The sequence below is a fragment of the Pseudomonas sp. BSw22131 genome (assembly GCF_026810445.1).
GTDB classification, from domain to species: Bacteria; Pseudomonadota; Gammaproteobacteria; order Pseudomonadales; family Pseudomonadaceae; genus Aquipseudomonas; species Aquipseudomonas huanghezhanensis.
In genome coordinates this window covers 1,952,941-2,009,438 of record NZ_CP113949.1, presented here as the reverse complement: position 1 = coordinate 2,009,438, position 56,498 = coordinate 1,952,941, and the positions used below count along the sequence as shown (strand labels likewise).

Annotated in this window: 58 protein-coding genes (1 of these 58 running past the window's edge); 4 read left to right on the top strand and 54 right to left on the bottom strand. The window is 58.8% G+C overall.

The genetic code is table 11. The annotated features are described in order from the left end of the window. Positions 1–60 precede the first annotated feature (60 nt). Positions 61–864 carry a DUF7738 domain-containing protein gene (locus OYW20_RS08985; protein WP_268800343.1) on the top strand — a complete coding sequence of 268 codons (804 nt, stop codon included), beginning with the start codon at positions 61–63 and terminating at the stop codon, positions 862–864. Between the two features lie 372 nt (positions 865–1,236). Here the strand turns inward: OYW20_RS08985 and OYW20_RS08980 are convergent, their stop codons facing one another. The 10 genes from OYW20_RS08980 to ccmA form a co-directional block, all read right to left on the bottom strand. Continuing rightward, entirely contained in the window at positions 1,237–1,644 is a 408-nt protein-coding gene (locus OYW20_RS08980) for a hypothetical protein (protein WP_268800341.1), read from the bottom strand. Between the two features lie 24 nt (positions 1,645–1,668). Beyond that, positions 1,669–2,874 (bottom strand): c-type cytochrome biogenesis protein CcmI, encoded by a 1,206-nt coding sequence (ccmI, locus tag OYW20_RS08975; protein ID WP_268800340.1) that lies wholly within the window; start codon positions 2,872–2,874, stop codon positions 1,669–1,671. Next, a complete protein-coding gene (locus OYW20_RS08970) occupies positions 2,871–3,341 on the bottom strand; it encodes a cytochrome c-type biogenesis protein (protein WP_268800339.1) in 471 nt (156 codons plus the stop codon). Before OYW20_RS08970 ends, ccmI begins: the two co-directional genes overlap by 4 nt. Next, a complete protein-coding gene (locus OYW20_RS08965) occupies positions 3,338–3,874 on the bottom strand; it encodes a DsbE family thiol:disulfide interchange protein (RefSeq protein ID WP_268800338.1) in 537 nt (178 codons plus the stop codon). The genes OYW20_RS08970 and OYW20_RS08965 overlap by 4 nt, the downstream gene beginning before the upstream one ends. After that, positions 3,871–5,844, bottom strand: coding sequence for a heme lyase CcmF/NrfE family subunit (locus OYW20_RS08960; RefSeq protein ID WP_268800337.1), 1,974 nt, complete (start codon positions 5,842–5,844; stop codon positions 3,871–3,873). The genes OYW20_RS08965 and OYW20_RS08960 overlap by 4 nt, the downstream gene beginning before the upstream one ends. A gap of 5 nt (positions 5,845–5,849) precedes the next feature. Then, the gene (gene ccmE / locus OYW20_RS08955; protein ID WP_268800336.1) at positions 5,850–6,317 is read right to left on the bottom strand and encodes a cytochrome c maturation protein CcmE; all 468 of its coding nucleotides are present in this window, start codon (positions 6,315–6,317) and stop codon (positions 5,850–5,852) included. Continuing rightward, positions 6,314–6,490 carry a heme exporter protein CcmD gene (gene ccmD, locus OYW20_RS08950; RefSeq protein ID WP_268800335.1) on the bottom strand — a complete coding sequence of 59 codons (177 nt, stop codon included), beginning with the start codon at positions 6,488–6,490 and terminating at the stop codon, positions 6,314–6,316. The genes ccmE and ccmD overlap by 4 nt, the downstream gene beginning before the upstream one ends. Then, positions 6,487–7,275 carry a heme ABC transporter permease gene (locus tag OYW20_RS08945; protein WP_268800334.1) on the bottom strand — a complete coding sequence of 263 codons (789 nt, stop codon included), beginning with the start codon at positions 7,273–7,275 and terminating at the stop codon, positions 6,487–6,489. The genes ccmD and OYW20_RS08945 overlap by 4 nt, the downstream gene beginning before the upstream one ends. Before the next feature lie 108 nt (positions 7,276–7,383). Beyond that, positions 7,384–8,055, bottom strand: a complete 672-nt coding sequence (gene ccmB, locus OYW20_RS08940) for a heme exporter protein CcmB (RefSeq protein ID WP_268800333.1) — start codon at positions 8,053–8,055, stop codon at positions 7,384–7,386. Further along, positions 8,052–8,687 (bottom strand): cytochrome c biogenesis heme-transporting ATPase CcmA, encoded by a 636-nt coding sequence (ccmA, locus tag OYW20_RS08935; protein ID WP_268800332.1) that lies wholly within the window; start codon positions 8,685–8,687, stop codon positions 8,052–8,054. The genes ccmB and ccmA overlap by 4 nt, the downstream gene beginning before the upstream one ends. 166 nt (positions 8,688–8,853) lie before the next feature. On the opposite strand from ccmA, the gene fliK reads away from it, so the two are divergent. Then, on the top strand, positions 8,854–10,452 hold the full coding sequence (gene fliK, locus OYW20_RS08930) for a flagellar hook-length control protein FliK (protein ID WP_268800331.1): 1,599 nt from the start codon (positions 8,854–8,856) through the stop codon (positions 10,450–10,452). Next, on the top strand, positions 10,452–10,772 hold the full coding sequence (locus OYW20_RS08925) for an EscU/YscU/HrcU family type III secretion system export apparatus switch protein (protein ID WP_268800330.1): 321 nt from the start codon (positions 10,452–10,454) through the stop codon (positions 10,770–10,772). The genes fliK and OYW20_RS08925 overlap by 1 nt, the downstream gene beginning before the upstream one ends. 200 nt (positions 10,773–10,972) lie before the next feature. Here the strand turns inward: OYW20_RS08925 and OYW20_RS08920 are convergent, their stop codons facing one another. From OYW20_RS08920 to flhA, 14 genes are all read right to left on the bottom strand, one after another. Then, positions 10,973–11,368: a DUF2802 domain-containing protein gene (locus tag OYW20_RS08920; protein WP_268800329.1), complete on the bottom strand. Its 396-nt coding sequence runs from the start codon at positions 11,366–11,368 to the stop codon at positions 10,973–10,975. Beyond that, entirely contained in the window at positions 11,369–11,848 is a 480-nt protein-coding gene (locus OYW20_RS08915; RefSeq protein ID WP_268800328.1) for a chemotaxis protein CheW, read from the bottom strand. A 72-nt stretch (positions 11,849–11,920) separates the two neighbouring features. Continuing rightward, a complete protein-coding gene (locus OYW20_RS08910; protein WP_268800327.1) occupies positions 11,921–12,862 on the bottom strand; it encodes a CheW domain-containing protein in 942 nt (313 codons plus the stop codon). 114 nt (positions 12,863–12,976) lie between these two features. After that, positions 12,977–13,765: a ParA family protein gene (locus OYW20_RS08905; protein WP_268800326.1), complete on the bottom strand. Its 789-nt coding sequence runs from the start codon at positions 13,763–13,765 to the stop codon at positions 12,977–12,979. Positions 13,766–13,802: 37 nt separating this feature from the next. Beyond that, on the bottom strand, positions 13,803–14,684 hold the full coding sequence (gene motD / locus OYW20_RS08900; RefSeq protein WP_268800325.1) for a flagellar motor protein MotD: 882 nt from the start codon (positions 14,682–14,684) through the stop codon (positions 13,803–13,805). 10 nt (positions 14,685–14,694) lie between these two features. Next, complete coding sequence (locus OYW20_RS08895) at positions 14,695–15,435, bottom strand: flagellar motor protein (RefSeq protein ID WP_268800324.1); 741 nt, start codon at positions 15,433–15,435, stop codon at positions 14,695–14,697. After that, the gene (locus OYW20_RS08890) at positions 15,435–16,631 is read right to left on the bottom strand and encodes a protein-glutamate methylesterase/protein-glutamine glutaminase (RefSeq protein WP_268800323.1); all 1,197 of its coding nucleotides are present in this window, start codon (positions 16,629–16,631) and stop codon (positions 15,435–15,437) included. Before OYW20_RS08890 ends, OYW20_RS08895 begins: the two co-directional genes overlap by 1 nt. 49 nt (positions 16,632–16,680) lie before the next feature. Beyond that, entirely contained in the window at positions 16,681–18,966 is a 2,286-nt protein-coding gene (locus OYW20_RS08885; RefSeq protein ID WP_268800322.1) for a chemotaxis protein CheA, read from the bottom strand. 121 nt (positions 18,967–19,087) lie between these two features. After that, on the bottom strand, positions 19,088–19,876 hold the full coding sequence (locus OYW20_RS08880; protein WP_268800321.1) for a protein phosphatase CheZ: 789 nt from the start codon (positions 19,874–19,876) through the stop codon (positions 19,088–19,090). Positions 19,877–19,895: 19 nt separating this feature from the next. Next, complete coding sequence (locus OYW20_RS08875) at positions 19,896–20,270, bottom strand: chemotaxis response regulator CheY (protein WP_268800320.1); 375 nt, start codon at positions 20,268–20,270, stop codon at positions 19,896–19,898. A gap of 265 nt (positions 20,271–20,535) precedes the next feature. Continuing rightward, on the bottom strand, positions 20,536–21,276 hold the full coding sequence (gene fliA, locus OYW20_RS08870) for an RNA polymerase sigma factor FliA (protein ID WP_268800319.1): 741 nt from the start codon (positions 21,274–21,276) through the stop codon (positions 20,536–20,538). Further along, on the bottom strand, positions 21,273–22,106 hold the full coding sequence (gene fleN / locus OYW20_RS08865; protein ID WP_268800318.1) for a flagellar synthesis regulator FleN: 834 nt from the start codon (positions 22,104–22,106) through the stop codon (positions 21,273–21,275). Before fleN ends, fliA begins: the two co-directional genes overlap by 4 nt. Positions 22,107–22,224: 118 nt before the next feature. Continuing rightward, the gene (gene flhF, locus OYW20_RS08860; protein ID WP_268800317.1) at positions 22,225–23,577 is read right to left on the bottom strand and encodes a flagellar biosynthesis protein FlhF; all 1,353 of its coding nucleotides are present in this window, start codon (positions 23,575–23,577) and stop codon (positions 22,225–22,227) included. Between the two features lie 11 nt (positions 23,578–23,588). Beyond that, positions 23,589–25,718 (bottom strand): flagellar biosynthesis protein FlhA, encoded by a 2,130-nt coding sequence (flhA, locus tag OYW20_RS08855; protein WP_268800316.1) that lies wholly within the window; start codon positions 25,716–25,718, stop codon positions 23,589–23,591. Positions 25,719–26,168: 450 nt separating this feature from the next. On the opposite strand from flhA, the gene OYW20_RS08850 reads away from it, so the two are divergent. Next, entirely contained in the window at positions 26,169–26,561 is a 393-nt protein-coding gene (locus OYW20_RS08850; RefSeq protein ID WP_268800315.1) for a hypothetical protein, read from the top strand. A gap of 992 nt (positions 26,562–27,553) precedes the next feature. On the opposite strand, the gene flhB is transcribed toward OYW20_RS08850, so the two are convergent. From flhB to OYW20_RS08700, 30 genes are all read right to left on the bottom strand, one after another. After that, positions 27,554–28,693 (bottom strand): flagellar biosynthesis protein FlhB, encoded by a 1,140-nt coding sequence (gene flhB / locus OYW20_RS08845; protein ID WP_268800314.1) that lies wholly within the window; start codon positions 28,691–28,693, stop codon positions 27,554–27,556. A gap of 1 nt (position 28,694) precedes the next feature. After that, on the bottom strand, positions 28,695–29,480 hold the full coding sequence (gene fliR, locus OYW20_RS08840; RefSeq protein ID WP_268800313.1) for a flagellar biosynthetic protein FliR: 786 nt from the start codon (positions 29,478–29,480) through the stop codon (positions 28,695–28,697). Between the two features lie 6 nt (positions 29,481–29,486). Next, positions 29,487–29,756, bottom strand: coding sequence for a flagellar biosynthesis protein FliQ (gene fliQ / locus OYW20_RS08835; protein ID WP_268800312.1), 270 nt, complete (start codon positions 29,754–29,756; stop codon positions 29,487–29,489). A 25-nt stretch (positions 29,757–29,781) separates the two neighbouring features. Continuing rightward, positions 29,782–30,525: a flagellar type III secretion system pore protein FliP gene (fliP, locus tag OYW20_RS08830; protein WP_268800311.1), complete on the bottom strand. Its 744-nt coding sequence runs from the start codon at positions 30,523–30,525 to the stop codon at positions 29,782–29,784. A gap of 28 nt (positions 30,526–30,553) precedes the next feature. Continuing rightward, on the bottom strand, positions 30,554–31,084 hold the full coding sequence (gene fliO, locus OYW20_RS08825; protein ID WP_268800310.1) for a flagellar biosynthetic protein FliO: 531 nt from the start codon (positions 31,082–31,084) through the stop codon (positions 30,554–30,556). Beyond that, a complete protein-coding gene (gene fliN, locus OYW20_RS08820; protein WP_268800309.1) occupies positions 31,085–31,549 on the bottom strand; it encodes a flagellar motor switch protein FliN in 465 nt (154 codons plus the stop codon). Between the two features lie 59 nt (positions 31,550–31,608). Next, positions 31,609–32,577, bottom strand: a complete 969-nt coding sequence (gene fliM, locus OYW20_RS08815; protein WP_268800308.1) for a flagellar motor switch protein FliM — start codon at positions 32,575–32,577, stop codon at positions 31,609–31,611. Between the two features lie 9 nt (positions 32,578–32,586). Then, positions 32,587–33,096, bottom strand: a complete 510-nt coding sequence (gene fliL / locus OYW20_RS08810; protein ID WP_268800307.1) for a flagellar basal body-associated protein FliL — start codon at positions 33,094–33,096, stop codon at positions 32,587–32,589. 433 nt (positions 33,097–33,529) lie between these two features. After that, entirely contained in the window at positions 33,530–34,948 is a 1,419-nt protein-coding gene (locus OYW20_RS08805) for a flagellar hook-length control protein FliK (RefSeq protein ID WP_268800306.1), read from the bottom strand. 95 nt (positions 34,949–35,043) lie between these two features. Continuing rightward, a complete protein-coding gene (locus tag OYW20_RS08800) occupies positions 35,044–35,394 on the bottom strand; it encodes an Hpt domain-containing protein (protein WP_328284821.1) in 351 nt (116 codons plus the stop codon). An 81-nt stretch (positions 35,395–35,475) separates the two neighbouring features. Then, complete coding sequence (locus OYW20_RS08795; protein WP_268800304.1) at positions 35,476–37,182, bottom strand: ATP-binding SpoIIE family protein phosphatase; 1,707 nt, start codon at positions 37,180–37,182, stop codon at positions 35,476–35,478. Positions 37,183–37,185: 3 nt separating this feature from the next. After that, positions 37,186–37,491 carry an STAS domain-containing protein gene (locus OYW20_RS08790; RefSeq protein WP_268800303.1) on the bottom strand — a complete coding sequence of 102 codons (306 nt, stop codon included), beginning with the start codon at positions 37,489–37,491 and terminating at the stop codon, positions 37,186–37,188. A 171-nt stretch (positions 37,492–37,662) separates the two neighbouring features. Next, a complete protein-coding gene (gene fliJ / locus OYW20_RS08785) occupies positions 37,663–38,112 on the bottom strand; it encodes a flagellar export protein FliJ (protein ID WP_268800302.1) in 450 nt (149 codons plus the stop codon). Between the two features lie 6 nt (positions 38,113–38,118). After that, positions 38,119–39,477 (bottom strand): flagellar protein export ATPase FliI, encoded by a 1,359-nt coding sequence (gene fliI / locus OYW20_RS08780; RefSeq protein ID WP_268800301.1) that lies wholly within the window; start codon positions 39,475–39,477, stop codon positions 38,119–38,121. Further along, complete coding sequence (gene fliH / locus OYW20_RS08775) at positions 39,467–40,279, bottom strand: flagellar assembly protein FliH (RefSeq protein WP_268800300.1); 813 nt, start codon at positions 40,277–40,279, stop codon at positions 39,467–39,469. The genes fliI and fliH overlap by 11 nt, the downstream gene beginning before the upstream one ends. An 18-nt stretch (positions 40,280–40,297) precedes the next feature. Beyond that, positions 40,298–41,317, bottom strand: coding sequence for a flagellar motor switch protein FliG (fliG, locus tag OYW20_RS08770; RefSeq protein ID WP_268800299.1), 1,020 nt, complete (start codon positions 41,315–41,317; stop codon positions 40,298–40,300). Beyond that, positions 41,310–43,085 (bottom strand): flagellar basal-body MS-ring/collar protein FliF, encoded by a 1,776-nt coding sequence (fliF, locus tag OYW20_RS08765; RefSeq protein ID WP_268800298.1) that lies wholly within the window; start codon positions 43,083–43,085, stop codon positions 41,310–41,312. The genes fliG and fliF overlap by 8 nt, the downstream gene beginning before the upstream one ends. Before the next feature lie 14 nt (positions 43,086–43,099). After that, positions 43,100–43,429, bottom strand: coding sequence for a flagellar hook-basal body complex protein FliE (fliE, locus tag OYW20_RS08760; RefSeq protein ID WP_268800297.1), 330 nt, complete (start codon positions 43,427–43,429; stop codon positions 43,100–43,102). A 327-nt stretch (positions 43,430–43,756) separates the two neighbouring features. Continuing rightward, complete coding sequence (locus OYW20_RS08755) at positions 43,757–45,184, bottom strand: sigma-54-dependent transcriptional regulator (protein WP_268800296.1); 1,428 nt, start codon at positions 45,182–45,184, stop codon at positions 43,757–43,759. Further along, on the bottom strand, positions 45,181–46,422 hold the full coding sequence (locus tag OYW20_RS08750) for a sensor histidine kinase (RefSeq protein WP_408005481.1): 1,242 nt from the start codon (positions 46,420–46,422) through the stop codon (positions 45,181–45,183). Before OYW20_RS08750 ends, OYW20_RS08755 begins: the two co-directional genes overlap by 4 nt. Before the next feature lie 121 nt (positions 46,423–46,543). Next, positions 46,544–48,019: a sigma-54 dependent transcriptional regulator gene (locus OYW20_RS08745; RefSeq protein ID WP_268800295.1), complete on the bottom strand. Its 1,476-nt coding sequence runs from the start codon at positions 48,017–48,019 to the stop codon at positions 46,544–46,546. Between the two features lie 169 nt (positions 48,020–48,188). Next, on the bottom strand, positions 48,189–48,485 hold the full coding sequence (fliT, locus tag OYW20_RS08740; protein WP_268800294.1) for a flagellar protein FliT: 297 nt from the start codon (positions 48,483–48,485) through the stop codon (positions 48,189–48,191). A 20-nt stretch (positions 48,486–48,505) separates the two neighbouring features. Continuing rightward, positions 48,506–48,889: a flagellar export chaperone FliS gene (gene fliS, locus OYW20_RS08735; RefSeq protein ID WP_268800293.1), complete on the bottom strand. Its 384-nt coding sequence runs from the start codon at positions 48,887–48,889 to the stop codon at positions 48,506–48,508. Positions 48,890–49,008: 119 nt separating this feature from the next. Next, positions 49,009–50,433, bottom strand: a complete 1,425-nt coding sequence (gene fliD / locus OYW20_RS08730; RefSeq protein ID WP_268800292.1) for a flagellar filament capping protein FliD — start codon at positions 50,431–50,433, stop codon at positions 49,009–49,011. 74 nt (positions 50,434–50,507) lie between these two features. After that, positions 50,508–50,888: a flagellar protein FlaG gene (locus OYW20_RS08725; RefSeq protein WP_268800291.1), complete on the bottom strand. Its 381-nt coding sequence runs from the start codon at positions 50,886–50,888 to the stop codon at positions 50,508–50,510. Positions 50,889–50,964: 76 nt separating this feature from the next. Further along, complete coding sequence (locus tag OYW20_RS08720) at positions 50,965–51,813, bottom strand: flagellin domain-containing protein (protein ID WP_268800290.1); 849 nt, start codon at positions 51,811–51,813, stop codon at positions 50,965–50,967. 315 nt (positions 51,814–52,128) lie between these two features. Next, positions 52,129–53,262, bottom strand: a complete 1,134-nt coding sequence (locus OYW20_RS08715; protein WP_268800289.1) for a flagellin N-terminal helical domain-containing protein — start codon at positions 53,260–53,262, stop codon at positions 52,129–52,131. Between the two features lie 939 nt (positions 53,263–54,201). After that, a complete protein-coding gene (locus OYW20_RS08710; protein ID WP_268800287.1) occupies positions 54,202–54,465 on the bottom strand; it encodes a hypothetical protein in 264 nt (87 codons plus the stop codon). Continuing rightward, positions 54,462–55,757, bottom strand: coding sequence for a motility associated factor glycosyltransferase family protein (locus tag OYW20_RS08705; protein ID WP_268800286.1), 1,296 nt, complete (start codon positions 55,755–55,757; stop codon positions 54,462–54,464). The genes OYW20_RS08710 and OYW20_RS08705 overlap by 4 nt, the downstream gene beginning before the upstream one ends. An 83-nt stretch (positions 55,758–55,840) precedes the next feature. Further along, a protein-coding gene (locus OYW20_RS08700) for a ketoacyl-ACP synthase III (protein ID WP_268800285.1) crosses the window boundary here: on the bottom strand, positions 55,841–56,498 show its 3' portion. It continues 269 nt past the right edge of the window; 658 of the gene's 927 nt are visible here — the last part of the coding sequence; its start codon lies off the right edge, out of view; it ends in the stop codon at positions 55,841–55,843.

Genomic DNA, 56,498 nt, shown 5'->3' with positions numbered 1-56,498 from the left:
TTACGTTCAATGGCCATGAGGTGCCGTGTTGTATATTCGTATCTAACTCTAATCCTGTTGATGACTGCTCTTCCTGTCGAGGCCGGCAGTTCATTTGGTGAAACAACTTGGGAAAGAAGCAGGCAAAAACTAAGCCAGTTAAATGATTGGTCGCTGGGCATTCGTCGCATCTCGAAGGGAGCGGCTCCAGAGATAATAGTGAATGGTGGAGAAATAGTAATTAATGGAAAGGTCGTAAGGTTTGGTGATGACATTTCTACCTGGAAAGAGGCACTAGGCGGTCATCCTCGGGAAATGTCTAGTCAAGACCTATTTATCTGGGATGAGCTAGGTTTAAAAGTAGGGCTTCGATGGGACGGGAGTGGCGAAGTCTTATTTTTTAAAGTTTTCTTTAGTTGCAGAAAATACCAGGATCCGGATATCTGCAAAGGCTCTGCTAGCCACAGTGTTGAAAATAGGCCAAAACAGTATTTCCCCGGCTATCTTGAATTTGAAGGAGGTCCGATCGATAGCAAGTCGACTGTAGTTGAGGCTAATCGATTAATACGCGGTAGCGCCAACTTTGGTAGAGGCTGTGGACCAGGTTTTTGCTCAATCGTTCGTAGCGGGCCCGGCTATATATTGAGCGGGGCTGATACAGACGGTAACAATATCGAGAGCACGATTTACGCCGTCTCTTTTGAGGGTGATGTTTTTAAAGCCAGTCGTGAGCTAAAAATAAAAACCTCTACGCCGTCTCAGGAGCGTAAGTCTGTAAAGTTTGATGAAATTGCGAAGAATACTCTGAAGCAAACAGCGATCAACTTCATTGATTGGGCATCCATTTTTCTAGGTTTGCCAGCGAAAAAACAGACGCAGCTATGAAAAAATCAAAATCTCGGCACGCTTGATATTCATACCCAGTGCCAGTCGTTATTGCAATTGCGGGGCAACAGCGTGGACTACGCACAGACGTTGCTCGACGAAGACCCGAATCGGAGTGGCTCAAATGATCCGACGCACTCGCAATTGGATAAAATTCACGATACTCAACCATTTCACACGTCGGTAGTGATACTGGGTAAACCACAAAATAAACAAGTTTTTTGTGCGGTCTGAACTCCCAGGCCCGTACCACCGTAAATGTGAGGCCTCTCCTGAATCTGTAGGAGCGCGCTTGCCCGCGATCAAGGTGTGTCAGCGCCAACCAAATCGGCTGACACAACGCGTTCGCGGGCAAGCTCCTACAGGACGCCGTTAATTCCCGAACTGTTTGCTCAGCCCTGGCGGGACGCCGCTGGAGTCGGTTTCCTGCCAGGGGCCGTTGGGCGATGTGGCCCATGTCCAGCCGTTGTTCCAGCGATAGTAGGTGCGCTGGCGATAAAAGGTATTTGGCACGTTATCCAGCACATGCACGCCCAGGCTCGCATCCCAGTGGCTGTTGCCCCCAGGCGGTGGAGCGAAGTGCGAGGAGGTTTTCGGCGCAGGCTTGGGCGCAGAGGGTTGCGGCGTGGTGCGCGGCGTGCCTGGTTGCGGTGTCGGCGACGGGCTCCCGGGCACGCTGGAAATCGGCTCGGAACTCTGCGGGCCGGGACGCTGGACGGCGCAGGCAGCGCTCAAGGCCACCACCACACTCAACAAGGCAAAACGTGCGACGCGATACATAAGCGAAACTCTCAACTGTAAGGGCTACTTATCGGGGCTATCGATGGTCAAGGCCTGACGTGCAGTCACGTTGCTCGGCAACGGCTGACTGCGACCAATCCACTCACCGGCTGTGGGCTGGCCTGCCCGCGATACCCGGGCAACGAGTTGGACTTCGGGAAAGTTGGACAGTTTCAGCTGCGGCATCATTGCGTCGGCGTCCGTCAGCTCCACGTCCACCGGCAGATCGGCGACTGTCACCCGCTTGACCGCCAGCGGCGCAGGCGGCCCGGACACAGCGCGCGCAAACACGAATACCGTGTCGGTCGGCAGCACCTTGTCTTTGAGCGCATCCGAGAGCGTCACACGCACGCTGAGCGTCGCACTTTTGGCAGACACCACCGGCGTTTCAGTCAGCTTGCCGCCGTTTTGGAGAAGCTTGTCAGCCGCCCTGGCGATCCCGCCCTCAAGGGCCGAACGCGACGGGTCATCAGCCGGCAGCGCGGTCAGCAGGCGTTTCCAGTAATCCACCGCTTCCTGATAGCGCTCACCCTCGAACGCAGCAATCCCCTTGAGCCCAAGACTGGTCACTTCCTTTGGATCAAGCTTCAACGCCTCATCGGACAACGCCTGAATATGCGGCGACCAATGCTTGTTGCCGGCAAAATACAATGCCTGCGCCCACTGTCCGAGCAGCTCGGGCTGACGTCCGGCCAGGCCCACGGCGCGCTCGAACATGGCGGCGGCATCGGCGGGGCGATCCTGAGCCATGTAGGTCCGCGCCAGGAAATAAATCCCTTCGGCCGAATCCGGCTGCGCCTTGACCGCACGCTCAAGACGGCTGGTCATTTCCACCAGCGAACCGGGTGGCTGAGCAAACTCGCGGGTCAGTTCGACCTTGTCACTGGCGCCGAAATGCATATACAGCGCAAACCCCAGCACCGGCACCAGCAACGCAGCGACCAGTGGCAGCGGCTTGCCCAGCCTTGAAACACGCTCAGCTTCAGCGCCTTCGGTATCGGCCAGCAATTCCCGCGCAGCTTCTGCGCGGCCACTGTCCAGCTGCGCCGAGGACAAGACGCCCTCCTCCTGCTGAACCTGCAACTCAGCCACGCGTTCCTGATAGAGCGCGACGTTCAGGGCCGTGCGGTCTTCTTCACGTTGCGCACGACGGCCACGCAAAACGGGAATCAGCAGAAACCCCAAGGCGACCAGCAACAGCAGGCCAGCGGCTAGCCAAAAATCAATCATTCGTGGTTTTTATCCAACAGGTGGGCGAGGCGCTGACGCTCCTCGTCAGAAAGCACTTCGGTGTCTGCAGTACGTTTGGCGCGACGGCGAACGACAATCACCCCAATCAACAACACCCCGCCGAACAACAAGCCAGCCGGACCGAACCACAGCAACCAGGTGCGTGCACTCAACTCAGGCTTGTAACGCACGAACTCGCCGTAACGGTCGACCATGAAGTCGATGATCTGCTGATTGCTCTGGCCTTCGCCAAGCATGCGGTAGATCTCTTTGCGCAGGTCGGCAGCGATGGGCGCGTTGGAGTCGGCGATGTCCTGGTTCTGGCACTTGGGGCAGCGCAGCTCCTTGGTCAAATCGCTGTAGCGTGCGCGCTCGGCCTCGTCCTTGAACGTGTAGGCGTCAATGGCCGCGTGGGCGAGGCCCGCCAGTCCCAGCGTCAGAGCGGCGGCCGCAATCAAACGCCTCATTGCCTGGCCTCATCGACCAGACCCTGGTACTGACCGGCCAGTTTGTCGCGCCAGACCGCTTCGTCGATCACACCGACGTGCTTGTAGCGAATGATGCCCTTGCTGTCGATCAGAAACGTTTCCGGCGCGCCGTAGACTCCCAGGTTCAGGCCCAGACTGCCGGCTTCGTCGCGAATGTTCAGCTGATACGGGTCGTGAAATTCGCTCAGCCACTTCAGCGCGTCGGCGTTGACGTCTTTGTAGTTGATGCCGTAAATCACCACGCCCTGCTGCGCCAGCTTGTTGAGCACCGGATGCTCGACGCGACAGGCGACGCACCAGGTGCCCCAGACGTTGATCAGCGCCGGCTTGCCCAACAGGGTGGCGCGAGTGATGACAGCGCCGCCCTGCACCGCCGGCAACGAAAACTCGGGAAACGGTTTATCGATCAACGCCGACGGCAGTTCCGCCGGGTCAAGGTAGAGCCCTCGATACAGAAAACCCGCCACGCCCAGAAACAGCACCAGCGGAATCAACAACACCCAACGCTTCATACCGCCGCTCCCGACAGGCCCAAGGCGTCACGCACGCGGGCTTTCACTTTGACTCGATAACGCTTGTCCAGCGCCGCCAGTAAACCACCCAGCGCGGTAATCAGCCCGCCGAACCAGATCCAGCGCACGAACGGCTTGACGTGAACCCGCACCGCCCAGGCGCCGTTATCCAGCGGCTCGCCCAGTGCGACGTAGAGGTCACGGGTGAAACCGGCGTCGATACCGGCTTCGGTCATCATCGACTGCTGCACGGTGTAAAGGCGTTTTTCCGGGTGCAGCACAGTGATTTCCTTGCCATCTTCCAGCACCCGGATCGTGCCGCGATCAGACGTGAAATTCGGGCCCTGATAATGCTTCGCGCCCTCGAACACGAACGTATAACCGCCCAGCTCCATCGACTCGCCGGGCGACAGACGCAGGTCGCGCTCGGCGCTGTTCTGGCTCGACAGCACCACACCCAGCGCCAGCACTGCAATACCGATATGCGCCACTTGCATGCCCCAGTAACTGCGGGTCATGGTGCGTGCGCCTTTGAGCAAGCCCTTGTGGCGGGTCTTGTCCAGCAAGTCGCGCGCACCCGCCAGCAACACCCACGCGGCGAGCATGCACGTGGCGAGCACGGCCCAATGGAAATCTTCCATGGCGAACGCCGCAACGGCGCCCAGCACAGCACTGCCCACCAGAACCGGGGCAAGCATGCTGAGCAACCATTTGACCGGTGTGTCCTTCCAACGCACCAGCACCCCGACCGCCATGACTGCCATCAGCAGCGCCATCAACGGCACGAACAGCGCGTTGAAATACGGCGGCCCCACCGACATCTTCTCCCCGCTCAGCGCATCGACCGCCAGCGGATACAGCGTGCCCAGCAGAATCATCGACGCGGCCACCACCAGCACCAGGTTATTGCCCAGCAGCAGCGTTTCCCGCGACCACAGGCCAAAGCCGACATGGCTTTTGACCACCGGCGCGCGCAGGGCGAACAGCGTCAGCGAACCGCCGACCACCATCAGCAGAAAAATCAGGATGAACACGCCGCGCGCAGGGTCCGATGCAAACGCATGCACCGAGGTCAGAACGCCAGAGCGGACCAGGAACGTCCCGAGCAGGCTCAGGGAAAACGCGGCAATGGCCAGCAGCACCGTCCAGCTCTTGAACACGCCACGCTTCTCGGTGACGGCCAGTGAGTGGATCAACGCCGTGCCCACCAGCCATGGCATGAACGAGGCATTTTCAACCGGGTCCCAGAACCACCAGCCGCCCCAGCCAAGCTCGTAATAGGCCCACCACGAGCCCAAGGTGATGCCGATACCGAGGAACGCCCAGGCGACAATCGTCCACGGACGTGACCAGCGTGCCCACGCCGCATCAAGACGCCCACCGAGTAAGGCGGCAATGGCGAAAGCGAACGCCACCGAGAAGCCGACGTATCCCATGTACAGCATGGGCGGATGGACGATCAGGCCGATGTCTTGCAGCAAGGGATTAAGGTCGCGCCCATTGAGCGGGACTTGCGGCAGGATGCGGCTGAACGGATTGGAAGTGAGGATCAGAAACAACAGAAAACCGATGCTGATCATGCCCATTACAGCCAGTACGCGCGCCAGCATGACCTGCGGCAACTGCCGGGAAAATATCGATACCGCAAAGGTCCAGCCGCCCAGAATCAACGCCCAGAGCAACAGCGAGCCTTCGTGAGCACCCCACACCGCGCTGAACTTGTAATACCAGGGCAAGGCACTGTTGGAGTTTTCGGCGATGTAGGCCACGGAAAAATCGTCGACCATGAACGAGTAGGTCAGGCAGCCAAACGAGAACACCAGGAACGCAAACTGCCCCCACGCCGCCGGTTGCGCCAGGCTCATCCACAAACGGTCGCCGCGCCATGCGCCGACCAAAGGCACGACGGCCTGCACGATGGCGAAGCACAGCGCCAGAATCATGGCCAGATGGCCGAGCTCAGGAATCATCGTTTTTAACCCTGTTTGACTGGCATGGAAGACGAACCCGGCGCCGACTGGCCGCTGTCTTTCAAGGCTTTGGTGACTTCGGGCGGCATGTATTTTTCGTCGTGCTTGGCCAGCACTTCATCGGCGACCACCACGCCGTCGGCGTTGAGCTTGCCCAGCGCGACGATGCCCTGCCCTTCACGGAACAGGTCCGGAAGGATCCCACGGTAAGTGATGGTCACCGATTTGTTGAAATCGGTGACCACGAATTTGACGTCCAGCGAGTCGCCGGAACGTTCCAGCGAACCCTTCTCGACCATGCCACCAGCGCGAATCCGCGTGTCGTGCGGCGCTTCGCCGCTGGCGATCTGAGTCGGGGTGTAAAACAGATTGATGTTTTCCTGCAGGGCGCTGAGGGCCAGGGTCACAGCGATGCCGACACCGGCGAGAATCGCCGCGATCACCAACAGTCGCTTTTTGCGCAGCGGATTCACTTATTGCTCTCCCGGCGCAAACGACGCGCCTCTTGTTGCAGGTAACGCCGACGCGACAACAGCGGTGAGGCCACGTTGATGACCAGCACCGCCAGGCATACGCCGTAAGCGGTCCAGACAAACACCGCGTGCTTGCCCATTGACAGAAAGTCAGCGAACGATGCAAAACTCATGACGCTCGCCCTTTCAAACTTTTCAGGACTTCATCCTTGACCCAACTGGCACGGGCTTCGCGCTTGAGCACTTCAAGGCGCATCCGCAGCAACAACACAGCGCCAAAAAAGCAGTAGAAACCCAGCACCGTGAACAACAGCGGCAGCCACATTTCAGCCGGCATCGCGGGCTTCTCGGTCAGGCTGAACGTGGCGCCCTGGTGCAGGGTGCTCCACCACTCCACCGAATATTTGATGATCGGGATGTTGATCACTCCCACGATCGCCAGCACCGCGCAGGCTCTGGCAGCGCTGTCGCGATTGGTGATCGCATTGCCCAGAGCGATCAAACCGAAGTACAGAAACAGCAGAATCAGCATCGAGGTCAGTCGCGCGTCCCACACCCACCATGAGCCCCAGGTCGGTTTACCCCAGATCGCTCCCGTCACCAGCGCCAAAGCGGTCATCCAGGCGCCGATGGGCGCGGCGCATTGCAGCGCGATATCGGCCATCTTCATTTTCCAGACCAGCCCGACCACGCCGCAGACGGCGAGCATCAAGTAGCAGGACTGCGCGAGCATGGCCGAGGGCACATGGATGTAGATGATGCGAAAGCTGTTGCCTTGTTGATAGTCCGGCGGCGCGAAGGCCAGGCCCCAGACCACGCCAAGGCCGATCAACCCTGCGGCGGCGACACTCAGCCAGGGCAGCAGACGCCCGCTGATGCCATAAAACCATTTCGGCGAGCCCAGTTTGTGGAACCAGGCCCAGCTGATGCCGCGTTTAGCGTTGGCGCTTGTGTTCATCACGGTGCCTTTTTCATCACGTCTTCACGGTGCTCTTCAGGGCGCTTCTTATTGCTGAAGCTTGCAGGGTGCGACCAGCAAAAAGCTGTCCACCCGGTCAAAAGCAGATTATTCGCCGACACTGATTTTCAATCCAGCGGCAATTGCAAAGGGGGTCAGGGTTAACGCCAGCGCCATCAGGCTGCCCAGCCAAAGCAGGTAACCGGTGGCGGGCATGCCTTGAAGGGCAGCTTGCAGCGCGCCGCTGCCCAGAATCAGCACCGGGATGTAAAGCGGCAGAATCAACAGCGCCAGCAGCAGGCCGCCGCGTTTGAGCCCGACGGTCAGCGCCGCACCCACAGCGCCGAGCAGGCTCAGGACCGGCGTACCCAGCAACAGGGACAGCAGCAGCACCGGCAAACACTCGGTTGGCAAGCCGAGCATCAACCCCAGCAATGGCGCCAGCAGCACCAGCGCCAACCCGGAAAATGCCCAGTGTGCCAGCACTTTCGCCAACACCAGCAACGCCAGAGGGTGCGGTGAAAGCACCCACTGTTCAAGTGAGCCGTCTTCGAAATCACTGCGAAACAGCCCGTCCAGCGACAACAGCACGGACAACAAGGCTGCAACCCAGAGCAGGCCCGGGGAAAGGGTTTTCAGCAGTTGGGTCTCCGGGCCCACCGCCAACGGAAACAGCGCGATCACAATGGCGAAGAACACCAGCGGATTGAGCAACTCGGCGGGCCTGCGGAACAACAGCCGCGCTTCACGGGCAATCAGTAACGTGAACACATGGCTCATACAGCCCATTGCCCCAGGTCGATATCCGTGTAACGGGCCGGAACGCGGCTCAGCGTGTGGTGCGTGGTCAAGACCACAGTGCCGCCGCCCTCGCAGTGTTCGGCAAGGTGGTGCTCCAGTTGCGCGACGCCGTGCTTATCGAGCGCCGTGAAAGGCTCATCAAGGATCCACAGCAACGGGCCCGGAAGATAAAGACGCGCCAGCGCCACCCGACGTTTCTGCCCGGCCGACAGCGTGTGGCATAGCACGTCTTCAAATCCGCGCAGGCCTGTCGCGTCGAGTGCCTGCCAGATGGCCTGAACGTCGGCGCCTGTGTGCAACGCGCAGAGCCAGGTGAGGTTCTCGACCGGTGTCAGCAGCTCCTTGATGCCCGCTGAATGGCCGATCCACAGCAGATCGTGCGTTTGCTGGGGGTTTTGCGTGTTCGAGGGGGTTGGATGCAAGAGGATCTCGCCTGAGGTCGGCTGCATCAGACCGGACAACAGGCGCAACAGGCTGGTCTTGCCACTGCCGTTGGGGCCGCTGACCTGCAACATGTCGCCCGCCGACAAACGCAGATCGAGATTCTCGAACAGCATTCGCCAGTCGCGCTCGCAAGCAAGCGCCGAGGCTTCCAGGACAGGGATCGGCATGCAGACCTTCTTTTGTGATCGGGAGTGTTCGCCAGGGGTTCAAGTCGCCGCGCGCACGGCCGTTATACTGGTGCAGGTTCACGCTGGCGCTCTGGCCAGGGCCGGCGAGATTATACATGCCATCTCCAGGCACCAAGATGGCAAATTTTTCACAGGTCGGTATTCGATGACAGGCGACATCCCCAATCTTTCTCCGGTTAACGTCGCCACGACCTTGTTGCGCGCCGGGGTGCCACCCGCTCAGGTGCTGCAACTGCTGCAACCGCGTGACGGATTGCTGCCGGTCGGGCAAACCGCCGACGCGCAAGTGGTGAGCCTCAAACAGCTGGATCAGGATTTTCAGTTACTGCTCAAGCTGACGTTGAGCAACGGCCAGCAGACGACGTTTCCCGTCACCAGTTCTTTGCCTTTATCGCCAGGCACTAACGTCAATGTGGCGCAAGGGTCGGCCGACACGCTGACCATCAGCCTCGCCGAGATGCAGAAAGCCACTACCAACAGCCTGACCACGCTCGACACCCGCCAGCTGCCAGTGGGCACGCTGCTGCAGGCCAAAGTCCTGACCTCGCAACTCATCAGCCAATTGACCGGGCAGCCTGTACCGGCGAACTCGGATCAGCCGACGGCGTACCGCTCCATCGTGACTCTGCTCAATACCGCGTTGGCGGGGAGCAATCTGACGGTCGAAAGCCCGCAACCGCTGAAAGCGGGGAGCCTGCTCAGCGCGCAGGTGCAGAGCAGTCAGGCGCTGAATTTCGTGGCACTGCCCAATCGCTTCGATCAATTGGCATTGGCGCAGCAGTTGTCCACGCAACAAAGCCGCCAAGGGTCGCTGCAAGGGTTGTTGGTGACGTTGCAGAACATGGTCGATTCAAGCGACAGCCTACCGGCGTCACTGCGTGCAAGCATCGACCAGTTGTTGGCCGACCTGCCGGATATCCAGCAGATGAGTACCTCAAAAGGGGTGGCTCAGGCGCTGAACGGCAGCGGCTTGTTCATGGAATCGCGGCTGTTGGCGGGGTTGAACCCGACGCTGCTGCCAGACACAAAGGCCAACCTGCTGCGACTGATTTCGCAAATCCTGCCGGGCCTGCCCGACAATGTGGATTACAACGCGGCGGCCGCCGCCAACACGCTGGCGCGCGCGATGCCGAACATGATCAGAAGCGCACTGGGGACGTTGGGCCTGGTTGCGGCACGAACGCCACCGACCAGTTTCCCGCTGCCGCCACGCTCGCTTGGCAGCCCGGAGAACGAAGAAGATCTGGAAACCCTGCTCAAACTGGCCGCTGCCGCTGTCTCGCGCTTGCAGAGCCATCAGCTTGGCGGTCTGGAGCAGACCCGCACCGCCGCCGACGGCACGCAGATCACCAGTTGGCAGTTGGAAATCCCTATGCGCAACGCCCATGACATCGTTCCGTTGCAAGTCAGATTGCAGCGCGAGGACACGCCCGACCGAGAAGAGGCCAAAGACGAGCGCGAGGTCAGGGAAAAGGAAAAGCTCTGGCGTGTGGAGCTGGCGTTTGATCTGGAGCCGCTGGGGCCGTTGCAGGTTCAGGCGCAATTGGTCGGCGGCAGCTTGTCGAGTCAGTTATGGGCCGAGCGCGTCGCCAGCGCGGCCTTGATCGACCGTGAACTTGAGAATCTAAGAACGCGACTGGTGGCCTGCGGCTTGAACGTGGGCGAACTGGCGTGTAACACCGGCGTCCCGCCGCAAGGTGCGCGCACGGTACTTGAACAACGCTGGATCGACGAGAACGCCTGATGAGTGCATTCAACGCCCCTCCCCGTCAGGTCGTGGCCCTCAATTATGACGGCCATCAAGCGCCCACATTGACCGCCAAAGGCGACGACGCGCTTGCGGAGGCGATCCTGGCGATCGCCCGCGAGTACAAAGTCCCCATCTACGAAAACGCCGAGCTGGTGAAACTGCTGGCACGCATGGAACTGGGCGACAGCATCCCGGAAGCGTTGTACCTGACCATCGCCGAAATAATCGCCTTCGCCTGGCACCTGAAGGGCAAGTTCCCGGCGGAGCATGACCCGGATGCAGGCCCGGTCGAACGAGACATTACCCCGCGTTGATACCGGCATTAAATGCAAACCAGCTGTAGAGCCCACTTGTTGGCGAGACGTCTTTGCGGCCGAACCCCCACTGGCGCCACGCGAATGAATTCGCGCCTACAGGGTGACCGCATCGGTCAGCGAGCTTCGCGGGCAAGTCGGGATACCGCCCACTCCAACAGTTCTGATTCGATGGACCTGCCGACACGCCGGCGGAACCGTCAACCGTTGCCGTGCATCTTGGTCATCAGTTGGGCTTCGGCCTGGGTCAGGCCGCAGGATTGGGTGAGTTCGTCGACGCTGGCGCCCATCGTCACCAAGCGCGCGGCCTGGGCGAAGGACAAGGTAGACGGATCGCGCTGTTCAAGGATGGTGATCTTGTCCGGTAGCGGCGCGACGGTGGCGCGCAGCTCGTGCAGTTCCTCACCCATGCGGATCGTGCCACCCTGATAATTCTCAAGGCGTCGGGCCAATTCGCGGATGCGCTGATCACGCAGCGAGTCGGCTTCGACCTGCTGCGTGGCGAGCGTGCGCTGACGTTTGGTGTGGCCCATGAACATCGCAATGGTCACGACCCACAATACCGCCAGAAAAATGACCGCAACCTCTAAAATCAATCAGATGCTCTCCAGCTCGGACCACTCTTCTTCGGACATCATCTTGTCCAGTTCCACGAGGATCAGCAGCTCTCCATTCTTGTTGCAGACGCCCTGAATGAACTTGGCCGACTCATCGTTACCGACGTTTGGCGCGGTTTCGACTTCCGACTGACGCAGGTAAACCACTTCGGCAACGCTGTCGACCATGATCCCGACCACTTGCTTGTCGGCCTCGATGATCACGATACGCGTGTTGTCGCTGACTTCAACAGGAGACAGACCAAAGCGCTGACGGGTGTCGATGACCGTCACCACATTGCCGCGCAGGTTGATGATACCCAGCACGTAGCTCGGCGCACCCGGGACCGGCGCGATCTCCGTATAACGCAGCACTTCCTGAACCTGCATCACGTTGATGCCGTAGGACTCGTTGTCCAGGCGGAAAGTGACCCACTGCAGAATCGGATCTTCGGAACCCTGTGCTGACGACTTCTTCATAACCCCAACCCCTTGCCTATTGTGCTGTGAGGACGGCGTTGCGTACGCCGACCTGTGTTTATTTGATGATTTTTACTTGAGAGTCTGCACTTGCTTGACCGCACCGCTGGCGATCAATTCTGCCAACTCGGAAACATCCAGTAGCGCGCACATGTGCTCGATCACCGTGCCCGCAAGCCAGGGACGCTGGCCGCGGTGTGAGCGCCATTTGATCTCCTCCGGGTCCAGACGCAGCGAACGGCTGACTGAATGCACCGCCAGCCCCCACTCGTAACCCTGAACCGAAATCACGTATTGAAGCCCCTGACGAAAATCGTCGCGGTAGCGGTCCGGCATGATCCAGCGCGCCGTGTCGAGCACCTTCAGATTGCCGGCCTGGCTGGGCAGAATCCCCAAAAACCAGTCAGGCTGACCGAACAGCGGCGTTAACTCATGGCCGGCCAACGGGTAAATGGAACCCAGGCACACCAGCGGCACCGCCAACGTCAATCCGGCGACGTCGAACAGCAGGCATTCAAACGGCTCCTCGGCCCAGTCCGGGCGCGCATCTGGCCTCGGCGGTGGCGTCGGGTTGCGCTGCGAGGGCAGATGAACCTCAACCACCGGCTCTACCAGCGCAATACTTGGCGCCACCGGCTTGATGTCTGGAACGAAAGCCTCGATGTCCGGAATCGCAGGCACCGTGATCGGCGGACTGATGATTACCGGCGCTTCTGCAACACGAGCGATGACCGGCGCGACGACCGTAACGGGCCGCCTGACCGGCACAGCATCCGCCATCAACACGCCTGCCATTACCGGTGCAGGGGTTGCCGCCGCGATGGCAACGGCCACCGGCTTGGCGAGTGCACGCAAACGCGCGTCGTGTGCTTGTTCTTCGCGCACGGCGGCTTCGAAATCGTCAACTTCTGCCGGCTCGGCCAGCAATTCCTCGGTCGCTTCCTGAAGCAACGCATCCAGGTAAGTCTGCAGCGCCAGTTGCGGTCGTGATGCGATGTCCAGGGGGCGGTTCATAGTGGAGCCCGAAAATAAGTGATGCGATTGCCGCCTGAAGTGTTTATCGGCCGAACTGCCAGCGGACTTGAATGCGTCAGCATGCGGCACGGCAATAAGTGATAAGCGGCCACGTCACGCCACCTGCCCGACAAGTTGTTCGGTCAGCATGTGCTTGAGCAACGCACGGTAAGCCAGCACGCCACGACTTTTGTTGTCGAACTGTGAAGGCGTCATGCCTGCGCGGCTGGCGTCACGCAGGCGCGTGTCGACCGGGATATAAGCATTCCAGACGTGTTCCGGAAAGCTGTCGCGCAGCTGCCTGAGGGTACTCATCGAGGCCTGGGTGCGGCGGTCGAACAAAGTCGGGACAATCGTGTATGGCAGCGGCACTTTGCGCGAGCGGTTGATCATCGCCAGCGTATTGACCATGCGCTCAAGGCCTTTAACGGCCAGAAATTCTGTCTGCACCGGGATCGCCAACTGCTGGCTGGCCGCCAGCGCATTGACCATCAGCACGCCAAGCAATGGCGGGCTGTCTATGATCGCGTAATCAAAATCCTGCCACAGCTGCGCCAGACTTTTGGCAATCACCAGGCCGAGCCCGCTCTGTCCTGGCGATTGACGCTCAAGGGTGGCCAGTGCGGTGCTCGAAGGCAGGAGCGAAATACGCTGATCGCTGGTCGGCAGCAGCAATTGACCGGGCAAGCCGTCAGGCACCACGCCCTTGTGCAAAAACAGATCGAAACAGCTGTGCTCCAGCTCATCGGGGTTATGACCGAAGTAGCTGGTCATCGAGCCATGCGGGTCTAGGTCTACAACGACCACGCGCTTGCCCGACTCAGCCAGTAGACCGGCTAACGCGATTGCAGTGGTGGTCTTACCGACTCCACCTTTCTGATTGGCAACTGCCCACACTCTCATGTTTCGTTTTTCCCCCCGGCCGTGCGACCAGGACTGACTATGGGGCGGATGACGAAGATTTGACGCCTTGCGCCGGCTTGGCTGGTGCTGGTGCAGTTTGTGTGCCAGCACGACGCAATGCCGCGTCGGGTTTTGCATTGGCCGCAGTGCCTGAACCGGTCAGGCTGCGACGCACGTCCAGATTGCGTGAAATCACCAGCACCACGCGACGATTCCGGCCGCGGCCATCAGCCGTAGCGTTCGAGGCCAACGGTTGGAATTCGCCATACCCCACCGACGCCAGACGCGCTGGATTGATGCCATCCATTGCCAGCATGCGCACGATGCTCGAGGAGCGGGCCGAGGACAATTCCCAGTTACTCGGAAACTGGCCCGTGTTGATGGGCTGATTGTCCGTAAACCCTTCGACGTGGATCGGGTTGTCGAACGGCTTGACGATCTTTGCCACTTTATCGATCAGGTCGAAGGCCTGATCACTGGGCATCGCGTCGCCGCTGCCGAACAGCAGACTGGAGTTGAGTTCGATCTCGATCCACAGCTCATTACCGCGCACGGTCATCTGCTTGGAGGCGATCAAATCGCCGAACGCCGCGTTGACGTCATCGGCAATGGACTTCAATGGATCCTGAGCGCCCTGCCCCAGCGCGGCATCCGTCTGCTCGCTGTCGATCACCAGTGGATCGGCCGGAGTGACGGTCCGCGGCTTCTGCTCGCCAATGGGGATCGGCTTGACGCTGCGCTCAGGCTCGTTGAACACCCCGACCAACGCTTCGGAGAGCAATTTATACTTGCCTTCGTTGAGTGAAGAAATCGAGTACATGACCACGAAAAACGCGAACAGCAAGGTGATGAAATCCGCGTAGGACACCAGCCAGCGTTCGTGATTTTCGTGCTCTTCGTGACGCCTGCGTCGGGCCATGGTCAGTTGATCACTCCATGAAGCCCTGAAGCTTCAATTCGATTGACCGCGGGTTCTCGCCTTCGGCAATCGACAGCAAACCTTCCAGCAGCATTTCGCGATAACGCGATTGACGCACAGCCACGGACTTGAGCTTGTTGGCCACCGGCAGCAGGATCAGGTTGGCCAAGGCCACGCCGTAAATGGTCGCCACAAATGCGACGGCGATTCCGCTGCCCAACTGATTGGGATCGGCAAGATTACCCATCACGTGAATCAGCCCCATCACCGCACCGATGATGCCCACGGTCGGCGCATAGCCGCCCATGCTTTCGTAGACTTTGGCGGCCTGGATATCGCGGGTTTCCTGGGTGATGAAATCCACCTCGAGAATGCCGCGAATGGTTTCCGGTTCAACGCCATCGACCAGCAACTGCAGGCCTTTTCGCGAGTAGGGATCGGGTTCGGAGTCGGCCACCGACTCAAGACCGAGCAGGCCTTCCTTGCGCGCGGTCAGGCTCCAGTTGATCACGCGATCAATACCGCCCGCCATGTCGATGCGGGGCGGAAACAGAATCCACAAAAAGATCTGGATCGCTCGCTTGAACGCGCTCATGGGCGTCTGCAAAAGGCACGCCGCGAGGGTGCCGCCAAGCACGATCAACGCTGCCGGGCCGTTGAGCAAGGCGCCCAGATGCCCACCTTCGAGAAAATTACCGCCGATAATCGCAACGAACGCGAGGATGATCCCGATCAGGCTCAACACATCCATCAGATGCACGCCTCGACGAGGTGGCGTCCGATGTCATCGAGGCTGTAGACCGCGTCCGCCAGATTGGCTTTGACGATGGCCATCGGCATGCCGTAAATCACGCAACTGGCCTCGTCTTGCGCCCAGATGTGGCTGCCGCCCTGCTTGAGCAGACGCGCACCTTCACGCCCGTCGGCGCCCATTCCGGTCAACACCACGGCCAGCACTTTGTCGCCGTAGGATTTGGCGGCAGAGCCGAAGGTGATGTCCACGCACGGCTTGTAATTGAGGCGCTCGTCGCCCGGCAGGATTTTCACCGCGCCACGTCCATCCACCATCATCTGTTTGCCGCCGGGTGCCAACAAGGCCAGGCCGGGACGCAGCACGTCTCCGTCTTCGGCTTCCTTGACGCTGATGCGGCACAGCTTGTCCAGACGCTCGGCGAACGCCTTGGTGAAGGCGGCGGGCATGTGCTGAATCAACACGATGGGCGCTGGAAAGTTGGCCGGCAATTGTGTCAGCACGCGCTGCAATGCAACCGGGCCGCCTGTGGACGTGCCAATCGCAACCAGTTTGTAGGCTTTGCGTTTGGGTGCCGGTGACGATGGCGCGTGCGAGGCGGTTGAATGACTGGCGCTGTGGCTGGACGCATGACTAGGCGCAGAAGCCGCAGCACGCGGCGCTGGCGCAGGGCGTGGGGTAACGGGCGAGTTGTGCAGCGCGCTGCTCGCAGACGCTGAACTGGAACTGGAACTGGAAGGCGATGGCGCGTGAGCCGGCGTCGGCGTCGGCGTGCTGCCGTAGCTGGAAGAACGACGGTTGCTCCGGGAAATGGTGTGGACCTTTTCACAGAGCATCTGCTTGACCTTTTCGGGGTTGCGCGAGATGTCTTCGAAATTTTTCGGCAGAAAATCAACCGCGCCAGCATCGAGCGCGTCGAGGGTCACGCGGGCGCCTTCGTGCGTCAGCGAGGAGAACATCAGTACCGCCGTCGGGCAGCGCTGCATGATGTGCCGAACCGCCGTAATGCCATCCATCATCGGCATTTCGTAGTCCATGGTAATCACATCAGGCTTGAGAGCCAGAGCTTGCTCAATGGCTTCCTTGCCATTGGTTGCAGTGCCAACTACTTGAATCGTGGGATCTGAAGAGAGAATTTCCGAGACGCGGCGACGGAAAAACCCTGAATCGTCGACCACCAAGACCTTGACTGCCATAAACACTCCATAGAGCGAAACGGGCCTGAAGCGGCCCGCTCACCTAGAATCAGATACGCCGTGCGGCGTAACGCTTGAGCATGCTCGGTACGTCAAGGATCAACGCAATGCGGCCATCACCTGTGATGGTGGCGCCCGACATACCCGGCGTACCCTGCAACATCTTGCCCAGCGGCTTGATCACCACCTCTTCCTGGCCCACCAGTTGATCGACGACAAAGCCGATGCGCTGGGTGCCAACCGTAAGAATCACCACGTGGCCTTCGTGCTGCTCTTCGTGAGCAGCGGAGCTGACCAGCCAGCGCTTGAGGTAGAACAGCGGCAGTGCCTTGTCCCGAACGATCACCACTTCCTGGCCATCGACGACATTGGTGGTCGACAGGTTGAGGTGGAAGATTTCATTGACGTTGACCAGCGGGAACGCAAACGCCTGGTTGCCCAGCATCACCATCAGCGTCGGCATGATCGCGAGCGTCAGCGGCACCTTGATGACGATCTTCGAGCCCTGTCCTTTGGTCGAGTAGATATTGATCGAGCCATTGAGCTGGGAAATCTTGGTTTTCACCACGTCCATGCCCACACCACGGCCCGACACGTCGGAAATCTCGGTCTTGGTCGAGAAGCCCGGCGCGAAGATCAGGTTGTAGCAGTCGCTGTCGCTCAGTCGGTCGGCGGCGTCTTTGTCCATCACGCCACGCTTGACGGCGATTGCGCGCAGTACTACCGGGTCCATGCCCTTGCCGTCATCGGAAATCGACAACAGGATGTGGTCGCCTTCCTGCTCCGCCGAGAGCACCACGCGACCGCCACGGGACTTGCCCGACGCCTCGCGCTCTTCCGGCAATTCAATGCCGTGGTCCACGGCGTTACGCACCAAGTGGACCAGCGGATCGGCCAGCGCCTCGACCAGGTTTTTGTCCAGGTCGGTTTCTTCGCCTACAAGTTCCAGGTTGATTTCTTTCTTCAACTGCCGCGCCAGATCGCGGACCAGTCGAGGGAAGCGGCCGAAGACTTTCTTGATCGGCTGCATCCGGGTCTTCATCACCGCGGTTTGCAGGTCAGCCGTCACCACGTCCAGATTGGACACAGCTTTGGACATAGCTTCATCAGCGCTGTTGGCACCCAGGCGCACCAGGCGGTTACGCACCAGCACCAGTTCGCCGACCATGTTCATGATTTCGTCCAGCCGTGCGGTGTCAACGCGCACGGTGGTTTCTGCTTCAGACGGACCAGGCTTCTCGGAAGCCGGCGCGGCTGCTTTGACCGGCGCGGGGGCAGGCTTGGCAACTGGGGCGGCAGCCGCCGCTTTGGCCGGTTCGGCCTTGGCAGGCTCGGCTTTCGCCGGCTCAGGTTTCTTGACAGGCGCAGCGGTGGCGGCAGCTGTCGCTACCGCTGGCTCGAACTTGCCTTTGCCGTGCAATTGGTCCAGCAGGTCTTCGAATTCGTTATCGCTGATTTCGTCCGACGGCTTGCCACTTGACGACGCAGCCGGAGCAGCGGGCTTGGCAAGTGCGGCAGGCGTTGCAGCGGCTGGCGGGGTATTGGCGCCCGCGTCAGCTGAAAACGTACCTTTGCCATGCAGTTGATCGAGCAGCGATTCGAATTCATCGTCGGTGATTTCATCGGAAGACTTGCTGACCACCGGTGCAGCAGGCGCCGGGGTTGCAACAGCATCCACCGCGAACTGACCTTTGCCATGCAGTTGATCAAGCAGCGACTCGAACTCGGCGTCCGTGATGTCATCGCTTGAACCGGCAGCAGGGGCAGAAGCCGCCACCACCGGCGTTACCGGCGCTGCACTGAGTGTCGGGGCACCGGCCGCCTGGGCCTTGACCGCATTCAGCGAGTCCAGCAGTTGTTCGAATTCGTCGTCAGTGATGTCATCGGATGGCGCTTCAGCCACTGGTTCGACCTCAACCGGAGCGGCCGCGACTTCATCGGCAGAAGCAGGCTCTGCCAGACGTGCCAGCGCTGCCAGCAGCTCTGGCGTTGCCGGGGTGACTTGAGTGCGCTCACGCACTTCACCGAACATACTGTTGACGGCGTCAAGCGCTTCAAGGACCACGTCCATGAGTTCGGCGTCCACTCGACGCTCGCCTTTGCGCAAGATGTCGAAGACGTTTTCGGCGATGTGGCAGCATTCAACCAGCTCATTGAGTTGGAGGAAGCCAGCGCCCCCTTTTACAGTGTGGAAACCGCGAAAAATTGCATTGAGCAGGTCCGCATCGTCCGGTCGGCTTTCCAGCTCGACCAACTGCTCTGACAACAGCTCGAGAATCTCGCCGGCCTCTACCAGAAAATCCTGAAGGATTTCTTCATCGGCGCCGAAGCTCATTGGGGGGGTGCTCCTAAAATTAACCGTCAACCGATCCAGGTCTTGCGCTGAGTCGCCAGTGGCAGAGCCTGATGCGGTCAAACAACACGCAGCAGGCTCATAACCTCTTCTTACTGAGAACCTAGAAACCCAGGCTGGATAGCAGATCGTCTACATCATCCTGACCGGATACGACGTCTTCACGTTTATCGGCATGAATCTGCGGACCTTCACCCTTGGAATGAAGTTTTTCTTGTTCTTTTTCCTGACGGAACACTTCCTGGTCATGTTCGATGCCGGCAAAGCGATCGACCTGACTGGCCATGAGCACCAGCTTGAGCAGATTGCTCTCCACTTCGGTCACCAACTGGGTGACGCGCTTGATCACCTGACCAGTGAGATCCTGGTAATCCTGGGCCAGCAAAATGTCGTTGAGGTGGCCGGCGACTTCATGGGTCTCCGTCTCGCTGCGCGTCAGGAAAACATCGACACGTCGCGCCAGATCACGAAATTCATCGGCACTGATCTCGCGACGCATGAAGCGCCCCCAGTCGACGCTCAATGCTTTTGCGTCAGCCGTGAGTCCGTGCATCAGCGGGGTGCTTTGCTCGACCAGATCCATCGTGCGGTTGGCAGCGTTCTCAGTCAGCCTGACCACGTAACCAAGACGTTCGGTGGCATCAGTGATCTGCGAGACTTCCTCGGCTTGCGGCATGTGCGGGTCAATCTGGAAATTGACGATTGCACTGTGCAGCTCGCGCGTCAGCTTGCCGACTTCCTGATACAGGCCTCGGTCGCGGGTCTGGTTAAGCTCATGGATAAGTTGCACGGCTTCGCCGAATTTGCCTTTTTCAAGGCTCTCGACCAGCTCCTGTGCGTGTTTCTTCAGGGTCGACTCAAAGTCACCCATTGACGAATCTTTGGAATCCATAGCGCCCTCGCAGCGAACATCAGCTATTGACGCGCTCGAATATCTTCTCGATTTTTTCTTTCAGAACTTGCGCCGTGAAAGGCTTGACCACATATCCGTTAACGCCTGCCTGAGCAGCTTCGATGATCTGCTCACGCTTGGCTTCAGCGGTGACCATCAATACCGGCAGACTGCGCAGACGCTCATCGGCACGCACCTGACGCAACAAGTCGATACCGGACATGCCAGGCATGTTCCAGTCAGTGACCAGAAAGTCAAAGGAGCCGCTTTGCAGCATGGGCAATGCGGTCATGCCGTCATCCGCTTCGGCCGTGTTGGTGAACCCAAGGTCACGCAACAGGTTTTTTATGATCCGCCGCATCGTTGAGAAGTCATCAACGATGAGGATTTTCATGTTCTTGTCCAATTCGACCTCCAAGCAGTCTTTAACGCGTCCAGCACCTGGACGCGCGTTCAATCAAAACCGGCACAGTTCCTTGACCGGGCTGTACGAAACGACGACGGGCTTGGCAAATCAACAGACGTGAAGTACGGCGCGACGCACGCGATATGCGCCTGTGCTGACCGGCTCCAGCCTTGTCTCTCTTGTTTCCCACGAACGCTCTGCACAGCCGGCTTTACAGGCAACACGGACCCAAAAAGGTCCGCCGCGTTGCCTGTCAACGCGCTCGCCACTCTCCCAAACGCCCTCGCAAACGAGCTGCGCACTGGCTATGTAACTGACTGACACGCGATTCGCTGACCCCCAGGACCTCACCGATTTCCTTGAGGTTCAGCTCTTCGTCGTAGTACAGCGCCAACACCAGCCGTTCACGCTCTGGCAGGTTGGCAATGGCATCGGCCAACGCGCTCTGGAAACGCTCGTCTTCCAGATCACGCGACGGCTCGAGCGACTGGCTTGCGCCGTCCTCGTGCAGCCCTTCATGTTCGCCGTCCTGCAGGAGGTCGTCGAAACTGAACAATCGGCTGCCCAAGGTATCGTTCAAAATCCCGTAATAATCATCGAGACTCAATTGGAGTTCGGCCGCAACCTCGTGATCTTTAGCATCACGACCTGTTTTTGCTTCAATTGCCCGAATCGCGTCACTGACCATGCGCGTATTGCGATGCACCGAACGCGGCGCCCAGTCACCTTTGCGCACTTCGTCGAGCATCGCGCCGCGGATACGAATCCCGGCGTAGGTCTCAAAACTCGCGCCTTTGGTGGAGTCGTACTTGGTCGAGACTTCGAGCAGACCGATCATGCCGGCCTGGATCAGATCTTCGACCTGCACGCTGGCTGGCAGACGCGCCAGCAAGTGGTAGGCGATCCGCTTGACCAGAGGCGCGTAGCGCTCGATCAGCTCGTATTGGGAATCACGGGATGATTTGCTGTACATGCGATACCCACTTGCTGTCATGACACAGGCCCCGCGCTGGTTTGATGCACCAGACGTTCGACGAAAAATTCCAGATGCCCGCGCGGATTGGCCGGCAACGGCCAGGTGTCCACCTTCTGCGCAATGGCTTTGAACGCCAGTGAGCATTTGGAGCGCGGGAACGCCTCATACACCGCACGCTGCTTCTGCACAGCCTTGCGTACGCACTCGTCGTAAGGCACGGCGCCGACGTACTGCAAAGCAACGTCGAGGAAGCGGTCCGTGACCTTGGTCAGCTTGGCGAACAGGTTGCGGCCTTCCTGCGGGCTTTGCGCCATGTTGGCCAGCACGCGGAAACGGTTCATGCCGTGGTCGCGGTTGAGCAATTTGATCAGCGCGTAGGCATCGGTGATCGAAGTCGGCTCGTCACACACTACCAGCAATACTTCCTGGGCTGCGCGTACGAAGCTGACCACCGACTCGCCAATCCCGGCAGCGGTGTCGATCACCAGCACGTCGAGGTTGTCGCCGATGTCGCTGAAAGCCTGAATCAAGCCGGCGTGTTGCGCAGGCGTCAGGTGAACCATGCTCTGCGTGCCCGACGCCGCCGGTACGATGCGGATGCCGCCCGGGCCTTGCAGCAGGACGTCACGCAGCTCGCACCGGCCTTCGATGACATCGGCCAGGGTGCGTTTAGGGGTAAGACCCAGTAGAACGTCAACGTTGGCCAGACCCAGATCGGCGTCCATCAACATGACGCGGCGACCAAGCTCGGCCAGTGCCAGTGAGAGGTTCACCGACACGTTCGTCTTGCCTACGCCGCCTTTACCACCGGTCACTGCGATAACCTGTACGGGATGCATGCTGCCCATGTTAATTGTTTACCTTGTCTTGCTTAGACCTAAGCCACATGTCGGGCTGCACGTTCGTTGTTTGAACAATGCCTGGCAGACCATCTAGGTGGGTGTATTCCAGTGTCATATTCTTCACCTAACCCACACGCTTGCCTGGGTTGTGATAAAGATCCGCAAACATATCAGCCATTGCTTCCTCGCTCGGCTCCTCCTGCATCTGCACGCTGACCGCTCGACTCACCAACTGGTGCCGGCGCGGCAAATGCAGATCATCCGGTATCCGTGGACCATCGGTGAGATAGGCCACAGGCAACTCGTGACTGATCGCCAGGCTCAACACCTCTCCGAGGCTGGCGGTTTCGTCGAGCTTGGTCAGGATGCACCCGGACAGGCCGCAACGCTTGTAACTGTGATACGCCGCCGTCAGCACCTGCTTCTGGCTGGTGGTGGCGAGTACCAGATAATTGCGCGACTTGATGCCACGCCCTGCAAGGCTTTCGAGCTGCATGCGCAGTGCTGGATCGCTGGCTTGCAGGCCTGCGGTGTCGATCAGCACCACGCGTTTGCGCAGCAGCGGCTCCAGCGCCTGAGCCAGTGACTGGCCCGGATCGACGTGGGTTACCGGAACATTCAAGATGCGTCCCAGAGTCTTGAGTTGCTCCTGGGCGCCGATACGAAAACTGTCCATGCTCACCAGCGCGATGTTCTGCGAGCCGTATTTGAGTACGTAGCGGGCCGCGAGCTTGGCCAGCGTGGTGGTCTTGCCCATGCCGGCAGGACCGACCATGGCAATCACACCGCCCTCTTCCAGAGGCTCTATCTCGGGGGTCGCGATCATACGGGCCAGATGCGCCAGAAGCATGCGCCAGGCGTGCTGCTGATCGTCGGTGTTGGGCACCATCGCCAGCAGGTCGCGAGACAACGGGCCGGACAGACCGACGCGTTGCAGGCGACGCCACAGATTGGCCTGCGACGGGCGACTGCCTTGCAGCTGATTCCATGCCAGTGAGCCCAGCTGTACTTCCAGCAACTCGCGCAGGCCATTCAATTCAGAACGCATCGATTCATAGGCGCGCTGACCGACCGCAGGCTCGCTCACGGCAGCGCGCTCTGCACGCTCAGCGGCGATGGCCGCGTGTACCGAAGGGCGGAACGGCTCGTCCAGCGTAGGCTCGATGTGTTTGTCGTCAGCGCTCAGCGGCAAGCCGGCGAACAGTTGGCGATTAACCGAAGCGTCCACTTCGCCACCGCCGCCCAGCTCAGCTTGAGCCGACACGATGCGCGACTGTGTCTTACGCAGTTCGTCTTCAAGTTCGATGTTCGGCACGCGCGGCGCCAGGGCCGACAGCTTGTAATCCAGCGCGGCAGTCAGTTCCACGCCACCTGCAATCCGCCGGTTACCGATGATGGCCGCCTCGGCGCCCAATTCATCACGAACCAGTTTCATGGCTTGTCGCATATCGGCGGCGAAAAAACGCTTAACTTGCATGACTCACTACCTCAGCCGTTCGGCCCGACAGTCGCTACGATGGTGACTTGCTTGTTGTCAGGAATTTCCTGATACGCCAACACATGCATGTTCGGTACTGCCAGGCGTCCAAAGCGGGACAACATGGCGCGAACCGGACCTGCAACCAGCAAGATCACGGGTTGCCCTTGCATCTCCTGACGCTGTGCTGCTTCGATCAACGAGCGTTGCAGCTTTTCAGCCATGCTCGGTTCGAGCAGAACGCCTTCTTCCTGACCCTGACCTGCCTTCTGAAGACTATTGAGCAATATCTGTTCCAACCTTGGCTCAAGCGTGATAACAGGCAGCTCCGGCTCAATGCCCACAATGCTTTGGACGATTGCGCGGGACAATCCGACCCGCACTGCGGCCACCAACGCGGCGGTATCTTGACTCCGCGCAGCGTTGTTGGCGATGGCTTCCGCGATGCTGCGAATGTCGCGCACCGGCACTTGTTCGGCGAGCAACGCCTGCAACACTTTGAGCAGCGCAGACAACGAAAGAATACCGGGGACCAGTTCCTCAGCCAGCTTGGGCGAGCCCTTGGCCAGCAACTGCATCAATTGCTGCACTTCTTCGTGGCCGATCAGCTCATGAGAGTGCTTGTAGAGAATCTGGTTCAAGTGGGTCGCCACCACAGTGCTGGCATCGACCACGGTGTAGCCGAGCGATTGCGCCTGGGCACGCTGGCTGATTTCGATCCAGACCGCTTCCAGGCCAAACGCCGGGTCTTTGGCGTTGATACCGTTGAGGCTGCCGAACACCTGACCGGGGTTGATCGCCAGTTCGCGGTCCGGGTAAATCTCGGCTTCGGCCAGGGTCACGCCCATCAGTGTCAAGCGGTAGGCGCTGGGCGCCAGATCCAGGTTGTCGCGGATGTGAACGGTGGGCATCAGGAAGCCCAACTCCTGGGAGAGCTTCTTGCGCACACCCTTGATCCGCGCCAGCAGCTGACCACCCTGATTGCGGTCCACCAGCGGGATCAGGCGATAGCCCACTTCCAGGCCGATCATGTCGATGGGTGTGACGTCGTCCCAGCCCAGCTCTTTGGATTCCTGAGAACGGGTTGGCGATGGCAGCAGGTCCTGTTGACGCTTGACCTCCTGCAGGGCCATGACTTTGACCTGATCCTGTTTCTTCCACAGCAGATACGCGGCACCGGCCGCCACCAGCCCAAGGCTGATGAACGAGAAGTGCGGCATGCCCGGCACCAGACCCATGACGATCATGATGCCCGCCGAAACAGCCAGCGCCTTGGGCGTGCTGAACATCTGGCGATTGATCAGCTTGCCCATTTCTTCCGAACCGGAAGCACGGGTCACCATGATCGCAGCGGCGGTGGACAGCAACAGTGATGGCAGTTGCGCCACCAAACCGTCACCGATGGTCAGCAGTGCGTAAACCTTGCCGGCGTCGGCGAAGGTCATGTTGTGCTGGAAGATACCGACGAGCACACCGCCGATGAGGTTAATGAACAAAATCAGCAAACCGGCGATGGCGTCACCGCGCACGAACTTGCTGGCACCGTCCATGGAACCGTAGAACTCGGCTTCCTGGGCGACTTCCAGACGACGGGCCTTGGCCTGTGGCTGATCGATCAGACCCGCGTTGAGGTCGGCGTCGATCGCCATCTGTTTGCCAGGCATCGCATCGAGGGTGAAACGCGCGCTCACCTCGGAGATACGGCCGGCACCTTTGGTCACTACCACGAAGTTGATGATCATCAGGATCGCAAACACCACGATACCCACCACGTAGTTACCGCCAATCACCACCTCACCGAAGGCCTGGATCACCTTACCGGCAGCGGCGTGGCCGTCTTGACCGTGGAGCATGACGACACGTGTAGACGCGACGTTGAGTGCCAGGCGCAGCAGCGTGGCGACCAGCAGGATGGTCGGGAATACCGAGAAGTCCAGGGGCCGCAGTGCGTACACGCAGACCAGCAGGACGACGATGGACAGGGCGATGTTGAACGTGAAGAACACGTCCAGCAGGAACGGCGGCATGGGCAACATCATCATTGCCAGCATGACCAACAGCAGCAATGGCACACCCAACTGCCCACGGCCTAGACCGGACAGGTTGCTGCGGGCACTGCTGAGTAATTGAGAGCGATCCACCGATTTTGTACCTGCGCGCTAAACCAAACTTTTGACGCCTTGAGGCGACTTAACGGAGATATTGCAAAAAGGGGTCCAACTCTTGGCGTCGTAAAAAAATATCAGAGTGCTAGCATCAAGAAATGGGGATTACTGCACAATGCGGGGTCTTGGCCGCATTCCTCATCGGCGGGACTTCGAAATCTGTAGATGCGAATTCATTCGCAAGATGCAGGCAAAGCAAACTGCTCCTCCGGGCAGAATCAAAATCCCGCGAACACCGCAACCTCCCCGCGAACGCCGCTAAACCCTGTAGGAGCGCACGAGCAGCGCGAGGCCGCGATGGGCTGCGTAGGAATACGGCGAGCTCAAAGTGGGATTGTTCTGAATTTACTGAAACCGTGCCCCTACTCATCGTAAGCCGTGCCCCTTTCCTTATCCTCCCGCCTCGCTTACTTCAAGGGCAGGAAGATGGCATCCGGTATCAAACCTTACGTACGCATCAATGACCGAATGCAGCGCTATGCAACGCTCAAGGTACGGGTAGGCGGCGGCGCAAAATTCGAACTGCTAAACAGGCATTTTCGCAGCGCCATGGTCATGCCTGGGGAGTTCATCGTCGTGGGAGACGAATCAACGTTGAAGGTGACTGCCGAAGAATCTGAACTGGCTGGGTTGGGAAACATCGTTCACCACCAACTTTTGCAGAATCAGGCCGGAAGTGATGGCCGAGTCCTCGAAAACTATGACTTGCTGCAAAACATCCTTAACTATGGATCGCTGGGTATTGGCTCAGCGACCGGTGTCTGGAGCAAACATCTTGCCGGCGTACAGAACACACTTGAAAACATCGAACAGCTTTAGCAATTAATGCTCAAGCGCGGGACGCCCATTGCACGACAACAGTTTATTAACCAGCGAAGATTGCTGTTTGCGACGCTCGATACGCAACTCAAAGGTATCGCCCGTTGGGGCACTGGTTTACGTAACCGCGGCTCTATCAAAAAGATGCTGGGGTTATCGACCAAGCATTATCTGCATACATGAGAGCTTCAAAACTACGCGCAGAGAATCGGTAATATCGCCAAGGCTTCGAAGTTGCTTAAGCATGGCACCGGAATCGGGATTGCATTGAACATGATGGCGACGGCGTTGGAGATAAGAGAGGCCTGTTCGACGGGCCGCCAGGTAGTGTGCACAAAAGCGAAATACGTAGAAGGCGCGAAGCTTGTCGGCGGGGTAGGAGCAGGATTATGGGCTGGAGGAATAGGCGCAACTGCCGCCATGACAGCCTGCGTGGTGGTCTTCGGCATTCCGACCCTTGGTGTGGGGGCTATTGGATGCGGGATTGTTGGCGGTGCAGCGGCAGCCTACGGAGGGGGTATGCTTGACGAAGCGGGGGGAGGAAAGCTGGGTGAAGTGCTATATGAATGGAGGCCCTGTTGTCATATGTTGCAACAGGATGGATGTTTCTCATTTTGCTCGTAGCAATGAGCATTCACAGTGTCGGCTCTTACATTTTTTTCGAATGTATCTTGAGATCATCGAAGATCACTTGAGCGATATCGTGCTTACCCAAAAACACCAGAACTACTACGGCGACAGTTATCTCGGAAGAAGAATGCGGGAAATATGAGTGATACTCATGATCATGATGCCCGGCATGTATACAAAACAGGAAGTAATCGAACCCTGGAAAATACAAAAAGTGCCGCCAGCATTACAATTTTTTATCAAACTTCACTGGCATTCATCGCTGATCATAGCAGCCGCCATGATACTGCTATATTACTTCCGACTGCGGCTAGGAGTGCCTGAATCCAGCCCTACAAAACCCCGGATACCCATGCCTATCCTCAGGAATCACGCTTCAAATCCGGCGGAATCGGTAAATCATCGCCCAGCGGATTGGGCCGTTTGCCGCGGCCGGAGTGGTACTGACGGATCTGATAGACGTAGGCCAGCACTTGCGCCACGGCCAGATACAAACCAGCCGGGATTTCCTGGTCTAACTCGGTGCTGTAGTAAATCGAGCGCGCCAGGGCCGGCGACTCCAGCAGCAGAACCCCATGCTGGGCGCCGATCTCGCGGATTTTCAACGCGATGAAATCACTGCCCTTGGCCAGCAGCACCGGCGCCCCACCCTTGTCCGCATCGTACTTGAGCGCCACGGCGTAGTGGGTCGGGTTGGTGATGATCACATCAGCCTCGGGAATGGCCGACATCATCCGCCGCTGCGACATGTCCCGCTGCAACTGACGAATCCGCTGCTTGACCTCAGGCCTCCCTTCGCTGTCCTTGTGTTCGTCGCGCACTTCCTGCTTGGTCATCAGCAGTTTCTTGTGCGCTTCCCACAACTGCACCGGCACATCGACCACCGCGATGATGACCAGCCCGAAGGACATCCATAACGTGCTCCACCCCACCAGTTGTAAGCTGTGGATGATCGCCATTTCAATAGGCTCGTGGGCAATGGCGACCAAGTCGTTCTTGTCCTTGGCCAACACCACCATCGCGACAACCAAAACAATCAGGAATTTGGCGAACGACTTGACCAGCTCGATCAGCGATTTGGGGGAGACCATCCGCTTAAGCCCGGCTGCTGGGTTCATGCGGCTGAACTTGGGCGCCAGCGAGCCCGCCGCAAAGAGCCACCCCCCCAGAGAAATGGGAGCGATGAACGAAGCGATCATGAGCGACACCAACAGAGGCTGAATCGACAGCAGCGCCGCTTTGCCCGACGCCATGACCATCAACCCCATGGAGCGCTCATCCATGATCGCCTCGCGGGAGATGGTGAAATTGTCGCGCATCAACTGCATCATCATTTCGGCCATGGAGCCGCCGAACGCCAACAAACCGGCAGCCCCGACGATCATCACCACCACGGTGTTGAGTTCCTTCGACCGGGCGATCTCGCCCTTCTCTCTGGAATCCTTCTTTCGTTTGTCCGTGGGGTCTTCTGTTTTGTCCTGACCGTTCTCGTTTTCGGCCATATCAGCGCGCCCTGACCATGTCGCGTAGCAACTGCAAAGCGTCGACCGCCAGCGGTTGGTACTGAGTGAGAATGTCGCCGAGGGTGATCCACAAAATCCCCATCCCCAGCACCAGTGTCAGTGGAAAACCGATCGAGAAAATATTCAGTTGCGGCGCCGCCCGGGTCATGACGCCCATCGCAATGTTGACCACCAGCAGCGCAGTGATCGCCGGTAACACCAGCACCAGCGCAGCGCCCATGACCCATCCAAACCGCAACAATAACTGCCAGATGTTGGCGACCACCAGCCCTTCGCCGACCGGCAGCGTGGTGAAGCTTTCAATGAGGGTTTCGAAGACCACCAGATGCCCGTTCATCGCCAGGAACAGCAACGTCACGAGCATGGTGAAGAATTGCCCGATCACCGCCACCGACACGCCGTTGACCGGATCGACCATCGACGCGAAGCCCATGCCCATCTGGATGCCGACGACTTGACCGGCAATCACGAATGCCTGGAAAAACAACTGCAATGACAGGCCCAGCGCTGCGCCGATGATGATTTGCTGAGCGATCAACAACAACGCACTGAGGTCCAGGGCATGCACCTGGGGCATCGGCGGCAAAGAAGGCGCGACCACCACGGTCATCGCCAGCGCCAGATACAGACGCACCCGCGTCGGGACCAGCTTGGTGCCGATGATCGGCATGGTCATCAACAGCGCGGCGATGCGAAACATCGGCAGCATGAACGTCGCCACCCACGTGCTGATCTGTATGTCGGTCAGCGCCAGCACAGGCTCCATCGCGGGTCAGCCAATCACTTGCGGAATGCTGGTGTACAGGTTGGTGATGTATTCCATGAACGTACGCACCAGCCACGGGCCGACGATGATCAAGGTAATCAGCATCACCAACAGCCGTGGCAGAAAGCTCAAGGTCTGTTCGTTGATCTGCGTCGCGGCCTGAAACATCGAAACCAGCAGGCCGACGATCAGGCTCGGCACCACCAGAATCGCCACCATGGTGGTGGTCAGCCACAACGCGTCCCGGAACAGGTCAACCGCTACTTCTGGCGTCATGCAGCGCCCTCCTCGTCAAACAGGTTCATACGCCGCCGAAACTGCCGGCCAGCGTACCGATAATCAGCGCCCAGCCATCCACCAGCACGAACAGCATGATCTTGAACGGCAGCGAAATGATCAGCGGCGACAGCATCATCATCCCCATCGCCATCAACACACTGGCAACCACCAGGTCGATGATCAGAAACGGAATGAAGATCATGAAGCCGATCTGGAAAGCGGTTTTAAGTTCGGATGTGACAAACGCTGGAACCAGAATCGTCAGTGGCGCCTGATCCGGAGTGGCAATGTCCGTGCGCTTGGACAGGCGCATGAACAACTCCAGGTCACTGGAACGGGTCTGCGCCAGCATGAAATCCTTGATTGGCACTTCGGCCTTGGCAACGGCGTCCTGGGCGGTGAGCTTTTCCGCCAGATAAGGCTGCAAGGCGTCCTGATTCACACGGTCGAACACCGGGGCCATGATGAACATTGTCAAAAACAGCGCCATGCCGGTGAGGATCTGGTTGGACGGCGTCTGTTGCAGGCCCAGGGCCTGACGCAAAATCGAGAAGACAATGATGATCCGGGTGAAGCTGGTCATCAGCATGACGAACGCTGGAATAAAACTCAGCGCCGTCATGATCAGCAAGATTTGCAGGCTGACCGAATATTCCTGTTGGCCGTTGGCGCCGGTTCCCAGCGAGATCGCAGGGATCGAAAGCGGGTCGGCGCCGAAGGCCAGCGGCGCTGCCAACACCAGCAGCAGCGTCAAAACAATGCGCATCAGTTCTTATCCTTCTGAACCCGGTTAATCACGACTGCGTGCCCGAACCTTTGTGAGTCGCACCCTTGTCACTGCCACCTTTGTTGCCAAGCGCCTCCATCAGGCGACGTGCAAATTCGGGAGTCGTGGACTGTGTTTGCGGCACATGAACCGGCTCGTTCATCACGTGCAGCGGGGTGATGCGGCCGGGCGTGACACCCAGCAAAATCTGCTCGTTGCCAACCTGCACCAGCACCAGCCGGTCACGCGGGCCCAGTGCCCGTGAGCCCAGCAGCTCGATAACCTGATTGCCCGCAGGCCCTGAGCGCTGAACCCTTCGCATCAGCCAGGCCAGCACGAATATCAGACCGACCACCAGCCCCAGGCCCAGCAGCAGTTGCAACAACTGACCGCCAATGCCGCTGCTCATGGCACCTGACGCCGAAGGCAGCGTAGACACCGCCGGAGCTGGCGCGGCGGCCGTAGACGGCGCCGCAGACGCAGCCGGTTCGGCCGCCATCACGCCTATCGACAGCAACAAAACCGGCACCGCCCAGAGCACGCTCTTGAAGCGACTCATTCAGCGCAGCTTCTTGATGCGTTCGCTGGGGCTGATCACGTCTGTCAGGCGAATGCCGAACTTCTCGTTGACCACTACCACTTCCCCGTGCGCGATCAGAGTGCCATTGACCAGCACGTCCAGCGGCTCGCCGGCCAGCCGATCCAGCTCGATCACCGAGCCCTGGTTGAGTTGCAGCAGGTTACGAATGTTGATGTCGGTGCTGCCCACCTCCATCGAGATCGACACCGGGATGTCCAGGATCACGTCCAGATTGGGGCCATCGAGCGTCACCGGGCTATTGTTCTTGGGCAAGCCGCCAAACTCTTCCATCGGCAAACGGCTGGAAGACGACTGAGCGGCATCGGCGGCCAGCAGCGCGTCGATGTCATCCTGACCGCCATCACCGGATTCACCCAACGCAGCAGCCCACTCATCGGCCAGGGCCTGGTCTTCTGCGGAAGTCATTTCTTTATCATCAGCCATGGAGCCCTCGGCAAACATTGATTCATTGACACACTGTCTTCTGATGCTGGGTCGAAACCTCAGCGTCGTTCTATCGGTTCAATCACTTGCAGGGCCAGATTGCCCTTGTGCGAACCGAGCTTGACCTTGAACGCCGGCACGCCGTTGGCGCGCATGACGATGTCTTCCGGCAGATCCACGGGGATCACGTCACCGGGCTGCATGTGCAGGATATCGCGCAGTTTGAGCTGACGACGGGCAACGGTGGCGTTGAGCGGGACGGATACGTCGAGCACATCCTGCTTGAGCGCATTGACCCAGCGTTCGTCCTGATCGTCGATATCGGACTGGAAACCGGCATCGAGCATTTCGCGCACCGGCTCGATCATCGAGTACGGCATGGTCACGTGCAGGTCACCGCCGCCGCCATCGAGTTCGATGTGAAAGGTTGACACCACAATCGCTTCGCTCGGGCCGACGATGTTGGCCATGGACGGGTTCACTTCTGAGTTGATGTACTCAAAGTTGACCTCCATGATCGCCTGCCACGCCTCCTTGAGGTCGATGAACGCCTGATCCAGCACGATGCGCACCACACGCAGTTCGGTCGGGGTGAATTCCCGGCCCTCGATCTTCGCGTGACGGCCATCGCCACCAAAGAAGTTGTCCACCAGCTTGAACACCAGCTTGGCGTCGAGGATGAACAACGCGGTACCGCGCAGCGGTTTGATCTTGACCAGGTTGAGGCTGGTGGGCACGTACAACGAATGCACGTACTCGCCGAACTTCATGACCTGCACGCCGCCCACTGCCACGTCCGCAGAGCGGCGCAGCAGGTTAAACATGCTGATACGGGTGTAGCGGGCAAAACGCTCGTTGATCATCTCCAGGGTCGGCATGCGCCCACGGACGATTCTGTCCTGACTGGTCAGGTCGTAACTTTTGACGCTGCCAGGTTCGACGATGCTTTCGGTCTGCACCATACCATCGTCCACGCCATGCAGCAGCGCGTCGATTTCATCCTGGGACAGCAGGTCTTGCACGGCCATGTCGTGGTCCTACTGCAATACGAAGTTAGTGAAAAGCAGCTGATCGATCACGGTCTTGCCGAGTTCTTTTTGCGCCACTTCCTGGACACTCGCGGTGGCCTTCTGACGCAGCATTTCCATGCCCACGGGCGTGGCAATGGTATCGAAGGGTTGGCCCGAGAACATCATCACCAGATTATTGCGGATGACCGGCATGTGCACCTTGAGCGCCTCAAGGTCGGCGTGGTCGCGCGCCAGCATGGTAATGCTGACCTGCATGTAGCGCTGACGGCCGTTAACGTTGTAGTTGACAACGAAAGCCGGCGTGAGCGGCTCGAAAATCGCTTCTTTTTTGGTGTTGGCAGCGGCGGCGGCCACGGCCGCTTCGTCCGGCTTGTTCTGGGCTTTGTGCATGATGAACCAGGTGGCGCCCACAGACACACCAATCGCCAGCAGCAAGGCCACGACCACGATGATTATCAGCTTGAGCTTGCCTTTTTTCGCGGGGTCTACAACTGCTGCGTCGTCACTCTTCGCCATGCCAATAATCCGTCACTATTCAGGGGTTCGCTGATGCGTGACAGAGGGAGAGCAAGGGTTGTGCCATAAAAGCAGCTGCACGCTTTAAGCTTGAAGCGGCAAGTGGAAAAGCAGCTACAAGCGGCAAGCTATAAGCGGTAAGTAAAAGCGGCGAATTGGGTCAGGAGCCAATTGTCCTGACGCAACCCGCCGCCTGAAGGAACGCGCTCGCCCGCGATTGCGATACGGCGAGCACTGGTGGGTGTGGAATTAACCAGCCTCTTCGCGGGCAAGCGCGCTCCTGCGCCTGCGACAGAAACGGCGAGCTGACGGAACGCACGACCTCTAGGAGCTGACGAGCCTATGCGAGGCTGCGATTGCGGTGTGTCAGATGTACCTCATCGCAGCCTCGCACGGGCTCGTCAGCGCCTACAACGATCCAGATCGGCGATGGTCAGGCGTAATAATCCACAGCGCTCGACCCGACCACTGTGAGCGGTTGGGCTGCGGCGATTGCGGCGGGATCGGTGGGCGAGCCATCGGCTATGCCATCAACACCACCGGCTCGGCCTGTGCCGCTGCTGCCCGTGCCGCGCTGAGCATCATCGGATTGCTGCTGTTGCGCCTGTTGCTGCCAGCCTCGTGACTGATCCGAGACGTTGACATCCACCTGACCCATACCCTGCTGGGCGAACGAGTCCCGCAGGCGCGACATCTGACTTTCCAGTGCATCACGCACGCCGACGTGGGCGCTCATGAAGGTGATCTGCGTCTGCTGGTCCGCCGCCATATTGACGCGGATGTCCAGGCGGCCGAGCTCAGCGGGCTCCAGCTGAATATCAGCCTGCTTGAGGTTCATGCTGGACAGGTACATCACGCGATTGACCACGCCTTCGGTCCAGCCGCTCTGGTTCATCGCCAGTGGCTGATTGAGCAGCGGTGCAGTCGGCGATGCGGTGGTCTTGACCTGAGCGGCCTGGGACAACGCGGCCAGGCGATCGGCGAAGTTGTCCACACGGGTATCGCCGGAAGCGCCTTTCAGATCTTTGAGGCCATCGGCGATCAGGCTGCTGAACCCTTTGTCGTCGCCGCTTTCTGTGGCGTTCTTATCGACGGGCTTGTCACCCAGCGCCGCCAGATTGCCGGCCAGCGCCTGCACCGGATCGGTGTTGGCGTTATCGCTCTTGCCAGGTTTGCTGGCGTCGGCGGTCGCTTTGCTGGTCTGGGCGCTCTGTTGAGCCTTGTTCTCCAGTGCGACCTGAACCGCAGTCAGCCCCTCCAGCGGATCGGCATCGGGATCAAATCCGGGGTCGTCGTTGGTGGTGGTGCTCGCATCCACAACCGGCGCGGGCACTGTCTGCGGCATGGCGCTGGCCAGCAAGGCGGGATCAACCACAGGTGTTTGAGCGGCGGGATCGGTCACAGGCGCAACAACCGGCTCCTGCGCCACAACCAGTGTTGTCGGGTCTGGCACCGGAACCGTCACCGAACCATCGGCCAACACCTGATCGGTTACGTCATCGGCATTGTCGCGCGTGTCGGCGGTGTCGTTGCCGCTGGCTTTGTCTGCAACACCGGCAACTGTCTTGTCAGGCAATGCATTGCCGTTATCGGCAACGGTTTTGTTATCGGCGGCAGACGTATCGCTGGCGGCATGCTTGCTGTCCGCTGCCGAAGATTTGGCGGCGGCAGGCTTTGGCGCAGGGTTATCCACGCTGGCAGGCTTGACACTGGCCTGCTTGGCGTAGACGTCCGAGAAGCTGGAAGCGTTGTTCTTGACGGGGTCGGGGGCCTTTGCCGATTGGCTGGCACTGGCTTTCTGGGCTTTGGCCGCCGTCAGAGCTTGAAGTAATGGGTTGGTGGCAAGGGCCATGATGATCTCCGCAAAAAACACTATTACGCAGAGACCTGCAATTGGCGGGCCACAGTGAAAGATTAAATCGAAGCCGCAAGCGATCGAGCAGCGGATCAGTCCCGCACAGTCAGCAACTGCCGCTCAAGGTCGAACAGACGGCGCACGATCTGGTATTCACGTTCGACGCGTTGAGTCAGTTCAACCAGCGCCGAACGGCTGGCGGGGATGGTGGAGCGGGCAAGCACTTCGAGCTGAAGGCACAAGTCCGCCAATTGCACGGCGCCCATGTTACTGCTGCTGCCCTTGAAGCTGTGGGCCATCAGGCCAAGCGCAGTCGTGTCAGGATCGGCCGGTTGAGCACCCATTGAATGCTCACCGATGCCAAGCAACTGATGCAGCGCCTGGATACGCTCGTCCGAGTCCTTGAGGAACACCTCGACCAGTGCCGTGTATTCGTCGCCCATAACGTCGCGCAAGGTAATGAGGACATTGTCGTCCAGATGAGTAAGCGGCACTTGTTCACTCCTTGATCAAGAATCGGCGGATTATGCCAGACCCTCCCACGCAAACTCCACAGACGCAGTACGACCATCCGACGACCACCTGCATTGCTCGCTCAATCGCTGCACCAGAGACAATCCACGCCCTGACAGCTCGTTGACCGCTGGCGGGCGTGAGAGCACATGATCGGGATCAAAACCGTTGCCGCTGTCTTCCACGCGAATGATCAGGCGACCACCCTTGCCTTCCTGCAACACTTGCAGATGGATGCGGATGAAGCCTGACTGCAAATCATCGAGCCGTTCGCAGCGCTGCTGGTAATACTGCGCAAAACCCTTGGCGTCGCACTTAAGGGAAGAATCCAGCCCCAACACGCCGTGCTCCAGCGCATTGCTATAAAGCTCCGACAGCACGATGTACAACGCGCTGCTCTGCATGCGCAGGCCGTGCACCTCCTGCAACAACTGTGAAAGATAAGGCAATGGATTGAAGCGTTTGAGAGTCGCGGCGCGAAATTCGAAGCTGGCGGACCAGTCAAGCGGACTGGAGGCCCCGCTGTCCGAGTAGATCACAGCCTGGGGGCCAAGCATCTGAGGTTCGATGAACGCCACTTCGACCATGCTCACATCGTCGCGCGCCTTGGCCCGAAAACGTGTGACCGCCCACTGGACTTCCTCGATCAGCCGCTCTGGCTGACGATTAGCGACGAACACCTGTTGCAGGCGATCCACGCCAAAAAGCTCTCCTTCGTTATCGCTGCTCTCGACCACACCGTCCGAAAGCAGAAAAATCCGGTCGCCATGGGCGAAGGGGTGGACCTGCGTGTTGTCATCAAAACTGTCGGCGCTCAGCACGCCCAGCGGTAAGTGGCGGGACACCAACGGCGTGTGTACGCGCCCGTCTGCGTGCAGCAAATAGCCATCCGGCAAACCGCCGTTCCACACTTCCACGAGCTGTTGATTGAAATTCACGCACAACAGCGCAGCGCAGCAGAACATGTCCACCGGCAGGATGCGCTTGAGCTTGGCGTTCATTTCGCGAAGGGTTTCCGGCAGTCCATAGCCCTTGGCGGTCATGCCATAGAACACTTCGGCCAGCGGCATCGCGCCCACCGCAGCCGGCAGACCATGGCCGGTGAAATCCCCCAGCAGCACATGCATGTTGCCTGTCGGCGTCCACGCGGCAAGCAGCAGGTCCCCGTTGAACAGCGCATATGGCGATTGCAGATAACGAACGTTCGGCGCACTGAGACAGCCGGAATGCGCGACCTGATCGAATACCGCCTTGGCCACACGCTGTTCGTTGAGCAGGTAGTCGTGGTGACGGGCAATCAGGTCGCGCTGACGCAGCACGGTTTCCTGCAACAGCCGCAAGCGGTTCATGGCATTGATCTTGGCGGCCAGGATCACCTGGTTGTAAGGCTTGGCGATAAAGTCGTCGCCGCCCGCGTCCAGGCAACGCGCCAATGCCTCGCCTTCGGTCAGCGAGGTCAGGAAGATGATCGGCACCAGCGCTTCACCGGCCATCTGCTTGATCCGGCGTGCGGCCTCGAAACCGTCCATGACCGGCATCAGCGCGTCCATCAACACCAGTTGCGGACGATTTTCCTCAAACAGCGCGACGGCTTCGGCGCCATTGCTGGCACTGAGCACCGCGTGCCCCTGACGGCCGATGATGGCCGATAAAAGCAAGCGGTCGCTTGCGTTGTCATCGGCAATGAGAATACTCAACCGCTCTGGCGCAAGACTCACCGATCAACCCATGAGGAACAGTTTGGTGAAGTTTGAAATGTGCAGGGTCTTCAGCACATCGTCGCTGGCGTTGATCAGGCGCACATTGGCGCGCTCGCCACCTGCATGGTCACGCAGCAGCAACAACATGCCCAACGCCGAGCTGTCCAGGTAGGTGGTGCCATTTAAATCGACGACATAGCGACCTTTTTCTTGCTCAAAGTTTTGGTAGGCGTTACGAAAATCCTGGTGCGCAGAAAAATCGAAGCGCCCCCGAATGTTGATGGTCAATTGCTGCTTGTCTTCGGAGAGCTCGGAAGTTACTGACATAAAGCGAATCCTTTTTCATGAATCAGCGTCAGAGGCTTAAAGGTGTAGCAGGGGTTTGAAAGTGCTGCAAATAAGCGCTGACGTTGAAGGCAGTGGGCACATAAATCCTGTTGAAGCCTGTGCAGTAAGGGGCTTGCCCGCGATGGGCCATGGGGGTGTTCGCTGCACCCCTCAAAATTGTTCATGCCTGGGCAACCGCTGGGACAATTCATCCAGCAGCTTTTGTTCCCGCTTGTCTTCCAGCGCTCGGGCCTCGTCGATGTAGCGTTGCACCAGCTTGCGCAAACCTTCGACACGAGCGTAGGCCTTTTGCCAGACGTCACGCGCTTTCGCAAGATTCTGCTGGTGCCAGGCCAGACTTTGCCGCTGTTGGCTGACCGCTGTTTCCAGTTGATTGAGGAAGCTCTGGTAATTCATCAGCCACTGGCCGGAAACACCGTGCGCGCCTTTGTCGATCCATTGCTGCTGGTAATCGAGGCGGAAGTTCTCCAACTCACCCAGCTTGGTTTCCGCCAGCCGAACCTGCCCCTGAAAATGCCCCAGCCGCTGGGCGGCCGCACGCTCGGTACTCTCGGCCATGTCCACGACCGGCGCCAGGCGGGCCGCTCTACTTTGCGCCATGGGTTATCAGCCGCTCGCCGCTGGATTGAAAATAGCCGCCAGTTGATCGCCGCTGTTTTGCATGCTTTCGTTGTCGTTGAGGCCCTGGCGCAGGTATTTCACCAATTGCGGGTGCAAGGCAATCGCCATGTCCGTCTCGCGATCACCGCCCGCCACGTAGGCGCCGACGCTGATCAGGTCACGCGCCTGCTGGTAACGCGACCACAGCTGTTTGAAATGCTGAGCCTGGCCCATGTGCTGCGGGTCCACGACAGACGGCATGACCCTACTGATTGACGCTTCGATGTCGATGGCCGGGTAATGCCCCTCTTCAGCCAGACGCCTGGACAACACAATGTGGCCGTCGAGCACACCCCGCGCCGAGTCGGCGATGGGGTCTTGCTGGTCGTCACCTTCGGACAATACGGTGTAGAACGCAGTGATCGAGCCGCCGCCCGCCTCGGCATTACCGGCACGTTCTACCAGCTTGGGCAGCTTGGCGAACACCGACGGCGGATACCCTTTGGTCGCGGGCGGCTCGCCGATGGCCAGGGCGATTTCCCGCTGGGCCTGGGCGAAACGCGTGAGTGAATCCATCAGCAACAGGACGTTCTTGCCCTTGTCGCGAAAATATTCGGCGATCCGCGTGCAGTACATCGCCGCGCGCAAACGCATGAGCGGCGCATCGTCGGCGGGCGACGCCACCACCACCGAACGCTTGAGCCCTTCTTCACCAAGGCTGTGCTCGATGAACTCCTTGACCTCGCGACCCCGTTCACCGATCAGCCCGACGACGATGATGTCGGCCTCGGTGAAGCGCGTCATCATGCCCAGCAGCACACTCTTGCCCACGCCTGTACCGGCGAATAGACCAAGACGCTGGCCGCGGCCGACCGTCAATAATCCGTTTATCGAGCGAATGCCAACGTCAAGCGGCTGGCTGATGGGGTTACGGTTGAGCGGGTTGATCGTAGGGCCGTCCAACGGCACCCAGTCTTCGGCCTTCATCCCACCTTTGCCGTCCAGCGGACGACCGGCGCCATCAAGCACCCGTCCGAGCATGCTCATGCCCATCGGCAGGCGACCGGTGTCCGGCAATGGCACCACGCGCGCGCCCGGCGCAATGCCCGCCACGCTGCCGACCGGCATCAAGAATACTTTGCCGCCGGAAAAGCCCATGACTTCGGCTTCGACCTCAACAGGCTGGTGGCTGCCGTCGTTGATCACCACGCAGCGGCTGCCCATGGCAGCGCGCAAGCCCTCGGCTTCGAGCGTGAGCCCGACCATGCGCAGCAAACGCCCTTCCACCACTGCTTGCACCGGCAAGGTAATGGCTTCGGCGTAAGTACTCAGGCGCTTGGCAAAGCTGGTGCGCTCAAGGAGCATCCGAGGCTCCCAGTGGATAAACGGTTTTTTCGGCGCTTTGAATGGCCGCCTCCAGTTCCACGCTCAAGTCTGGCAACGCCGGATGCAGGGCTTGTTCGTGAAGCTGATCGAACATTTTCCCGATGGCCAGTCCGATGCGGCTCTCGACGGTGGCATCAATGCGGCTGTGTTCGCTTTCGACGCGGCAACCGCCGGGCATCAACGTGTCGTCCTCAAGGATGCGCCATGTTTCTTCGTGCCGCTCGCGCAACGCTTTTATCTGCACGAAATCCTGAGGATTGACCAGAATCCGCACGTTGGTCGCGCCCATTGGCAGCAGGCGCAATGCCTCACGCAGTACGCTGCCGATCTGAGTCGAGTCTGTGGTCAGTTCTCGCTGAATCACCTGGCGGGCGATGTGCTCAACCAATTGAATCATCGACTTTTCGATCTGCGCATCCTGATCGGCGATGGGTTCCAGCAGGTGCGTCATCAGTTGCTCAAGCTTGTCCAGCTTGGCCGCCACTGCAACGTCTGCTTCCTGGCGTACCTTGAGCTGCGCGCCATGAAAGCCGTCCTTCTCGCCAATGGCAAAACCTTCGTTGTAGGCGTCCTGACGGATGCTTTCCAACTCTTCGAGCGTCATCGGCTGGACTTCCTCCAGCGGCACTTCTTCACTCTCGGCAGGCGCAGCATCAACGACGGGGGCAGGCTCGGGTGTCTCTACATGCGGATCGAAACTGGGCAAAGACCAGATATCGAGACCGCTCACATCCTTGGCGCGAATGAGCTCACTGGATGAATCTTTATCGGAGCTGGACATCGACTGCACCTTCAATCTTTAGATCATTTCCTCGCCACCCTTGCCGCCGAGAACAATTTCCCCGGCCTCGGCCATACGGCGCGCAATGGTGAGGATTTCTTTCTGGGCGGTTTCCACATCGCTGACGCGAACCGGGCCCTTGGCCTCCAGATCGTCGCGCAGCAACTCGGCGGCGCGCTTGGACATGTTCTTGAAAATCTTTTCCTTGATCGCCTCGTCCGAGCCTTTGAGCGCCAGGACCAGCACGTCCGAAGACACTTCGCGCAACAGCGCCTGAATCCCGCGGTCGTCGACATCGGACAGGTTGTTGAAGACGAACATGAGGTCTTCGATCTGGGTCGACAGATCTTCGTCCACTTCGCGGATCGAGTCCATGAGCTGGCCTTCCATCGAACTGTCGAGGAAGTTCATGATATCGGCCGCACGCTTGATGCCGCCCAGACTGGTACGAGAGGTGTTGGCGTTGCCCGAGAACTGCTTCTCGAGGATCTGGTTGAGTTCTTTCAGCGCGGCCGGTTGCACGGTGTTCAAAGACGACACGCGCAGGATGATGTCCAGCCGGACCTTGTGATCGAAATGACCGAGCACTTCACCGGCCTGGTCGGCATCCAGGTACGCAACCACGATGGCCTGGATCTGCGGGTGCTCGAAGCGGATGACGTCAGCCACCGCACGCGGCTCCATCCATTTCAGGCTGTCAAGGCCGCTGGTGTTGCCGCCCAGCAGGATGCGGTCGATCAGGCCGTTGGCTTTGTCTTCGCCCAGCGCCTGAGTCAGCATTTTGCGGATATACGTGTCAGAGCCGACGCCGACGTTGGTCTGGTCGCCCACGACGTCGACGAACTCGCTCATCACCTGCTCGACCTGCTCGCGGTGGACGTTGCGCATCTGCGCCATCGCCACACCCACGCGCTGAACCTCTTTGGGCCCCATATGCCGCAGCACCTGTGCAGCGTCGGTTTCGCCCAGTGTGAGCAGCAAAATCGCAGCCTTGTCGACACGGCTTAATTTGACGGCAGCCATACGATTATCACTCATCAGCGTTGATCCATTCCTTCACGACCTGGGCCACACGACCCGGATCCTCTGCTACCAGACTCTTGATCGCATTCAACTGCGCGTCATAACCCTCACTCGGGCTAGGCAACAGAATGCTTTGGGGACCACCCAGACTCACGCGGTCGTTGGCCAGTTCGCCGTCCATACCGACCATGCCGCCCAACTCCACATCGCCATCGGCTGTTTTGCTCTTCGGGCTGGTGATGTTATTCAGCACAGGGCGCAGAACACCAAACACCAGTACCAGGATGAAGATCACACCCATGGCTTGCTTGAGCACGTCCCAGAACCAGGGCTGCGAGTAGAACGGAATGTCCGGGATCACTTCACCGCGCTGGAGGGAGAACGGCACGTTGACCACGCTCACACTGTCGCCACGGCTGGCATCAAAGCCTACTGCGTCTTGCACCAGACGCGTGAAACGCGCCAGTTGATCGGTGGTCCAGGGCACGGTCGTGGTTTCGCCGTTGGCCGGGTTAACCTTGACCTGATCATCGACCACCACCGCAACCGACAGGCGATTGATGCGGCCTTGCTGCTGTTTGGTGTGGCTGATGGAGCGATCAAGCTCGAAGTTCTTGGTCGACTGCACGCGCTTGTCGGCCGGGTACGGCGCCAGCATCGGCTGACCGGTGGCCGGGTCCATGATCTGTTGGCCGTTGGCGTCGAGCAGCGGCTGGCCTGGGGCGATTGCACCGGCGGCGCCACCTGCAGCAGCGGCAGTTTGTGGCGCAGTCGCCGGGCCTGGTGGCTGGTTGCTCAAGGCACCCGGCACACCTTGCGGGCCGCTGCCGCTGGAGCGCTGTTCGTTGACCGACTGCTCGCTGCGCAACGCAGGCTGGTCAGGGTTGAAGCTTTCAGCGGTGGATTCCACGGCGCTGAAGTCCAGGTCAGCCGACACTTCGGCTTTATAGCGGTCGTTGCCCAACACCGGCTGCAGGATGTTTTGCACACGCTGGGTCAGCATGCCTTCCATGCGGCGGGTGTAGTCAAACTGCTTGCCGGCCATGCTCAGTTCGGAGTTCTCGCCCATATCAGAGAGCAGGTGGCCCTTCTGATCGACGACGGTGATCTGCGATTTGCTCAGCTCGGGAACGCTGGTCGCCACCAGATTGACGATCGCCAATACCTGGCTTGGCTCAAGGGAGCGGCCGGCGTACAGCTCCACCAGAATTGAAGCACTCGGCTTGCGCTCGTCGCGCACAAACACCGAGCTTTTAGGGATGGCCAGGTGAACGCGAGCACCCTTGACGTTGTTCAGGCTTGAGATGGTGCGCGCCAGCTCGCCTTCCAGACCCCGGCGATAGCGTGTGGCTTCCATGAACTGGCTGGTGCCCAGGCCTTGGTCCTTGTCGAGAATCTCAAAACCGACGTTGCCGTCGTTTTGCGCAATGCCGGCACCGGCCAGCTTGATGCGGGCGCGGGACAAGTCCTCGGACTTGACCAGCAGCGCGCCGGAGTTTGGCTCGACTGTGTAGGGAATGTCCGCCTGGGCCAGGGTGTCCATGATCTGCTTGGTGTCCATGCCGGACAGGCTGCCATAAAGTGGCTTGTAGTCAGGTTGCTGCGACCAAAGTACCACGGCAAAACCAATCGCCACGCTCGCGGCAAGACCGACCATGAGGCCGACCTGACGCAGCATGGTCATCTCGGAGAGATTTTGCAGGAAGGCCAGCCCGAACACCGGTGGCTTCTTTCCTGTCGCGCCCGCTTTTGCAGGCACGTTATCGACGGCGGCTTCAGCCATGACTTAAATCGTCCTCAAACCGGCATTTGCATGATGTCTTGGTACGCCTGAACCAGCTTGTTGCGTACCTGGCTCAACGCCTGAAACGAAACGCTGGCTTTCTGCGACGAAATCATCACGTCGGTGAGATCTACCCCACTCTTGCCCATTTCAAATGCGCTGGACAATTGGTTAGAGGCTTGTTGGGTATCGTTGACCTTGTTCACGGCCATACCGAGCATGTCGGAAAAGCTGCTTGCGCCGACTTCGGGTGCTTGTTGCGCAACCTTGGGCATGGCCATAGCGTCCATCTGCATGGAACGCATGTCCAACATCAAGCGATTAAATTCAACACCTTGGCTCATGGACGTCTCTCTCAAAAAGGCCCGCAAATTTTTGACACTGATTCAGCGGTTAACCAAGTATTAGCAACAACGATGCCAGCCAGACAGTGGCACCTTGCCACACCAATGTGAAAGTACTGCGAGCGTTGCAAACAGGACATCATTTGAGCGCGCGGGACCAGGCGCGGCGGATGCGGCAGGTGCATCTGGGGGTATCTGCAGGAGCCAAGTTGTTGGCGTTGGGCGACCAGCGGCTGAATCCATTCCGCTTTCTGGCGCATGAGTTCTCGCCAACAGATCCGAAGCCATCACCGCCCGGTGACAGAAAGGGTCTTGCGAGAGGAAAACTCAGCTGGCGAAAAGGTAGCCTTCCACGTCCATGCCGGCGTCTCGCATCTGCGCCAGCTTGTAACGCAAGGTCCGAGGACTGATGCCCAAACGCTCGGCGGCTTCCTTGCGACGACCGCGTTCAGCGCGAAGGGTGTCGATGATCATCTGAAACTCACGCCGACGCAGGTCTTCGCCCAATGCGCCAGCCGCCTCGCCCGTCCCTGACTCGGCCGACACCGAGTCAACACGGCCGGAGAGCGGCGAAGCGGGCAAGGAGACCGGAGGCGACACCGGATTGCTTGAAGCAGCAAACGTGATGGGCCCCGCCAGACAGAAATCCTCTGCCTGAATCACTCCACCCTGTTGAAGGATCAGTGCCCGCTGAATGGCGTTGTCCAGTTCGCGGACATTGCCAGGCCACGCGTATGACACCAGACACGCTTCAGCTTGCGCGGAGAGCCTGACCGGCGCGTGCTTCATTTTATTGACGTGCTTGCCGATCAGTCGCTCGGCCAGCGGCAGAATGTCGGCAGGACGCTGGCGCAGCGACTGCCACGCCAGTGGAAATACCGACAACCGATAAAACAGGTCTTCACGGAAGCGCCCCGCCGCCACTTCTCCCGCCAGATCGCGGTTAGTCGTCGCCAACACCCGGATGTCCAGCGATATGGGTTTGCGAGCGCCTACACGCTCAACCTCACGCTCCTGCAGCACGCGCAACAGTTTGGCCTGCAGGCCCATGGGCATCTCAGAAATTTCATCAAGCAGAATGGTCCCGCCATCGGCTTGCTCGAACTTGCCAGCCTGCGCCGCAATGGCACCGGTGAACGAACCCTTTTCGTGCCCAAACAGCGTGGCTTCCAGCATGTTGTCGGGAATCGCGGCACAGTTGATGGCGATGAACGGCTTGTCGGCGCGCGGTGATTGCTGGTGAATGAAACGCGCCAGCACTTCCTTGCCCGTGCCGGATTCCCCGGAGATCAACACCGTTGAATCGCTTTTGGCAACCCGGCTCGCCAGGCTCAACAACTGAATACTGGCGGGCTCGACCGCAATCGGTCCCTCGCCTTCCGCCGGCCCGAGCCGCCCCAGCGCATGCCGCGCCACCAGCGCCAGCAATGCCTTGGGCTCGAACGGTTTGACCAGATAATCCGCAGCGCCCTGGCGCATGGCGTCCACGGCGCGTTCAACTGCGCCATGGGCGGTCATCAGCAGCACCGGCAACTGCGGATAGCGGCTGCGCAACTGGCTCAACAATTGATGACCGTCCATGCCCGGCATGTTGACGTCGCTGACCACGAGGTTAAACGCCTCTTTACCTGCTGCGATCAAGGCGTCTTCAGCAGAGCCGACCGCCTCGTACTGATGCCCGGCCAGCGACAGCGTTTCACCCAACGCTTCACGCAGGGAAGGATCGTCTTCGACCAGCAGCACTTTGATTGTCATGATACGTCGCTCGCGTTGCGCGCCGCCGGTATCAACGGCAACGAGACCAGCGCACAGGTGCCCCGGCCGACACGCGACAGGTACTTCACCTGACCCTGATGCGCCCGCGTGACCGCAGTCACTACCGCCAGTCCCAGGCCGGTGCCAGTCGTCTTGGTGGTAAAGAATGGCTCGCCCATACGGGCCAGCGCCTGAGCGCCAATGCCGCTGCCGTTATCACTGATGCACAGGCGCAGCGTGTCACCCCGGGTATAGGCATGTACTTTGATACGCGCACTGACAGGGCTGGCCTGCACCGCGTTTTCAATCAGGTTGAGCATGGCGCCTACCAGCGTGTCGCGGTTACACAGCAGTTGACCGTCGACGCTGTCGCATTGCCACCGCACGGCCACATCCTGAACATGGGTGTGCGCCGCAGCTTGAAGCGCCTCAAACAAATCGGCCGGTGCGACGCGGTCGTTGAGCGGCAATTCGCCCCGTGCAAACACCAACATGTCGCGTACTTGATGCTCAAGCTCATGCAGGCGCTCTTTCAGGCGTCCGGCAAAGCGCTGTTGAGTCTCGGCGGGCAATACCTGTTCGGCCAGATGGCTGGCGTAGATCATCGCTGCTGACAGTGGCGTGCGGATCTGATGCGCCAACGAGGCAACCATGCGGCCCAGCGATGACAAGCGTTCGTGACGTGCCAGTTGACCCTGCAACTGACGGGTCTCGGTCAGGTCGTTGAGCAGCACCAGTTGGCCGGGCTCGGCGTCGAGCGAACGCGTGGAGATCGACAGCCGACGGCCGTCCTTGAGTGACACCTCATGGCCGTCGTCTTCACGCGGGGCAAAACAACGGGCAATGACTTCGCGCCAGAGCATCCCGATCAACGGCTGACCCAACAGGTCACACGCAGCAGGATTGGCTTCACGCACCCGGCCGGTCCCATCAATGACGATCACACCGCCAGGCAGCAGATCCAGCAGGTGTTGCAGACGATTGGCAAGACGCTCTTTCTCGGCCAGCTCCTGCATGCGCTGCGCGCTGACCACCGCCAACTCGCCCTTGAGCTCGGTGACGCGGGCTTCCAGCAGGCCATAGGAGTCATTCAGCTGCGCCGACATCTGATTGAACAGCGAAAACGCATGCTCAAGGCCTTTACGGCTTTCCAGCTCGACGGACGGCTGCAGTGAGAAACCAATTTCGGAACCCGGCGTTGAACCTGGCTCGGAAGACATCTGGGCGGCCTGAGGCATAAATCATCTCTCGCGTGACGGACCGTCAGTAAACGGTAGGTTGCAAGAGCGATTGCAATCCTCGTGCCGAAAAAAAACCCCTGATAATTCAGAGGCTTATTTTTCAGGCGTCAATAGGATGTCATTCTTCGAGCTGATCTTCGCCATCGCGACGACTCATTCCGTACTTGCGCATCTTCTCCACCAGCGTGGTGCGGCGGATACGCAAACGTTCGGCGGCGCGGGCAACGATGCCATTAGCGTCGTCCAGCGCTTGCTGAATCAGGCCTTGCTCCAGCCCGCCCAGATAGTCTTTGAGGTCCAGGCCTTCAGGCGGCAGCATCGCCGTTGCGGCGAAATTTGGCGTGTGGCCGTTGATGGCCACGCGCTCTTCCAGATCGCTGCGCAGACTGTCGACCAGTTGCTCGTCTTCATCGTCCACGTAGCGAAACTTCTTCGGCAGCTCGACCACGCCGATCACCCCGTACGGGTGCATGATCGCCATGCGTTCGACGAGATTGGCCAGCTCGCGGACGTTGCCGGGCCAGGCATGACGGCACAGCGACATGATCGATGCGGAATTGAAACGGATCGAGCCGCGCTTCTCGTGCTCCATGCGCGAGATCAACTCGTTCATCAACAACGGGATGTCTTCGACACGCTCACGCAGCGGCGCCATTTCAATCGGGAACACATTGAGGCGGTAATAGAGGTCTTCACGGAAGGAGCCCGTGATGATCATCTCTTCAAGATTTTTGTGGGTGGCCGCAATGATGCGCACATCCACGCTCTGGGTCTTGTTGCTGCCCACGCGCTCGAAGGTACGCTCCTGCAACACGCGCAACAGCTTGACCTGCATCGGCAGCGGCATGTCACCGATTTCATCGAGGAACAACGTACCACCGTTGGCCAGTTCAAACCGGCCAGCACGGCTGGTGATCGCACCGGTGAAAGCGCCCTTCTCGTGTCCGAAGAGCTCGCTTTCGAGCAGTTCGGCCGGAATCGCGCCACAGTTGACCGGCACAAAAGGCCCGTCGCGTCTTTTAGAGTGGTAATGCAGATTGCGCGCAACGACTTCTTTGCCTGTGCCCGACTCACCAAGGATCAACACACTGGCGTCGGTGTCGGCCACTTGCTGCATCATCTGACGCACGTGCTGAATGGCGCGGCTGGTGCCGACGAGGCTGCGGAACAGGTTGGGTTCGCGCTGACGACCACGCTCGCGGGCCTGATCGTACATTTCACGATAGACCTGGGCGCGGTGCAGGGAGTCCAGCAACTTGCTGTAGCTGGGGGGCATCTCGACGGTAGAGAGCACGCGACGACGCAGGTCATCGGGCAGCTCGGCAGAGGAATGCTCGCCCAAGAGCAGCACCGGGAGAAATTCATCCCACGCGGCGATGGTCTTCAGAAGCCCTTGCAGACTGCCGGGTGCGCTCACCGAGCCCACCATCACGCACAGCACTTCGCGAGTCGACGCAAGGGAACCGACAACCTTTTGCCAGTCAGTGCTGGAGCAGGAGAGGTTCTCATCGCCGAGAAAATTAAGAATGACCGCCATGTCACGGCGGCGCTGGCTATCGTCATCGATTAGCAGAATCTTGATTTCACGCCACATGCAATAGCAACTTCCCTAGTCAACTCGATGCCCATCACGGGGGCAAGCTTGGCTTTCTATGGCCGGACGGCTCTACAAAAAGCCAGAAATTAGTGAACATCACTAGTTAAGTCAAAAAACCGCACACAGTCAAATTTATGGCGCACAATCTTTATCATTCAACCCAGCGTCAACCGAACAGATGGTAAACCTTTGCAGCACTTTTCGCTCGCTGGATGTGAGACATTTCATCGGCGATTGCCTGGCGTTCTCCCACTGCTACGTCGATCAACTGCCGATAAACACCCAACAAATCTTCCAGATTGCTGCGCAACTCAGGCTCGTCCTTCGGCGCCTCGCTGATGACCTCGTCGACGCAGGCGCGGCAGGCCAGATCCAGCTTGCCGATCGCCTCCCAATCGCGCTCCGCCAGGGCATGGCTCAGGGCTTCACGGGTTTGTTCGATACGCTTGAGTGCGGCAGACATGGTGTTCTCCTTGCAGCAGGCTAGTGAGCAGCAATCGCATCCCAGCCTTCCTTGACGGTGAGCAGCAAACCGCTCACTTCGTCGAGGATCTTTGGGTCAGTTTTTATATTTGCCTGAGCCAGGCGTTGCATCATGTATACATAAAGATTGTCAACATGGGCCAGGGCCTTAGCCTGCTTCTCCATGTCCAGGCCTTCGCGCAGGCCTCCGATGATTTCAATCGCCTTGCCAATCAACACCCCTTTGGCGGGGATATCTTTACGCCCGATTGCCCCTTTTGCCTGAGCAATGCGATCCAGGCCAGCTTCCATCAACATCTGCACCAGGCGATGCGGAGTGGCCTCGGACGTCTGAGCATGGGAATTGACCTTCTGATACTGCCGAAGGGCTGCCATCCGGTTCATGATCTTTCCTCACACAACACAAAATTCGTATAACCATGTTATCGACGCTGCGATCACAAACTTTAGTCCACATGCCAAAAACCCGGCAGTAGCCGGGTCTTTGTTTTCAAACGAAAAAATCAGCCCGACTTTGACGCATTGAGCGAGTCGAAGAACGAGGTGACGCTGGATGCCGAGGCCTTCAATTGCCCCACCAGCAAGTCCATCGCGTTGTACTTGGCAGTCAGCGTGGCGGTCAGCGTAGTGACGCGCAAATTGAGGGCTGTCTGCTGGTCGCTCAGATCATTCTTTTGATTGTTCAGACTGCTTGTGCGCGTGTCGAAGATGCCGCCAGTCTGGGTGTAAGGAGCAATCGCCGCCCCCATTCGCGCCAGCAAACCGTTTTTGGTATCGGTGCCAGAAAACAGCTGCTGCACGTTGCCAGCCAGGCCTTTGTCCATCGCCGCTGTGAACTTGACGTTGTCCAGGGACAACGTACCGTCCGATTGAGACGTCGAAATGCCCAACTGAGAAAGCACAGACAAGTCACCCGCAGCGCCGGTTGTAACCAACTCGTTGCGCATGGCCGACAAGATCGAGCGCGGCATTGAGTCGCCCGTCAATGCGGCCGGTGTCACGGTGGAGCCGGTCTTCGCGTCTGGCGTCTGGCTGACAGTGGCTTTGGACACCGTGCTGATTGCCTTCACGACCGTGTTGTAGGCATCGATAAAGCTTTGCAGCGACGCTTTCAAGCCGTCGGTGTTGGTGGAGATGTTCACGGTTGAAGTGCCGGCGGTGAGCAGCGTCATGCTCATGCCCCCCAGCGCCTTGTCGATGGTGTTGCTTTTGCTGGTCACCGGCAACCCGTTGATGGTCAGCTGTGCGCTCGCAGCCTGTGTACCAATGTAGCCGGCAGACGTCTTGGAGCCGGTGGCCAGCGCCGTGTTGGCGGCAATGGTGAAACCGGTGATGTCGCTGCTCGTGGTGATGTCCGATCCGGCACCCGTCGCGGTGGAGCCCAGCACCAGCCGCGAGCCGTTGTCATCGGTGATGATGTTGGCGCTGATATTGGTGGTCGCGGTGTCGGCATTGATTTGCTTGACCACCGAGGCAAGCGTTGAGCCCTCGGGAATCACGTAGCTTTTTGAAATGCCATTTTGAGTGATGCTCAGATTACCACTCGGAATGGCACTGGCAGCGCCGCCGTCGAAGGCTGCGGTTGCAACGCTGGAGGACGTCGCTATTTCGGTGACATTGACGGTGTAGTTACCCGGAACGGCGGTGTTATCAGATGTCACTTTAAGCTTGGTTTCATCCGACGATTTGGCCGCATAACCCGCAAACTGCAATTTGCTGGTGCCGGTGTCAGGCTTCATCAGGCTCTGAAACGCATCCATGGCACTTTGCAACGTGCCAACACCGGACAACTTGGAGGTGACCAGTTTGGTTTGCGTGGTGATCTGGGTTTGCTTGGCGAGCTTATCGGAATTCACCAGTGCGGTGACGATATCCCCGATAGCAAGGCCCGAACCAAGACCGGTTGCAGGGGTAATTGGACTAGCCATGTGCTGCTCCTTTCAGTTGAGTCGGCCTTTTGACGGCTTCACCGTTCAAAAAACGCGTACACGATTCATGCCATTCAAACTTTCGCATCAAACAGCAGACTGTGCGCGTTATGCAGACTGTCGGCAATTCTCAGCGCTTCGGCGGACGGCAATTGCCGCACCACTTCACCCGTTTCACTGGCGATGACCTTGACCACGACTTTGCCGGATCCCTCGTCAATCGAGAACTCCAGGTTACGCCGTACTGACTGAACAAACTTTTCGATTTCCTTAACCGCGACCTTCAAGGCTTCGGTGTTTTCTGAATCCGGCTTCTTACCTGTATTGGCGTTGGTGTCTGATGAAGCAGCCGACACCGGATCCACCGGAGGCACCACAGCCTGTTTTTCGGCAACCACAGGTACAGGTTGCTGCATCGCTGGGTAAGACAAGCTTAGCTTTACGCTCATATCCATGTCTGTTGACCTCTACAAAGTAAAAAAGCGGGAGAGCACGACAAGCACGCTCCCCCGCTAAAACCGATTACCGATATTACTGAAGCAGTTTCAGTACAGCCGATGGCAGTTGGTTAGCCTGTGCCAGAACAGCGGTGGAAGCCTGTTGCAGAGTTTGCTGCTTGGTCAGGTTAGCGGTTTCAGCTGCGAAGTCGGTGTCTTGAATACGACCCAGTGCAGCGGTGGCGTTTTCGTTGACGTTTTGCAGGTTGGAAATGGTGCTGGTCAGACGGTTTTGCGAAGCACCGAGGTTTGCACGAGTGGCGTTGATCGCTGCCAGAGCGGCGTCAATTGCGGTGATCGCTTTGTCGACGTTGCCCGAAGCAGTGGCGCTGGTACCGGAGATAGCGATCGAGCCGCTGGCAACCGACAACGAAGTGGCGTCGAACTTGCCGCTCAGTACCAGGTCGATGCGGTTGGACGAACCTACGTCCGAACCAACTTGCAGGGACATGGTGCCGGCAGTACCGTCGAGCAGGTTTTTGCCGTTGAGGTTGGTCGACGCCGAGATACGGGTCAATTCGTCAGACATCTGGCCGAATTCAGCGTTCAGAGCGGTACGGTCAGCAGAACCGTTGGTGTCGTTTCGCGACTGAACAGCCAGTTCACGCATACGTTGCAGAATGTTGGTGGATTCTTGCAGAGCGCCTTCAGCGGTCTGAGCCATCGAGATACCGTCGTTGGCGTTCTTGATTGCTACGGTCTGGCCACGGATCTGCGAAGTTTCGCGAGTGGCGATCTGCAGGCCAGCGGCGTCGTCTTTGGCGCTGTTGATTTTCAGGCCGGAAGACAGGCGCTGCATGGAAGTAGCCAGTGCGTCGCTTGCTTTGCCCAGGTTCTTTTGAACAGACAGGGAAGCAACGTTAGTGTTTACGCCTAAAGCCATGATGAATTCCTCAATGATTGGGTACTGCGGCTTTCCGGCCCTGGCAACCGCCGGGTTTGGCCTAGAGAACCTTCGTAATAGTTATCGTCGTATTTGCAAGGAGCTTGAGGGCTTTTTGAAAATTATTTGCCACCAGAGCGCCACCCCTGCTTTTGACGGGGGTTACACAGCGTTTCGGCGCAAGGCCTTCAAGCTTTAATCACGACGTTAAAACTCCCTCCATAAAACGAGGCTTTGACCGGACGCGCCCAAGGGAGCGTCCGGCTATCATCATGCAGCGTGAAACGGATAAAGTTGTTAAAGAGCGGTAAAGCCTTATTGCAGCAACTTGAGCACCGCAGCCGGCAGCTGATTGGCCTGAGCCAGCACAGCGGTGGATGCCTGCTGCAGGGTTTGTTGCTTGGTGAGCTCGGCGGTTTCGGCGGCGAAGTCGACGTCCTGGATCTGCCCTTGGGAGGCAGTGGCGTTTTTCACCATGTTTTGAAGGTTCTCAATAGCGCTCGTGAAGCGGTTCTGTTTGGCACCCAAGTCCGCGCGAGCCGCGTTGACGAGGCTCAAGGCCTTGTCGATCGCCTTCATCGTGGCTTCTATATTCTCGTGGCGGGCTGACCTATTTAAAACTTCATCACTGTCGCCAGCATCCTTGACTACTTTCTCAGCGGTAGCGAGTGCAGCTTTCGCGGTCGCCAGTGCTTGCTTTTCAAGATCAGTGGGTGGGGTGGTGATAGCAGCAAATGTCGTCTCGGCCGTCTTTAGATCCGCTTCAGCAGCAGTAACAGCGTCTTTCATTACGTCAGTGACAGAGCTCACTATATTTCTAACCCCAGCGCCATCAATCGACATCGCCAGGTATTCGCCCTTTACGACAACCCTCGAACCGCTGGTCGTTGCATCTGCTGGAATGGCGGCTGCATCCGCATCTGCTACAAACATTGATTCAGAGGAAAAGTCGTCGCTTAGCGACAGACTGATTTTTTCAGTTGCACCTACGTTCGCCCCTACTTGAAAACTGAGGGCACCTGCACTTCCGTCCAGAAGATTCAACTCAGCACCAAACGTCGTTCCTCGAGCAATGCGTGTCAACTCCGCAACAGACTGCTGAAACTCGGCATTCAGTGCAATTCGTTCGTTCGGGCCATTATTCCCATTGGTAGCCTGTACTGCCAACTCTCGCATACGCTGCAAGTTACTAAGTGATTTCTCCAGCGCACCTTCGGCCGTCTGAATAATTGAAATAGCCGCTCCGGCATTTCGGGTTGCAACGGTCATTCCCCGGATTTGGGTATCGAGCCGAGTTGCAATCTGCATTCCGGCCGCATCGTCCTTGGCGCTGTTGATTCGCAGCCCCGAGGACAAGCGTGACATTGAAGTGCTCAAGGCGTCAGACGACTTGTTCAAATTACGCTGAACAGACAATGAAGCAATATTGGTATTAACGGTTAAAGCCATCTTTATATCCCTCGTGATTGACAAAACCGACTCTCCACAAGAAGGGAATCCCAACGCCCTTGGAGTGCCTACAACTCCGTTATCGCCAACTCGACAAACAGCTTTAGCCGTAAAAAACAAATAAAGTTGGATAATTAAAATGCCACCACGTCATATGTAGTACTCAAAATCTTTCATCCTGTTGAATAACTTACGCGCAGCATAAAAAAATAAAAAATCAGTAAAATTCAAAAAATTCAACCGTAACTCGCAGCACCATGAGAATTCCAGACGCGCAAAATGGCTGACAACTCCCACAACACTGCCGGACCCGTCCTTATTTAAATTTTTTCATCTTAATATTATGTGAAATCGATCACACACCGAGACAGCTTAACCATCTAAACAGGAAACAATCATGAAGACTGCAAAACTGATAATGCTCGCCTTATTTGCGAGCAGTGCTATCGCGATTCAAAATACTCACGCGACGGACGTAGAGGTTCACATACAAAACCTTTCTTCTGACCCATTCGGACATCGTCATCAGAGTCCCCACGAATCCTCTTGCCCGGCTGCAGTCAATCCGTATTCCTGAATTTTCCGAACGATGGAAGTTCGGTTAGCACGAGCTACACGACTGCATCAGGCAAGACGTGCAATTTCACCGCGTCCCACAGAAGCTATGGGGGCAACACAACAAAATGGGACAAAGACGCCACTGCCGCTCAAGCCGGCAAGTCCAACTGCGGAGTGATATTGAACGTGCGCAGGTATTCATCACCTTTTCACTACAGGGTTGGCTTTGACATGACTGACTGATCGGTTTGGTTGACGTGCAATGTAGAGGAGGACCATTCAGTACCGGTCCTCCTCCTTAACGAGACAGGCCGTCATGTGCCAAATGCAGGCTGACAACTCACTCACAGCTCAAGGCATTACTCGTCGAGATCCCTTCGGCTAAAGAAGGCTGTTGAGAAACGGCAAAAACTCAAACTCCAACCCATCCGCCACGCCAATCCAGTCTTGCCGCTCCTGGCAGTTGAGCAGCGTATTCAGCACTTGGCCGAAAGCGTGTTGATCAGCCGGCGAGCGGGCCGTCATCGGCGGCATGGCAGCGTCGATCAGTTCAACCATGATCAGGGCGGCTTCGATGTCGCGGCCCAGGCGAAACAGGTCGGCGCAGCGAAGGGCTTGGGTAATGACGGCAGCGGGAGTAGTCATGGGGCGGTCCAGTCGGGGTCGAACGCAGTGCCTACGATCAGCGCGCCGTCGCGGCTGGTGTTGAAGAAACTCACCTCAGGATGCCGGGTGATGTAGCGCTCAAGCTCGATCAGGTAGCTGCGAAAGTTGAGCTGGGTTTTGACCTTGTTGCCACGGCCGTCCAGCACCCAGTGCCGTGAGACATTTGCCTTTGGCCCCAGATCGCCGTCTTGCCAGCCGGTGTGGGTTTTATCCCCCGGAAAGGCAAAGTCCGCCCCCAGCAGGCTGATGCGGCTCGCGCCCATCTGCACGGCCAGATCAATCGCAGGATGAATCACGCTGCCGCCGACGAATAAAGGGCCACGCGGGAATCGCTGGCGAAGCTGCTCGTACAGCGGGCTGCTGGAATAGCCGACATACCGGGGGCCTTGCCATGCGGCGAGCATGTTGGCATCCAGCCCCGGCAGGTAGACCAGCGCGATGTGCGCCGTGTCGTCGGGAGCCAGGTGCCGCGCGGTGATCTGGTGATCAATGCTGACGACCACATCGGGTTCGATACCGGCGTTGCGCAGCGGCACCAGCGCGGTATCGACGCAGATGAACAGCGGCCGCTCTGCCTCGTCCTTCAAGGCGCACAGTCTCGCCAGATGCTGATGCAGGCTCGGTCCGGTCGCGAGGATCAACGCTTCTCGACCAGCCTGAGTGCCGAACAACTCGCCGACGTCCTTGTCGCTTTGCAGCAACGCCAACCCCTGCCGAAGTTGCCGCTGATTAGCCTCCGTGCCCGGATCGAACGTCTGGTTGTTGAAGGTCAGATGCACCTCACTTACCAGGCGGTCGCGGATCCGGGCGCTGGCGTCGTCGGCCAGCACCAGTTCGGCGGGCAGCGCAAAAAAAGGCAGTTTGATTTCTGGGGACTCATCGGCATACGCCAATGTCACACGCGGATCGGACAGCCAGTCGTCCTGCTCCAGCACCTCAAGCACGACCCTGAACAAGGCGCCGTTGAGGATGTGCACATCCACGCGCTCAAGGCCTTCCCCGGTCAACAGCAGACGTTGCAGATCACCCAGGCCAGTGCCGTAAACATGCACGTGACGCGGGTGGTCGGGCAGGCTGTCGGCTTGAAGCTGCGCTTCCTTGAGCCCATCGTGGCGGCTGGTGAGCTGTATGCCATTCACCCTCAACGTCGGGCTTGCCCCTTCAACCAGCTCGACGGCTACCGACTCGACGTCTTCGGCGAGCAAACGCTGCAAGACACCGGGCCAGCGTTGTTCGACGACCGCGCAGTTACGCGGGAAGATTTCGCTCATCACAGCCATCCATTCAGGGTGATCGGTGCACAACGCAAAACGGCGACCTGGGGTCAGGTCGCCGTTTTGGGGAACGCGTCAGGTCAAGGACGATAAATGATTGCCGAGCCCCACGACAACCCTACACCGAAGCCGCTGACCGCGATGCGCTTCCACTTGGAAGCGATCACGTGTTTTTCAAGCAGCAGCGGGATGCTCGAAGACACCGTATTGCCGGTTTCGAGCATGTCCTTGAGGAATTTTTCCGGTTCGCCCTCGAAGCGCCGAGCCACGGCATCGACAATCGCAGCGCTGCCCTGATGAATGCAGAACGCGTCGATGTCGGCCGATTGCAGGCCGGATTCTTCGAGCAGCTCATGCAAATGCGCCGGGACTTTGATCAGTGCGAAGTTGAACACCTGCCGGCCGTTCATGAAGAACACGCCGTTGCTGGTTTTCAGAAAAGGTGCGCCTGAGCCGTCGGTGCCGAACTTCGCCTTGCCCAACTGCCATGGCGCGTCTTCGCCCATCCAGGTGGCCGTGGCCGCATCGCCGAACAGCATGGTGGTGTTGCGGTCTTCAGGGTCGACGATCTTGGAGTACGGGTCGGCGGTCACCAGCAAGCCATTCTTCAGGCCAGCGGCTTCCATGAAGCCCTTCAGTGCGTAGATGCCGTAAACATAGCCGGAGCAACCCAGCGAGATGTCGAACGCGGCCACGTGGGTAGGCAGGCCCAGCTTGTCCTGAACAATGGCTGCGGTG

What these genes read in the sequence shown, in the direction of transcription:
- OYW20_RS08985 (WP_268800343.1), top strand. Translation starts at nt 61, where the DNA reads ATGACTGCTCTTCCTGTCGAGGCCGGCAGTTCATTTGGTGAAACAACT.
- OYW20_RS08980 (WP_268800341.1), bottom strand. Translation starts at nt 1,644, where the DNA reads ATGTATCGCGTCGCACGTTTTGCCTTGTTGAGTGTGGTGGTGGCCTTG.
- ccmI (WP_268800340.1), bottom strand. Translation starts at nt 2,874, where the DNA reads ATGATTGATTTTTGGCTAGCCGCTGGCCTGCTGTTGCTGGTCGCCTTG.
- OYW20_RS08970 (WP_268800339.1), bottom strand. Translation starts at nt 3,341, where the DNA reads ATGAGGCGTTTGATTGCGGCCGCCGCTCTGACGCTGGGACTGGCGGGC.
- OYW20_RS08965 (WP_268800338.1), bottom strand. Translation starts at nt 3,874, where the DNA reads ATGAAGCGTTGGGTGTTGTTGATTCCGCTGGTGCTGTTTCTGGGCGTG.
- OYW20_RS08960 (WP_268800337.1), bottom strand. Translation starts at nt 5,844, where the DNA reads ATGATTCCTGAGCTCGGCCATCTGGCCATGATTCTGGCGCTGTGCTTC.
- ccmD (WP_268800335.1), bottom strand. Translation starts at nt 6,490, where the DNA reads ATGAGTTTTGCATCGTTCGCTGACTTTCTGTCAATGGGCAAGCACGCG.
- OYW20_RS08945 (WP_268800334.1), bottom strand. Translation starts at nt 7,275, where the DNA reads ATGAACACAAGCGCCAACGCTAAACGCGGCATCAGCTGGGCCTGGTTC.
- ccmB (WP_268800333.1), bottom strand. Translation starts at nt 8,055, where the DNA reads ATGAGCCATGTGTTCACGTTACTGATTGCCCGTGAAGCGCGGCTGTTG.
- ccmA (WP_268800332.1), bottom strand. Translation starts at nt 8,687, where the DNA reads ATGCCGATCCCTGTCCTGGAAGCCTCGGCGCTTGCTTGCGAGCGCGAC.
- fliK (WP_268800331.1), top strand. Translation starts at nt 8,854, where the DNA reads ATGACAGGCGACATCCCCAATCTTTCTCCGGTTAACGTCGCCACGACC.
- OYW20_RS08925 (WP_268800330.1), top strand. Translation starts at nt 10,452, where the DNA reads ATGAGTGCATTCAACGCCCCTCCCCGTCAGGTCGTGGCCCTCAATTAT.
- OYW20_RS08915 (WP_268800328.1), bottom strand. Translation starts at nt 11,848, where the DNA reads ATGAAGAAGTCGTCAGCACAGGGTTCCGAAGATCCGATTCTGCAGTGG.
- OYW20_RS08910 (WP_268800327.1), bottom strand. Translation starts at nt 12,862, where the DNA reads ATGAACCGCCCCCTGGACATCGCATCACGACCGCAACTGGCGCTGCAG.
- OYW20_RS08905 (WP_268800326.1), bottom strand. Translation starts at nt 13,765, where the DNA reads ATGAGAGTGTGGGCAGTTGCCAATCAGAAAGGTGGAGTCGGTAAGACC.
- motD (WP_268800325.1), bottom strand. Translation starts at nt 14,684, where the DNA reads ATGGCCCGACGCAGGCGTCACGAAGAGCACGAAAATCACGAACGCTGG.
- OYW20_RS08895 (WP_268800324.1), bottom strand. Translation starts at nt 15,435, where the DNA reads ATGGATGTGTTGAGCCTGATCGGGATCATCCTCGCGTTCGTTGCGATT.
- OYW20_RS08890 (WP_268800323.1), bottom strand. Translation starts at nt 16,631, where the DNA reads ATGGCAGTCAAGGTCTTGGTGGTCGACGATTCAGGGTTTTTCCGTCGC.
- OYW20_RS08885 (WP_268800322.1), bottom strand. Translation starts at nt 18,966, where the DNA reads ATGAGCTTCGGCGCCGATGAAGAAATCCTTCAGGATTTTCTGGTAGAG.
- OYW20_RS08880 (WP_268800321.1), bottom strand. Translation starts at nt 19,876, where the DNA reads ATGGATTCCAAAGATTCGTCAATGGGTGACTTTGAGTCGACCCTGAAG.
- OYW20_RS08875 (WP_268800320.1), bottom strand. Translation starts at nt 20,270, where the DNA reads ATGAAAATCCTCATCGTTGATGACTTCTCAACGATGCGGCGGATCATA.
- fliA (WP_268800319.1), bottom strand. Translation starts at nt 21,276, where the DNA reads ATGACAGCAAGTGGGTATCGCATGTACAGCAAATCATCCCGTGATTCC.
- fleN (WP_268800318.1), bottom strand. Translation starts at nt 22,106, where the DNA reads ATGGGCAGCATGCATCCCGTACAGGTTATCGCAGTGACCGGTGGTAAA.
- flhF (WP_268800317.1), bottom strand. Translation starts at nt 23,577, where the DNA reads ATGCAAGTTAAGCGTTTTTTCGCCGCCGATATGCGACAAGCCATGAAA.
- OYW20_RS08850 (WP_268800315.1), top strand. Translation starts at nt 26,169, where the DNA reads ATGGCATCCGGTATCAAACCTTACGTACGCATCAATGACCGAATGCAG.
- flhB (WP_268800314.1), bottom strand. Translation starts at nt 28,693, where the DNA reads ATGGCCGAAAACGAGAACGGTCAGGACAAAACAGAAGACCCCACGGAC.
- fliR (WP_268800313.1), bottom strand. Translation starts at nt 29,480, where the DNA reads ATGGAGCCTGTGCTGGCGCTGACCGACATACAGATCAGCACGTGGGTG.
- fliQ (WP_268800312.1), bottom strand. Translation starts at nt 29,756, where the DNA reads ATGACGCCAGAAGTAGCGGTTGACCTGTTCCGGGACGCGTTGTGGCTG.
- fliP (WP_268800311.1), bottom strand. Translation starts at nt 30,525, where the DNA reads ATGCGCATTGTTTTGACGCTGCTGCTGGTGTTGGCAGCGCCGCTGGCC.
- fliO (WP_268800310.1), bottom strand. Translation starts at nt 31,084, where the DNA reads ATGAGTCGCTTCAAGAGCGTGCTCTGGGCGGTGCCGGTTTTGTTGCTG.
- fliN (WP_268800309.1), bottom strand. Translation starts at nt 31,549, where the DNA reads ATGGCTGATGATAAAGAAATGACTTCCGCAGAAGACCAGGCCCTGGCC.
- fliM (WP_268800308.1), bottom strand. Translation starts at nt 32,577, where the DNA reads ATGGCCGTGCAAGACCTGCTGTCCCAGGATGAAATCGACGCGCTGCTG.
- fliL (WP_268800307.1), bottom strand. Translation starts at nt 33,096, where the DNA reads ATGGCGAAGAGTGACGACGCAGCAGTTGTAGACCCCGCGAAAAAAGGC.
- OYW20_RS08805 (WP_268800306.1), bottom strand. Translation starts at nt 34,948, where the DNA reads ATGGCCCTTGCCACCAACCCATTACTTCAAGCTCTGACGGCGGCCAAA.
- OYW20_RS08800 (WP_328284821.1), bottom strand. Translation starts at nt 35,394, where the DNA reads ATGGGCGACGAATACACGGCACTGGTCGAGGTGTTCCTCAAGGACTCG.
- OYW20_RS08790 (WP_268800303.1), bottom strand. Translation starts at nt 37,491, where the DNA reads ATGTCAGTAACTTCCGAGCTCTCCGAAGACAAGCAGCAATTGACCATC.
- fliJ (WP_268800302.1), bottom strand. Translation starts at nt 38,112, where the DNA reads ATGGCGCAAAGTAGAGCGGCCCGCCTGGCGCCGGTCGTGGACATGGCC.
- fliI (WP_268800301.1), bottom strand. Translation starts at nt 39,477, where the DNA reads ATGCTCCTTGAGCGCACCAGCTTTGCCAAGCGCCTGAGTACTTACGCC.
- fliH (WP_268800300.1), bottom strand. Translation starts at nt 40,279, where the DNA reads ATGTCCAGCTCCGATAAAGATTCATCCAGTGAGCTCATTCGCGCCAAG.
- fliG (WP_268800299.1), bottom strand. Translation starts at nt 41,317, where the DNA reads ATGAGTGATAATCGTATGGCTGCCGTCAAATTAAGCCGTGTCGACAAG.
- fliF (WP_268800298.1), bottom strand. Translation starts at nt 43,085, where the DNA reads ATGGCTGAAGCCGCCGTCGATAACGTGCCTGCAAAAGCGGGCGCGACA.
- fliE (WP_268800297.1), bottom strand. Translation starts at nt 43,429, where the DNA reads ATGAGCCAAGGTGTTGAATTTAATCGCTTGATGTTGGACATGCGTTCC.
- OYW20_RS08755 (WP_268800296.1), bottom strand. Translation starts at nt 45,184, where the DNA reads ATGACAATCAAAGTGCTGCTGGTCGAAGACGATCCTTCCCTGCGTGAA.
- OYW20_RS08750 (WP_408005481.1), bottom strand. Translation starts at nt 46,422, where the DNA reads ATGCCTCAGGCCGCCCAGATGTCTTCCGAGCCAGGTTCAACGCCGGGT.
- OYW20_RS08745 (WP_268800295.1), bottom strand. Translation starts at nt 48,019, where the DNA reads ATGTGGCGTGAAATCAAGATTCTGCTAATCGATGACGATAGCCAGCGC.
- fliT (WP_268800294.1), bottom strand. Translation starts at nt 48,485, where the DNA reads ATGTCTGCCGCACTCAAGCGTATCGAACAAACCCGTGAAGCCCTGAGC.
- fliS (WP_268800293.1), bottom strand. Translation starts at nt 48,889, where the DNA reads ATGAACCGGATGGCAGCCCTTCGGCAGTATCAGAAGGTCAATTCCCAT.
- fliD (WP_268800292.1), bottom strand. Translation starts at nt 50,433, where the DNA reads ATGGCTAGTCCAATTACCCCTGCAACCGGTCTTGGTTCGGGCCTTGCT.
- OYW20_RS08725 (WP_268800291.1), bottom strand. Translation starts at nt 50,888, where the DNA reads ATGGATATGAGCGTAAAGCTAAGCTTGTCTTACCCAGCGATGCAGCAA.
- OYW20_RS08720 (WP_268800290.1), bottom strand. Translation starts at nt 51,813, where the DNA reads ATGGCTTTAGGCGTAAACACTAACGTTGCTTCCCTGTCTGTTCAAAAG.
- OYW20_RS08715 (WP_268800289.1), bottom strand. Translation starts at nt 53,262, where the DNA reads ATGGCTTTAACCGTTAATACCAATATTGCTTCATTGTCTGTTCAGCGT.
- OYW20_RS08710 (WP_268800287.1), bottom strand. Translation starts at nt 54,465, where the DNA reads ATGACTACTCCCGCTGCCGTCATTACCCAAGCCCTTCGCTGCGCCGAC.
- OYW20_RS08705 (WP_268800286.1), bottom strand. Translation starts at nt 55,757, where the DNA reads ATGAGCGAAATCTTCCCGCGTAACTGCGCGGTCGTCGAACAACGCTGG.